The sequence below is a fragment of the Zafaria sp. Z1313 genome (assembly GCF_050563205.1).
GTDB lineage: Bacteria > Actinomycetota > Actinomycetes > Actinomycetales > Micrococcaceae > JAZDCJ01.
In genome coordinates, this window is the sequence record NZ_JBNWUK010000008.1 from 1 (window position 1) to 55,834 (window position 55,834).

Sequence of the window (55,834 nt, forward strand, 5' to 3'; positions counted from 1 at the left end):
GGAGTCCGCCCCAGCCGCCTTGGGCCAAACCCAGGTTCCAACCAGCGAAATCTCCAGAAATAACGTACGCAACACCCAGCCCTGCCAGCAGCACCCATCCTGCGGCCCCGCGCTTCAATTGGCGGTGCTCAAGATAGCCGGTGTCGTCTTTGACAGGCTTGTTCGAATGCGAAGGTGTCATACTGTTTGCCTTCTTCCAAAAGAGGTAATGGTCTATTTACAGTCCATAAGTCTTCAAACAGTGTGGGTCAGGTCACGCTGGGCGTCAAGCCGCGGGGCCAACTTCTCGTAATTTTTAGTTAAAGCCGCTTCATGTCCTCCGCTTGACTGCCCATTTGGGGTGCATCCATAGGTATTTTTCTATACCGGAATATGATTGACCTATGGAAGACGCCCCGTTCGAGACACCAGCCCGGTTCCTTCGCCCTGTCAGAAATGGGAACGCTTTCGAAGAAACAATCGAGAGACTGCTTCAAAACATCAAGCTGGGACTGTTCAGCGCCGGAGCCAAGTTGCCGGCGGAGCGTGAGCTTGCTGAGTTGCTGGGCGTATCACGGGCCACCTTGCGTGATGCGTTGGCGGAGTTGCAAAAGGCGGGTTACGTGGAGGTTCAGCGCGGCCGCTACGGCGGCACCTACGTTGCCAAGCGCCGATTCGTAGATCCTGTGCGGCCCGCGGACTTAGATCCGGATGAGGTCGAGGATGCACTCACATTTCGAAGCGTTTTGGAGCCGGCGGCTGCATCGTTGGCCGCCAGGGCGCGGCTTTCTCCAGCTCAACGCAGACATTTACTGGACACTTTGGCCGAGGTAGCAGCAGCACCCTCGGACCTGTACCGGCCCAAGGACGCCAGATTCCACGTCGCGATTGCAGAAGTAACGGGTTCACCAAGCCTGGCTGCAGCAGTGGCAGATGTCCGGGCCCGAGTCAGCGATCTATTGGATCGCATTCCCTTTTTGGAGCCCAACCTGGAGCACTCCAACCAGCAGCATCAAGCGATCGTTGACGCTATCCTGCGCGGAGACCACGAGACGGCTTTCAAAGCCACTCAGGACCACTTGGAAGGAACCGCTTCGCTGCTGAACGGATTCCTCGGCTCCCCTGGCGCGCCAGCCCCAGCGCCGTCCGATTCCCTCGCAAACCCGGCAATCGTCCAGGTATTCAACTGACCTCTGGCACATCGGGTCTCTTTTCTGGAGCGCTTGAGACAGCCCTTGGCCTAGTCAGCGGTATCCAAGAATTTCTTGAAAAGAGTTCAGCCGGTTGCAAAGTGATCCCATGCACGCTAACGTTGTGGCCCGTATCACCTACATGTGAAACTGCTTATGATCTGCGGCGGGAGAGTCCTGCCGGTACGTTCCAGTCAGGCGCCGTAGGAGCAACTCCTCCCCAGGAATCTCTCAGGCCCACGTACCGCCGCGGTTAGGCAACTCTGAAAAGCAGCCAAATCTCTGGCTCACCGACGGTGCAAGCGGCGCCTGCTAAAAGCAGGTCCTGCGGAAACTCTCAGGTCCAATACAGAGCGGGGAGGAACCCGACTCAAAGTGGCTTTCCAGCCACCTGATCTTTGGAGTTCCTCATGACCATTCAGTCATCCGTTCCTGCATTCGTTGACCGGCACATCGGCACACGCAACTCCTCCGACGTTGACACCATGCTCAAATACGTCGGTTACGACAGCGTTGATGGGCTGGTTGATTCCGCCGTCCCACAGTCGATCCGCCGGGAGACCCCCCTTCAGCTCAAGGAGGCGTTGAGCGAATCGGAGGTACTCGCGGAGCTCCGCCGACTGGCGAACAAAAACAAGACTGCAGTGCAGATGATCGGTCAGGGCTACTACAGCGCCTTCACGCCGCCAGTGATCCGCCGCAACATCCTCGAAGGCCCTGCCTGGTACACCGCCTACACCCCGTACCAGCCCGAAATTTCCCAGGGCCGCCTCGAAGCGCTGCTGAACTTCCAGACCATGATCCAGGATCTGGTGGGCCTGCCCATCGCCAACGCATCACTTTTGGACGAAGCCACCGCTGTCGCTGAAGCTGTGCTTCTGATGCGCCGGGCCAACAAGACCAAGGACGCCCTTGAGGGCAAGACGGTGCTGGATGCAGACTGCCTGCCACAGACCATTGCTATCGTAAAGGGCCGCGCCGAGGCCCTCGGCTTCGAAGTTGAGGTCGCGGACCTCTCCAAGGGATTGCCCGACGGTGCAATCAACGGTGTAGTACTCCAGCAGCCTGGCGTTTCCGGCCGGGTTTTTGACCACAGCTCAGTGATAGCCGCCGCAAAGGAACGCGGCGCCCTGGTGACCGTCGCCGCCGATCTGCTCGCCCTTACCCTCATCACTCCTCCCGGCGAGCAGGGTGCGGACATCGCCGTCGGCTCCGCTCAGCGTTTCGGCGTGCCCTTGTTCTTCGGCGGCCCGCATGCTGCTTATATGGCAGTCCAAAAAGGCCTGGAGCGTTCCATGCCCGGCCGCCTGGTCGGCGTCTCCAAGGACAACGCCGGCGTTCCCGCCTACCGATTGGCGCTTCAGACGCGGGAGCAGCACATCCGCAGAGAAAAGGCTACGTCCAACATCTGCACGGCCCAGGCGTTGCTGGCTGTCGTGGCTTCGATGTACGCCGTGTACCACGGCCCCGACGGCCTGAAGGCGATCGCCGAAAACGTCCACACCAACGCCCGCGCCCTCGCCGCTACCCTGAAGCGAGCCGGCCGTGAACTGGTGTCCGAGACCTTCTTCGATACCCTGACCGTCCGCGTACCGGCCAACGCCGCCAAGGTGATCACCGCCGCCGAAGCGCGCGGCATCAACCTGCGCTTCATCGATGCCGACACCGTTGGCGTATCGGTTGATGAAACCACAACCCCGGAGATCCTCTCCGCGGTGGCCGTCGCCTTTGGCGCCGGCCCCGTCGTGAACGCTGCCGGTTTCGAACTCCCTGATTCGGTGCGGCGCACCACCAGCTACCTGCAGCACCCGGTGTTCAACACCCACCGCTCAGAGACCCAGCTGCTGCGTTACATCCGCAAGCTCAGCGACCGGGACCTTGCACTGGACCGCACCATGATCCCGCTGGGTTCCTGCACCATGAAGCTGAACGCCACGGCCGAGATGGAAGCCATCTCCTGGCCCGAATTCGCCTCCATCCACCCCTTCGCACCGGACTCCCAGACCGAAGGCTGGCGCGAACTCATCGCCGGCCTGGAAGCGGACCTCGCCGAAATCACCGGCTACGACCAGGTCTCCATCCAGCCCAACGCCGGATCCCAGGGCGAACTCGCCGGCTTGCTGGCCATCCGCGGCTACCACCACTCCCGCGGCGAGGCGCAGCGCAACGTCTGCCTCATTCCCGCTTCGGCACACGGCACCAACGCAGCGTCCGCAGTCCTGGCCGGCATGAAGGTGGTGGTGGTAGCCACCGCCGCCGACGGCACCATCGACCACGCCGACCTGTACGCCAAGATCGAGGCCAACAAAGACTCCCTGTCCTGCATCATGATCACCTACCCGTCCACGCACGGCGTGTACGACGCCGACGTCCGGGAGGTTTGCGACGCCATCCACGCCGCCGGCGGCCAGGTCTACATCGACGGCGCGAACCTCAACGCCCTCGTTGGCCTGGCACAGCCGGGCAAGTTCGGCGGCGACGTCTCCCACCTGAACCTGCACAAGACCTTCTGCATCCCCCACGGCGGCGGCGGACCCGGCGTTGGACCGGTCGCTGCCAAAGCGCACCTGGCACCGTTCATGCCCAGCGACGCCAACAAGTCAGCCCACGAAGCCGGCCACGGCGTCGCCATCTCCGCTTCCCGCTTCGGCTCCGCCGGAGTCCTGCCGATCTCCTGGGCGTACGTAAAGCTCATGGGCGGCCAGGGCCTGACCGAGGCCACCAAGTCCGCACTCCTGGCTGCTAACTACGTTGCCGCCCGGCTCGACGAGCATTTCCCGGTCCTGTACACCGGCGAAACCGGACTGGTGGCGCACGAGTGCATCCTTGACCTCCGCGAGCTGACGGCGCGTACGGGTGTCACGGCAGAAGATGTGGCAAAGCGTCTAATCGACTTCGGCTTCCACGCCCCCACGCTGTCCTTCCCGGTGGCCGGCACACTCATGGTAGAACCCACCGAGTCAGAGGACCTCGCCGAGATCGACCGCTTCATCGAAGCCATGATCCTCATCCGCGCCGAAATCGACCAGGTTGCCAACAGCGACTTCCCTGTGGAAAAGTCCCCACTGCGCAACGCCCCGCACACGGCCGCTGCCGTCGTTTCCACTGACTGGGACCGTGCCTACCCCCGAGAGCAGGCCGCCTTCCCCGTGCACTCCCTTCAGCAGGACAAGTACTTCCCGCCCGTCGGACGCATCGAAGGTGCTGCCGGAGACCGAAACCTCGTCTGCTCCTGCCCACCGCTTGAAGCATTCGAACAGTAAGGAAATTTACAATGACTGAGAAGTACACCGCGCTGTACGAGCAGCACAAAATTGCCGGCGCCTCCTTCACCGACTTCGGCGGCTGGCAGATGCCCCTGAAATACAGCTCTGAGTTGGCGGAGCACCACGCGGTGCGTAACGCCGCCGGCCTGTTCGACCTCTCCCACATGGGAGAAGTCTGGGTCACCGGACCGGACGCCGCGGCCTTCCTCGATTACGCCCTGGCCGGCAAGCTGTCCGCAGTAGCCGTAGGCAGGGCCAAGTACTCACTGATCTGCCAGAAGGACGGCGGCATCATTGATGACCTGATTTCCTACCGCCGCGCAGAGCAGACTTACCTCGTGGTCCCGAACGCAGGAAACGCCGGGGTTGTCGTTTCAGAATTGGCTCAGCGCGCAGCTGACTTCAACGTCACGGTCGAGGACGTGTCCACGGTCACGTCACTGATAGCCGTGCAGGGGCCCAACGCCGAAGCGATCCTGCTGTCCCTGGTCCCTGCCCGGCAGCACCCGCTGGTGACTGAGCTGAAGTACTACGCAGCTGTCGAGGTGGAAATTAACGGGCACGACCTGCTGCTGGCCCGGACCGGGTACACCGGCGAGGACGGCTTCGAAATTTACGTTCCCAATGAGGACGCCCCCGCCTTGTGGGAGGCGTTGCTGGAGAATGGCGCCGGACAGGGGCTCATCCCGGCCGGCCTGGCCTGCCGCGACTCACTGCGCCTGGAAGCTGGGATGCCGCTGTACGGCAACGAGCTCTCCCGCGACGGCAACCCATACGCCGCAGGCCTGGGGCCGGTAGTCTCCCTCGCGAAGGAATCGGACTTCGTTGGCAAAGCAGTGCTGGGAGAACTCAAGGCCCTGGGCGCAGGGTCCACCGCCGGCCGCAAGCTTGTGGGCCTCAAGGGTCTGGGACGCAGGGCTGGCCGCAGCCACTACCCGGTCCTCAAGGACGGCACCGTCGTCGGTGAGGTAACTTCCGGGCAGCCAAGTCCCACCTTGGGCTACCCGATCGCCATGGCCTACGTCGATGTCGAACACTCAGAACCTGGCACCAGGTTGGATATCGACCTTCGCGGCAAGGCAGAGCCCTTCGAAGTCGTGGCACTGCCGTTTTATAAGCGCGACAAGTAGCCCGGCTCCCCGCCGACACATCTCATAACGTAGAAAAGGAAAATATCGATGAGCAAAGTTGTTGCTGAACTGAAGTACTCCGCTGAGCACGAATGGGTTGCTGCTGACGGATCCGGCCCGGTCGGGATCGGCATCTCTGCCGTCGCGGCTGATGCCTTGGGCGACATTGTGTATGTGGACCTGCCCGAGGTCGGCTCGACGGTAACGGCAGGGGAGACCTGCGGCGAGGTCGAATCCACCAAGTCCGTCTCGGACCTTTACGCCCCGGTCACCGGTGAGGTCACCGAGGTCAACGACGGCGTGGTCTCCGATCCTGCCCTGATCAACAGCGACCCCTATGGCGCCGGCTGGCTCTTTAAGGTAGCGGTCACCGAAGAGGGCCCGCTGATGTCCGCTGAGGAATATGCAACCGCCAACGGTGGCGAGCTGTGAGCGGGGCGGGCATGACGACAACATCAGCGTTGGAGCAGGTGGTTGCGCCGTCCCTGGACACGAACCTGTCCGTTCTGGATCCTGAAGTCGCTGCGAAGATCGATGACGAACTCGCCCGCCAGCGCGAGGGTCTTGAAATGATCGCGTCCGAGAACCACACAGCCGTTGCAGTCATGCAGGCCCAGGGATCTGTGCTTACCAACAAGTACGCCGAGGGTTACCCGGGCAAGCGCTACTACGGCGGCTGCGAGCACGTGGACGTTATCGAACAGTTGGCGATTGACCGTCTGAAGGCCCTGTTCGGTGCGGAGTTCGCCAACGTCCAGCCGCATTCCGGCGCGCAGGCCAACGCGTCCGTGATGCATGCGCTGATCAAGCCCGGCGACACCATCATGGGCTTGAACCTGGCCCACGGCGGCCACCTCACCCATGGGATGAAGATCAACTTCTCCGGCAAGCTCTACAACGTGGTGCCGTACGGCGTGCGCGAGGACACGCACACCGTGGACATGACCGAGGTGGAACGGCTGGCACAGGAAACCAAGCCTGCGCTGATAGTGGCCGGCTGGTCCGCCTACGCACGCCAGCTGGACTTCGCCGAGTTCCGCCGGATCGCCGATTCGGTAGGCGCTTTCCTCATGGTGGACATGGCGCACTTCGCCGGGCTCGTGGCCGCCGGGCTGCACCCGTCGCCGGTGCCGCACGCGCACGTCACCACGTCCACCACGCACAAGACCCTCGCCGGTCCGCGCGGCGGCATCATCCTGACCAACGACGCCGACATCGCCAAGAAGATCAATTCGGCTGTGTTTCCCGGCCAGCAGGGCGGCCCGCTGGAGCACGTCATTGCAGGCAAGGCCGTGGCGTTCAAGATCGCGGCCTCCGCCGAGTTCAAGGAGCGCCAGGAGCGCGTCCTCGCGGGCGCCCGGATCCTGGCCGAACGGCTGGTCCAGCCCGACGTCACCGTCAAGGGCATCAGCGTGATCTCGGGCGGCACCGACGTGCACCTGGTCCTCGTTGACCTGCGCAACTGCGAGCTCGACGGGCAGCAGGCCGAGGACCGGCTCGCGGCTATTGACATTACGGTCAACCGCAACGCCGTCCCGTTCGACCCCCGCCCGCCGATGGTCACCTCCGGCCTGCGCATCGGCACGCCCGCCCTGGCCACCCGGGGCTTCAGCGAAGAAGCGTTCACGGAGGTCGCGGACATCATCGCCGAAGCATTGACCGCCGACGCCAATGCGGACCTTTCGAAGCTCCGTCACCGTGTGCAGGCGCTTGCCGCTGCGCACCCGCTCTACCCGGCCCTGACTGCGGTTGGCACTGACGCCAGGTAGCCGGGGGGAGGCTGCACCCAGCCTCCAACCAGGGGCCGGTGTCGTTTGCGATAGGCGACACCGGCCCCGCTCTTTTGCTGGACCAATGTTGTTCCCAGAAGGAAGTCCTGTCATGGCTGTTGGTGTTTTTGATCTTTTTTCCATTGGAATAGGGCCCTCGAGCTCTCACACAGTGGGGCCCATGCGCGCTGCCGCAGTATTCGTGGAGGAGCTCAAGGCCTCCGGGCTGCTGGCCGGGGTGGCGTCATTGCGGGTTGACTTGTACGGGTCGCTCGCAGCGACAGGTCACGGACACGGCACCATGACGGCCATCCTGCTGGGCCTAGAGGGATTCCACCCGGAGTTGATCCTGCCCGAGGAAGTGGAGTCACGGCTGGCCGCGATTGCCGAAAGCGGGATGCTGCAGCTGGCCGGCGCCGTGCCGCTGCGCTATGGGGTGAAGGACATCGTGCTGCGGCCGCTGACCATCCTCCCACGGCACACCAACGGCATGACCTTTACGGTTTTCGACCCGGACGGAGAGGCCCTGCACAAAGCCACGTTCTTTTCCGTGGGCGGCGGATTCATCGTCCGTGAGGGGGAGGAGGACGCCGCCCAGGAGGAACTCGAGGAATCCAAAAAGTCGCTGCCGCTGCCGTTCCGGACCGCGGCAGAACTGCTGGAGCATTGCCGCACCACCGGGCTGAGCATCAGCGAGGTGATGCGGGTTAACGAGGAAGACTCCCGCACTCCGGAGGAAATCCGGGAAGGTCTGCTGCACATCTACTCGGTTATGGAGGACTGCGTGCAGGTGTCCCTTGGACGCGTAGGTTTGCTGCCGGGGGGCCTGAAGGTCCGCCGTCGTGCCCCGGATTGGCACGACCGGCTCCTGAAAGAGGACAAGGACCGGGCCCCGAAGTACTGGCAGGAATGGGTGAACCTGATCGCCCTGGCGGTTAACGAAGAGAACGCCTCTGGCGGCCGCGTGGTCACCGCCCCGACGAACGGGGCTGCCGGGATTATCCCGGCGGTGCTGTACTACGCCCTGCACTATGCGCCGGGCATGGAGAACGCCACCCAGGAGGACCGCGACGACGTCGTAATCAAGTTCATGCTCGCAGCGGGTGCTGTCGGTGTCTTATATAAGGAGCAGGCATCCATTTCCGGTGCGGAAGTTGGCTGCCAGGGCGAGGTGGGGTCGGCGTCGTCGATGGCCGCGGCAGGTTTGGCCGAGGTGATGGGCGGAACCGCCGCCCAAGTGGAAAACGCTGCCGAGATTGCGATGGAACATAACCTCGGGCTGACGTGTGACCCGATCGGTGGCCTGGTGCAGGTCCCCTGCATCGAGAGAAACGCGATCGCCGCGGCCAAGGCAATCAACGCCGCGAAGATGGCTCTTTGGGGCGACGGTACCCACCGCGTCTCACTCGACGAAGTGATCATCACTATGCGTGAGACCGGCAAGGACATGTCCAGCAAATACAAGGAAACGGCCATGGGCGGTCTCGCCGTCAACGTGGTCGAATGCTGAGGTAAACCACCATGGAACCAGAAGACTTTCGGGGAGTCTCCGAAGACGACCGAAACAGGAAGACCAAGAGCTTCAGGGCAGATGTCGAGGCCTGGGTAATCGGCTTCATAAGCCTTGTAGCGCTTCTCGCGCTCCTTCACGCATCCGTAGAGTACGCCGGCTGGTGACATCCAGTCCGCCCACTGCTCACTAGGGCAACACTTACTTATCAAGAGGAAAATCATGACATTGGCACCTGAAGGCCGGAAGCTTTTGCGCGTTGAACAACGCAACTCAGCTGTCCCTGTGGAGCGTAAGCCGGAATGGATCAAAGCTAAGGTCCAGATGGGCCCTGAGTTCGTCAGCCTGAAGAACCTGGTGAAGAAGGAAGGCTTGCACACGGTGTGCGAGGAGGCTGGCTGCCCCAACATCTTCGAGTGCTGGGAAGACAAGGAAGCCACCTTCCTCATCGGCGGTTCCGAATGCACCCGCCGTTGCGACTTCTGCCAGATCGATACCGGCAAGCCGTCCCCAGTCGATAGGTTCGAGCCCACTAAGGTTGCCCGCTCGGTCCAGTCCATGCAGCTGCGCTATGCCACTGTCACGGGTGTGGCACGCGACGACCTTGCCGACGAGGGCGTGTGGCTGTACGCCGAAACGGTCCGCAAGATCCACGAGCTGAATCCCGGGACCGGGGTGGAACTCCTGATCCCTGACTTCTCGGGCAAGCCCGAACATATCGCTGCGATCTGCGACTCAAAGCCTGAGGTGTTTGCGCATAACGTCGAGACGGTTCCCAGGATCTTTAAGCGGATCCGTCCTGCGTTCCGGTACGAGCGCTCCTTGGACGTGATCACTCAGGGCCGTGACCTGGGCATGGTCACCAAGTCCAACCTGATCCTGGGCATGGGTGAAACCCGTGAGGAGATTTCGGAGGCCCTGCGCGATCTGCATGAGGCGGGCTGTGACCTCATCACCATCACGCAGTACCTGCGTCCGTCCGAACGCCACTTGCCCGTGGATCGGTGGGTCAAGCCACAGGAATTTGTAGACCTCCAGAACGAGGCTACCGCGATCGGCTTCCTCGGCGTAATGTCCGGACCTCTGGTCCGTTCCTCCTACCGGGCCGGCCGACTCTGGGCCACCGCCATGCGGAAGAAGGGCTGGGACATCCCAGCCGAACTCGCCCACATTGAATCCTCAGGCACCACCCGCCAGGAAGCCAGCTCACTACTCGCCGCTTCCGCTTCATGACCTGATAGGAGGTCCGCCATGTTCCAACACCGCACAGAGATTGTCCCGAGCGGAAATATTCTGGACAACGTCAAGGGGTCCCTGCCGTCGGGCTCTGCCGTCGCCGTAACCTGCCTGCCCCACCATGGCATTGAGCGCACGATGCGCACCGCTCTCCATCTCGCAGACGAGGGCTACCAGGCAATTCCGCATCTGGCGGCACGAAGCGTGGAAAGTCGCGCCCAAGTCAGCAAAATCCTTCGATACTGTGAAACTGCCGGAATCGAAGACATCTTTGTTGTTGGCGGAGACGCCCAACATCCCGCCGGACCTTACGATTCAGCTTTGCCTCTCCTAAGAGACATCAGGGAGATGGCGGGCAGGACGATAAAGCTGGGTGTGGCCGGATACCCGGAGGGTCACCCATCTGTACGCCCACCACACCTCCTCGAAGCTCTCGTGGCCAAGCAGGAAATAGCTTCCTACGTCGTAACCCAAATGTGCTTCTCCGCCCCGAAAATACTCGACTTCATAACCATCATCAGACGCGAAGGTTTCGAACTGCCCGTGTGGGCGGGTGTAGCAGGAGCCGTCCCGCGAACGAAACTTGTCTCTCTGGCCTCCAAAATCGGCGTAGGAACATCCCTCAAGTTCCTCAGCCGCCAGGGACCACTTGCCCGCCGTCTCCTGATCGGTGACAGTTACTCGCCAGCCACCCTGATTTCCGACCTGACGCGACTTCCTGATGCTGTCACGGGCATCCACCTCTATAGCTTCAACAACCTGACCCCGGTTTCCACGCCCCCCGCAATGCTCCGAAGCACACCCAACTAGCAAGGAACCTCAAGTGAACAACGAATCAATGCCGCCCCGAAACGTTCCCCTCACCGGTAGCGACGAGGTCAAAAGAGGCATGGCCGAGATGCTCAAGGGCGGCGTCATCATGGACGTCGTCAATGCAGAACAGGCCCGCATCGCCGAAGATGCCGGCGCCGTTGCTGTCATGGCGCTCGAACGCGTTCCGGCCGATATCCGTGCCCAGGGCGGCGTGTCCCGGATGTCCGACCCGGACATGATTGAACAGATCATCGACGCAGTGTCCATCCCCGTGATGGCCAAGGCCAGGATCGGCCACTTTGTCGAAGCCCAGGTCCTGCAGTCCCTGGGCGTTGACTACATCGATGAGTCCGAGGTCCTCACCCCGGCCGACTACGTCAACCACATCGACAAGTCGAAGTACACCGTGCCCTTCGTCTGCGGCGCCACCAACCTCGGTGAGGCGCTGCGCCGCATCAACGAGGGCGCGGCGATGATCCGCTCCAAGGGCGAGGCCGGCACCGGCGACGTCTCCAACGCCACAGGGCACATGCGCCAGATCCGTTCCGAAATCGCCAAGCTCGCAGCCCTACCCGAGGACGAGCTGTACGTGGCGGCCAAGGAATTGCAGGCCCCGTACGACCTGGTCAAGGAAGTCGCCGCTGCCGGCAAGCTCCCGGTGGTGCTGTTCACCGCCGGCGGCATCGCCACCCCGGCCGATGCTGCCATGATGATGCAGCTCGGCGCCGACGGCGTGTTCGTCGGCTCCGGCATCTTCAAATCCGGCAGCCCCGCGCAGCGCGCCGCCGCCGTCGTAAAGGCCACCACCTTCTACGACGACCCCGACGTCATCGCCAAGGCCTCCCGCGGCCTGGGCGAAGCCATGGTCGGCATCAACGTGGACGAAATCCCCCAGCCGCACCGCCTCGCCCAGCGCGGCTGGTAAAACACATCGCCACGAGCGTCAGGGATAACCATGACAACAAGCCCGCAAAAAGCAACCACCACCAGCGTCGAGGAACAGCCTGAGGTTCAAGATGAGACGTGTTCCGGTGAAACGGTCAGCCAGGACTGCCACTACTGCAACGGCCCGGAAACTGATTAAGAAACCGAGTCCGCAACAAGTTCCTGATCATGGGCCTTTAGAACGAAGCGTCGACCGTGCCTAATTTCCGACGCCAAAGCAATAACCAGCAACCAAAATAGATCAATCACATCTCGATGAGGAGTGGAACACCATGCAGCAACTCGCGCATCGGCTCGAACGTCTGGGCACCGAAACTGCCTTTACCGTCGCGCAGGCCGCAGCCGCCTGGAAGGCAAAGGGAAACCCCGTGTACCCCTTCCATCTCGGCGACATCAACATCCCGACGGCCCCGCATATCGTTGAAGCCATGAACCGGGCCATTACCGACGGCTACACGGGTTATTGCCCCGGACCGGGCATCCCGCAGTTGCGCGAGGCCCTCGCCGAAGATATCGGGTCCCGCCGGGGTATCGAGTTTTCCCCGGACAACGTCGTGGTGATGACGGGTGGAAAGCCCGTTATCACCAAGTTCCTGCAGGCGGTCATGAACCCCGGACAGGAAGTGCTCTACCCGAACCCCGGCTTCCCGATCTACGAATCACAGATTGAATACCTAGGCGGCACGGCGGTGCCTTACCGCTACCTGCCCACGACCCAGGGCTTCGCGATCGATCTCGAGCAGGTGCGTGCCTCGATTACACCGAATACTGTCGCAATCATCTACAACGACCTGCAGAACCCCATCTCAGCAGAGTCGACGGCGGCGGAGCGCGAGGCCATCGCACAACTCGCGATCCAGCACGACCTCTGGGTACTCTCCGATGAGGCGTACTTCGAAACCCGCTACGAGGGTGTCTCCGACTCCATCGTGTCGCTTCCCGGCATGGCCGAGCGCACCGTGATTCTCTACACCTTCAGCAAGAAGTTCGCCATGACCGGATCCCGCCTGGGCTGCGCCGTAGCCCCGGTCGAGATCGCCAAAATCCTCAGCACGCTGAACACCAACGATGAGTCGTGCACCACCCACTACGTGCAGTGGGCAGGCGTTGAAGCGCTCCGTGGCCCGCAGGATTCTGTGCAGGAAATGCTCAGCATCCTGCAGACGCGCCGGGACGCCACCTGCGAACTCGTCAATTCCATCCCCGGCATGAACGTCGCCGTGCCGCAATCGACGTTCTACCTGTTCCCCGACGTCACCGAGGCAATGGAACGCATGGGCTACACCGCAGTGGGCGACTTCGCCACTGACGCCCTGTACAAGACCGGGGTCTCTTTCTGCACGCGCGAGCACTTCGGCCGGCGACTGCCCGGCGAGGACCGGCAGTACATCCGGCTGGCCTACTCGGGCATAGAGGTGCCCGACATCCGCGAGGGTCTCGGCCGCCTGCGCGAGTGGATCGTAACAGCATGAGCCGGGTCGTCGTCACGGGACGTGTACCCGAAGCCGCTCTCGAGAAGCTGCGCACCGAGCACGAAGTCGATGACTGGGCGGGCCCGGAGTCGATTGGCCGCGAGGAACTCCTGCGCCGGGTAGCCGGGGCCGATGCCGTGGTGAGCCTGCTTACCGAACGCATCGACGCCGAACTACTCGACGCCGCCGGACCGCAGCTCAAGGTCGTCGCGAACGTTGCCGTCGGCTATGACAACATCGACGTGCCCGCCTGCACCCAGCGGAGCGTCGTAGCCACCAACACCCCGGGCGTGCTTACGGAGGCAACGGCCGACATCGCGTTCGGCCTCATCCTGTCGGTAACCCGCCGGCTCGGCGAGGGGGAACGGCTTATTCGTTCCGGCCAGGACTGGAAGTGGGGGATGTTCTTCCTGCTCGGCAGCAGTTTGCAAGGCAAGACCCTCGGCGTCGTCGGTATGGGCGGCATCGGCCAGGCGACGGCACGCCGCGCCAAGGCCTTCGGCATGGAGATCGTTTACCAGTCGCGCAGTGAGATTGACCCAGGGGTCGCAGCCGAGCTGGGCGCCCGGCGGGTCGAGCTCGATGAATTGCTGACCATCTCCGACATCGTGTCCTTGCACTGCCCCTACGGGCCGGCCACCCGCCACCTGATCGGTACTGGGCAACTCGCCGCGATGAAGGAGTCGGCATACCTCATCAATACGGCTCGGGGGCCGATCGTCGATGAAGCAGCGCTGGCTTCTGCGCTGCGGGAGGGGCAGATTGCAGGTGCCGGGCTCGACGTTTTTGAGAACGAGCCCATCGTGCACCCCGGATTGCTTGATCTCGAGAACGTTGTGCTCGTGCCGCACCTTGGTTCCGCGACCGTCGAGACCCGTACCGCCATGGCAATGCTTGCCGCTGACAACACCCTCGCCGTGCTCAGTGGCGGAGTTCCGCCCGCACCGATCAATTAAAGGCAACCCGCACTCTCACGAGTAGCGCCGCAACCAACCGGCTGAGTACGAGCCTTGCCCCGAATGGATGGGGCTCGTACTCAGCCGTGACCGGCAGAATGCACGCCGCACCCACCCTGCTGGAGCAGCCTCATCGGGGCCGCCGAGCGAGGAAAAACCGCCTGGCACCGGACGGAATCAGTCAACTCGCACACAGCCACTACCGTTCGACTGCGGCCATGAACGATCACCCACAAGCCCCAGGACCTCGCATGCGTGTACTAATTGCTTCAGATAAGTTTAAACATTCGCTGTCTTCCAAAGACGTCGCCAAGCATCTCACGACTGGCCTTAGGGCCAAGCAGCCAGAACTGACGGTCGACTTCGTTGCAATCGCCGATGGGGGAGAAGGCACAGTGTCAGCAGCAGTATCTGCTGGCTTTAATGCCCAGGTGTTGACCGTCAGCGGCCCGACAGGGGACCCCGTGGACGCCACGATGGCCATCCGCGGCCACGAAGCGGTCATTGAAGTCGCGGAAGCGTCCGGACTGGCATGCCTGCCAAACGGAAAGCCGGATGCGCTCCGGGCGACGAGTTTGGGAACAGGCCAGCTCATTTATGAGGCCCTAAATCGCGGATGCACCCGCATATACATTGGTGCAGGCGGAAGCGCCTGCACCGATGGGGGAGCCGGACTCCTCACCGGACTGGGAGCGAGATTCCTGGATTCCCGCGGCCGGCCCTTGTCGCTGGGAGGAGGGCCCCTGACAAATCTCGAGGCTGTCGACCTGAGTGGTTTGCATCCACAACTGAGGAAGGTGCAGTTCATCCTCGCCAGTGACGTGGACAACCCCCTGCTCGGGATCAAGGGGGCTGCAGCCGTTTTCGGACCCCAAAAAGGCGCCACGCCAAGCGATGTGACGCTGCTCGACAACTCGCTCGCCCGGCTCGTCGACGTCCTCGAGCAAGAGATTGGACCGAGGGCCAAGGAAGCTGCGACTCAGGCTGGTGCCGGCGCTGCCGGTGGCATCGGATATGCCGCCATCGCGGTCCTCACCGCCGAAGTCGAACCTGGTGTTTCGGTAGTAGGTCGACTGATCGAGCTGGATAAAAAAATTCAGGGCTCTGTCCTTGTTATCACAGGAGAAGGCAGCCTGGACGACCAGAGCCTGGGCGGAAAAGCGCCACTGGGCGTCAGCCGGGCAGCCGCAAAGGCAGGTGTCCCCGTGGTCGCCGTTTGCGGGCGAACCACCCTCTCCAACAGGACATTGAAAGCAGCAGGCTTCGAGCAAACGTTTGCGCTTACAGACATTGAACCGGATCTCCGCCGCTGCATGAGTAATGCTGGGCCGCTCCTGAAAATCGTCGGCACGATCATCGCAGCAGAACTACTGTCAAAGTCCGGTTAGGGAAACCAATTCTTTGGGTTGGTGCAGTAAAGATGAGACCCCCCGCACAGGTATACCTGACGCTTGAAGCAGTGCCTCCACGTAAGAGTGTCGATGTCTTTCATTGGCTGAGTATGCTCGCCGGCTTCTTATGAACCAGCACACCCCCACAGGCTTCCAGAAGCTTGTCTGACCGCCCGGCACTGGCCGGTCAGAAGACACTACAGGCTCTGGAGGAAGAGCCCGCTTGGCCGCGGGCTTGGAGCGGATCCGGGAAAAGAACGGCAACCCGGATCCGCTCCGACTTCGTCGAAAGGAGCCCCTGACACGGAACTCGTCCATGGCCGGGAGCCCTCGCAGCTACTTCTACTCCCGTTGTTTGAACGCCGCCACACCGATTGCGGTCTGCTCGCCCAGCGATGTGAGGCATTCCGAAGCGGAGGCCGCCAACCTCGAATGTTTCAGGTGCCTCGGTTGCACCTGGACGGACGGGTCGGACTCCTTGTATCCAAAAGCGTCGTAAAGGTGCAACTTGCCGTAGATCGCAACAACATCGCCGTCGGTTCCAATCACAACAAGGGTGTTGGAGGTTTGTTCTTCTCCCTCGAGTTTTTCGTTCAGACCCGCAACAACGACGATGGAGAGCTCACGTGCCAAACCGGACAAGTTGCTGATGAAGGGCCCTGACAGTGGGGGAGTGTCAGAAAAACGGTGGGAACGGCGTGGCTTGACCGAAAGGAACGGCGATGACCGAAACCACCGAGATGATCGATCCTGTGACAGGGGAAATCATCGATCAGCAGGAGCTCGCTGAGCAGTTGCTCGCTCAGGCCAAGGAACAGGGCGTGAGCCTCGTGGGCCCGGGCGGGCTGCTGGCCGGCCTGACGAAGACGGTGCTTGAAACGGCGCTTGAGGCGGAGATGACCGATCACCTCGGGCACGAGAGGAACGGGGCTGCGGAGGGGCCGAACGTGCGTAACGGAACGCGCTCCAAGACGGTGCTGACCGAGATCGGGCCCGTCTCGATCGACGTGCCCCGGGACCGGGAGGGCAGCTTCGAGCCGACCATAGTCAAGAAGCGCCAGCGGCGCCTGGACGGGATCGACGAGGTCGTCCTTTCCTTGAGCGCGCGGGGCCTGACGACCGGTGAGATCGCCGCGCACTTCGACGAGGTCTACGGCGCAACGGTCTCCAAGGACACCATCAGCCGGATCACCGAGAAGGTGGCTGAGGAGATGGCCGAATGGGCGAACAGGCCCCTTGACCGGGTCTATCCCGTGATCATGGTGGATGCCATCCACGTGAAGGTCCGCGACGGACAGGTACGCAACAAGCCCTTCTACGTCGTCATCGGGGTCACGGTGAACGGCGAACGGGACATCCTGGGCATCTGGGCCGGGGATGGCGGAGAAGGCGCCAAGTTCTGGCTCGGGGTTCTGACCGAGGTCAAGAACCGCGGCGTGGAGGACGTGTGCATCGCCGTCTGCGACGGGCTCAAGGGCCTTCCGGACGCGATCACTGCCGTATGGGAACTCGCCACGGTCCAGACGTGCATCATCCACCTGATCCGCAACACCTTCCGCTTCGCCTCCCGGCACTACTGGGAGGAGATGGGCAGGGATCTCAAGCCGGTCTACACGGCTCCAACCGAGGCGGCGGCGAAGGAGCGGTTCGCCGAGTTCGACGCGAAATGGGGCACCCAATACCCGGCGATAAGCAGGCTCTGGCACAACGCTTGGGCAGAGTTCGTTCCTTTCCTGGACTGGGACGTGGAGATCCGCAGGGTCATCTGCTCGACGAACGCGATCGAGTCCCTCAACGCCCGCTACCGGCGCGCCGTGCGGGCCCGCGGCCATTTCCCCAACGACGCGGCGGCGCTGAAGTGCCTTTACCTCGTGACGCGCTCCCTTGACCCGACCGGGCGGGGCCGGGCACGATGGGCCACCCGGTGGAAGCCTGCACTGAACGCGTTCGCGATCGCGTTCGAAGGCAGGATCAACTAACAATGCGCCAGGCCAGACCCACCGTTAATCTGACACTCCCCAATCGGTACGAAGGTGCGCCAGCAATCATCGGAGCAAGGCTCCATGCCTCTTCTGGCTTCACATACGGCGCGACACCCATAAGGGCATGCGTTGACGCCGATACCGGTTCCGGTACCATGGTGGGCAGTGTCTTCCCTGCGGGTTCATGTCGGGACCGGCGGGTTTGGGACTCTGATGGGATCGCATTGGACGGAAGGTGTGTGGACTGCTTTGAACTCCGCATCTATTCCGCAGATTCAACGACAGGTCGCAGTAGGGTTCAGTAATGGATAGTGAGTCTGACAAGGCAGTATCGAAGATGGCGGCACTCCGCAGAAACCCCTAAAAGAGCGGAACTCTTACTCGAAAGGTCACCGGATCGACGCCGGTCGGAGCCACCAACGAAGAACCCCTCGGAAACGAGGGGTTCTTTGCTTTTCCTGCGCAGCCCTCGGCGCAGGGGGCCGGGAGCGGTAGATTCGGCTCATCGGTCGATGAGGATCCGGAGGGCGCCATGGTCAAGCTGACGTTTCTGGGAGCGGCGGGGACCGTGACCGGCTCCAAGCACCTCGTCGAGTCCGGCGGCAAGCGCCTCCTCGTCGACTGCGGCATGTTCCAGGGGCTGAAGAACCTGCGCGAGCGGAACTGGCAGCCGCTGCCGGTCGATGCGGCGGACATCGACGCCGTGGTCCTCACGCATGCCCACCTGGACCACACCGGATACCTTCCCCGGCTCGTCCGCGACGGATTCCGCGGCCCCGTCTACTGCACGCCGGGAACGGCCGACCTCGCGGCGCTGATCCTCCGGGACGCCGCCTACCTCCAGGAACAGGACGCGGCCCTGGCCAACCGCCACGGATTCAGCAAGCACCGTCCCGCGGCGCCCCTCTACACGCGACGCGATGCGGAGGCCGCCATCGCGCTGTTCCAGCACGTCCCGTTCCACGAGCCCACCGAGCTGCCGCTCGGCGCCCGCCTCCTCTACCGCCGGGCCGGGCACATCCTCGGCGCCGCGACCGTCCAGCTCGAGTGGGGCGGCCGGATGATCGTCTTCTCCGGCGACCTCGGCCGCTATGCCGACCCCCTGATGTTCGATCCGGAGCCCGTCCCGGAGGCGGACGCCGTCGTCGTCGAATCGACCTACGGCGACCGCCTGCACGGCGACGAGGACCCCGTGGAGGCGCTCGCCGGGATCGCGCACGAGACCACGGGCCGTGGCGGGACCCTCGTGATCCCCTCCTTCGCCGTCGGCCGCGCCCAACTGCTCCTGCACGCCCTCTGGCAGGCGCGGAAGCGTGGGCTCCTTCCGCATCGGATCCCGGTCTACCTCGACAGCCCCATGTCGATCGGCGCCACGTCGCTCTATGCCGAGCACCCCGAGGACCACCGCCTCACGCCGGAGCAGACCCGCGAGGCCTTCGGCGTCGCCACGTACGTCGCCGACCCGCATCGTTCCCGGAGCCTCTCCGCGGACCAGGCGCCAAAGATCGTGATCGCCGCGAGCGGCATGGCCACGGGCGGCCGCGTCCTGCACCACCTGGCCGCGTTCGCCCCGCAGGAGCGAAACACCGTCCTCTTCTCCGGCTTCCAGGCCGCCGGCACGCGCGGGCGGAAGATGCTGCGCGGCGACCCCGACATCAAGATCCACGGGGCCTGGGTTCCGGTCCGCGCCGAGGTGCGCGAACTGACGATGCTCTCCGCCCACGGCGACGCCGCGGAGCTGCTGCGCTGGCTCGGCGGATTCCGCCGGCCGCCGTCGCGCGCCTTCATCGTCCACGGCGAACCCGACGCCTCCGAGGCCATGCGCCAGCACGTCCGCCGGCGCCTGGGCTGGGAAGCCCACGCGCCGCTGCAGAACCAGTCGTTCACCCTCTGATGGGCTGTAGTGTGGTGGCGGAAGCCACGCTCCGAAAGGCAGTCGACCATGGACCAGCAGCACCCGGTGCCGGCGCACGTTCCGCCGGCCCCGACCGCCCCTCCCACGGGCGCCACGGGAACGACGGCGTTCACGGACGCCGCCGTCGCCAAGGTGGCCGCGGCCGCCGCGCGGTCCGTCGCGGGCGTCCACTCCCTGGGGGTCGGAGGGTCGCGCGCGCTCGGCGCCCTGCGCGGCGCCGTCGGTGCCGGCCCGGAGCCCGCCCACGGTGTCACGGCCGAGGTCGGGACGCAGGAGGTCGCGGTCGACCTGGTCCTGACCGCGGAGTTCGGGCGCCCCCTGCACCTCGTGGCCGACGACGTCCGCGCCGCCGTGTTCGACGCCGTCGGGCGCCTGACCGGCCTGCGCGTCATCGAGGTCAACATCGAAATCGGAGACGTCCACCTCCCCGCGCCCGCTGCCGCACCGCACCTAGCGCCCGACGGCCAGGGGGCCGCCGTGCCCCCGGCGCAACAGCCGTCCGCGGCACCCGGCGAAGGCGCCGCGCGATGAGCCCCATCCTGACCGGCCTCGCCGTCGCCGCCGTCCTCGGCTGGGCCGCCCTGTCCTTCGGCTTCGGCGGCTTCCTGCTCATGGCCCTCTTCCTCGCCGTCGGCGCCGCAGCCGGCCGCTTCGCCGAGGGGCGCCTGGACCTGCGCGGGATCCGAGACCTGCTCACCGGGCGGCGGTCCTCCTCGTGAGCGCCGACGTCCTCGCCGGCCACACCCGCATCTCGACGCAGGCCCTCGCCGCCACCGCCCGCGGCGTCGCGGCCGACGTCTTCGGCGTCCCGGCGCCGAGCGTACGCGTGGCCCTCAACGACGAGTACGGGGAGCTCGCCCTCGCGTTGAACCTGCCGCTGCCGATCGGCCGTGCCGGCGGAACGCCGCGCCGGCCGCTCTGGGACCGCGCCCGCGACGAGCGCACCGAGGTCCGGGACCGCTTCATCCAGCTCACGGGATCCCGCGTGGCGCGCGTCGACGTCCGCGTCACCGGGATCATCCTCGACACGTCCAGGAGGGCCTCATGACGCCCGAGGACCGGGCCCGGATCGAGGCCCGCGAACTCACGAGCGCCCGTTCCGGCGCCGCCATCACGGCCGCGGTCGTCGTGGCGCTGCTGTGCCTGTACCTCATGTTCGAGGCGGCGATGAAGTCCATCGGCCAGCCCGCCTGGGTCAAGTCTCCGGACGAGTGGTGGGCCTGGCTGAGCGGCCTGCCGGGCACGGCGGATCCCTTCCTGCTCGCCGCCGGCAGCCTCGCCGTCCTCGCCCTGGGCCTGTTCCTCCTCTTGAGCGGGCTGCTGCCCGGACGCAGGGCGCGCCACGCCATGCCCGATCCGAGGGCGGTCGTGATCGTGGACAACGAGGTCATCGCCGCGACGCTCGCCCGGCGGGCGCGCCTCGAGGCGGGCGTCGCGCCCGAGCAGGTGCTCGTCGTCGTCTCCCGCCAGCTCGTGGAGGTCCAGGTCCGCCCCACCTCCGGCATCCCCGTCGCCGCCGGGGCCGTCCAGGCCGCCGTGGAGGACGAGTTGCGGACCAACCGGATCGACCCGCTCCCCGAGGTCAAGGTGCGCATCGCGGAGAGCGGGGTGGTGGGACAGTGAACCAGACGCCCCGCGCCGTGAACCGCACCGTCCTGGTGCTCGCCGGCCTCCTCTTCACGCTCGCCGGCGCGGCCGGCCTCGCCCTGGCCGCCTTCCCGGGCTTCGCCGGCGCCTGGCAGCGCGGCGCCGCGGAGTTCGGCCGCGCCTCGGCCGCCGTCCTCGACGCCACGACGCTGCCCGGCCAGCGCGACTCCTGGTTGTGGATCGTCGCGGCCGTCGCGATGATCGGGCTCGTGCTCCTGATGGTGTGGTGGGTCGCCGTGCAGGGCAAGGGTCGCACCGGCGTCTTCGCCCGGGACTATTACGACGACGGAACGCGCGGCATCGTCGAGCTCGCCTCCGCGGTGCCCGAGCAGGCGGTCAAGGCCGCCCTCGGCGGGCGCACCGACATCGTCTCCACCTCCGTGACGGCGTGGGAGGCCGGGCACGACGCCGGCCTGCGGATCAAGGTCCAGCCCCGGCTGGGTGCCGCCCCCTACCGGATCGCGGACGACGTATCGGCGATCGTCTCCACCCTCGACGCGGCCCTCGGCCGCAGCGGCCCCGTCGTCATCCACCTCGCGGCCGGCGCCCGCACCCGCATGTCCCGCGCCGAACGCGTGCGCTGAGCCGCACGGCGACGCCGGCGCGCGCTGGATCCGGGTGCCGCGGCACGCCGTTCCCAGCGCCGAACGGCACGGCGCCCCGCTTCCGGGAGCGGAAGCGGGGCGCCGTGCGTCGCGGCTAGTCGCCGGCCGGGAGCAGCCAGACCGCCGAGTCGGCGGCGAGCTGGCCCTCGTAGACGGCCTCGTCGTGGCTCGCGAGTGCGACCTCGAGGCCCTCCGGCAGCACCACGGGGGCGTCGCCGAGATTCGCCAGCACCGTCACGTCCCCGTTGCGGAAGGCGAGCGCTCCGTGCTCCGGCAGATGCCCGGCCGCCCACTCGAGCCGCCCCCGGCCGAGGCCCCGTGCGGCGCGCTCGGCGAGCAGCGCCCGGTACAGCTCGAACGTGGACCCCTCGACGCCCACCTGCCGGTCCGCCGCGTAGCGGGCGAACGACTCCGGCTGGGGCAGCCACGGTTCCCCGGGCACCCGGGGTGCGGCCCCGGCGTCGTCCTGCGCGGGCAGGGAGAAGCCGTAGCCAGGCGCACCGGCCTCCCACGGAACGGGGACACGGCAGCCGTCGCGCCCGCGCTCCGCCCCCTGGGTGCGGAAGAAGCTCGGGTCCTGGCGCAGCTCGTGCGGCAGCGTCGTGTGCTCGGGCAGGGACAGCTCGTCGCCCTGGTAGACGTACGCCGAGCCCGGCAGGCCCAGCATGATCATCGCGGCGGCGCGCCCGCGCTTGAAGCCCAGGAGCTCGTCCGGCTGCTCGTCCTCCGCCGCGATGCCCTTCGGGAACGTCGTCGGATCGGCCAGGCCGTAGCGCGAGGTGTGGCGGACCGTGTCGTGGTTGGAGAGCACCCACGTCGGCGGGGCGTCGACGACCGCGGCCTCGGTGAGGGTCTCCTCGACGTTCTCCGCGATCCGCGCCGCGTCCCAGCCGGCCAGGAGGAAGCCGAAGTTGAAGGCCTGCTGCATCTCGCCGCGGCGGACGTAGCGGAAGATCCGGCTCATCGGCTCGACCCACGCCTCCGCGACCATCATCCGGTCGCCGTCGTAGGCGGAGAGGACCTGGTGCCAGGACTCGTAGATCTCATGCACGCCCTCCTGGTCGAAGTACGGCGGGGTGGCGTTGCCCGACGGCGCCATGTTGCCGTTCGCGGTCTCCGGCAGGTCCTCCGAGGCGAGCGTGACGGCGACGTCCGCCGAGTCGGGCGCGGCGGCAGCGGTAGCGGTCGCGTCCGGGGTCCCGACGGCGCCGGCCACCGGCTCGTTGCCCGCGACCATCGCGACCTTCGCGGACCAGTCCGGCAGGCCCTCGGCCTTGACCATCCCGTGGGCCACGTCGACCCGGAAGCCGTCGACGCCGCGGTCGAGCCAGAAGCGCAGCACGTCCTCCATCTCCTCGCGGACCTCCGGGTTCTCCCAGTCGAGGTCCGGCTGCTTGGTGTCGAACAAGTGCAGGTACCACTGCCCCGGCGTCCCGTCCGGATCCGTGGTCCGCGTCCAGGCCGGGCCGCCGAAGATCGACTGCCAGTTGTTGGGCGCCTCCGCGCCGTCCGGCCCCTTGCCGTCGCGGAAGATGTAGCGCGCCCGCTCGGGCGAGCCCGGCGCCGCGGCGAGGGCCGCCCGGAACCAGACGTGCTCGTCCGAGGTGTGGTTCGGCACGAGGTCCACGATGATGCGCAGGCCCAGGGCGTGGGCGCGCTCCAGCATCTCGTCGAAGTCGGCGAGCGTGCCGAAGAGCGGATCGACGTCGCGGTAGTCGGCGACGTCGTATCCCGCATCCGCCTGCGGGGACGTGTAGAACGGCGAGAGCCAGACGGCGTCCACGCCGAGGCCCGCGAGGTATTCGAGCTTGGCCGTGACGCCGCGCAGGTCGCCCATGCCGTCGCCGTCCGCATCGGCGAACGAGCGCGGATAGACCTGGTAGATCACGGCATCGGCCCACCACGGGGCCTGCGGGGTGGAAAGGGCCGTTGCCGGCGATGAAGCGGTGCGTGGCTGGTCCACGGGCGTCCTCCGGGGTCGCGTCGTCGGGGGGGGGTGACCCGGCCAGTCTAGTGGTCGGTGGAAGCGTTTTCACCTCTGTTGCGGGAGGCTTGTCCCCGACGCCTTGGCCCCGGCTACAGCGACTGGACCGGCCGGTCGAACACGAGGGCCTGGATGCGGTCCTCGATCTGGTCCAAGACCACCGACGCGCCCACCGCGAACAAGAGCACCGTGTCGTCGTCGGGTTGCGCGATCCGGTACTGTCCCCGCGTGCCGGCGTGCACGTAGGTGAGGGCCTCGAGGGTCCCGCCCTCACCGGAGGCCTCGAAGCTCCAGATGAGCCACGGCTGATCCCAGGCCTCCCGGAACGCGGCATTGGCGTCTTCCGGGAGCGGGCCCGGCGCATCGTGCATCACCTTGGCGTCGAGCACTTGCGTCGACAGGCCGCCGGGCGAGAGCTCCAGGCTCCAGGCTGGTCCGATGCCGAGCCACTGCAGGATGTGGGTGCTGACGTCCAGCAACGGCAGGATCCTGACATTGACGTGGCCGGGCCCGGGGACGCGTCCCTCGGGATCGAAGGCCCCGCCGTTCCACGCCGCCCCGGCGAACGACAACGCCACGCCGTTTCCGGACCACAGCTGCAGCATTTCCTGCCGGCCGTGGTGGACGGCCGAGACCCGGAAGGTGTGGGGGGACGACGTCATGAGCCCGGCGGTGACCGAGCCCAGCTCGGTCAGGGACGTGCCGTCGACCATTCCCGCGTCCTCGAGGGCATCCAGTTCCGCGGCATGCCCGCCACGTTGCAGCCGGCCCAGGACCAGTCCGTCCGCCAGTTGCAGCAGCAGCTGGACCGCCTCCGGGGCCAGCCAGGCGCCGTCGTACTGGAACCTCTGGCGGCCCCGCAGGAACGCCAGCTCCGGTAGTTCCCGGCCCTGGTCCGCGAGGACGGCCTGATCGATCGGGTGGTTGCTCATGCGCCGACCTCCAGCGGCTTGGCGGTGCGGGCGATCTTCTCCAGGAGCTCGGAGAACACGGGCCATTGGGCGACCGTGGTCGTCGCGCTCACCTGCAGGGCCAGCCCGCCCTGGATGCTCAGGAACTCGCAGCCGCGCAGGCGCAGCCCCGATTCCGGCGCGTCGTGCGTGTAGTGCACGACCCGGCCGGGGACGTCCCAGAGCCTCACATCGACGATGTAGGGCAGGGTCAGCGCGGAGGCGAGTCCATCGAGGGCCTTGAGCAGGAACCCATCGAGCGTGCCCTCGAAGGGGTTCACGGTCACGGCGACATTCGGCGCGAACGTCTCGTCCGGACCGGGCAGGTAGGCCAGGAGCTCGATCTCGTCGCGAACGGATTCGCTCGTCCACTGCGAGGGGACGCTGAACGAGGCGCGGCCCGTCCGGCCGGTCACCAGCGTGTCGGGGATCATCGGCTTTCGGGGCCCTTCTGCTCGTCGGATGACCGGGGGGATTCCCCTGGGGAGGAATTCCGGGGTGACGCGAACGCGTTCTCGTGTCCGGCGGCGTAGCGGCGGCTCGCGGCGATGTTGCGCTCGAGGCGGCGTTTGCCCCGCCCCTCGGGCATCGCCTCGACGGCGGCGACCTCCGCATCGGTGAAGGGGATCGCCCGGGCCTCGTGCCGGCGACGCGCCTCCCACGCGCGGTTCCAGCGCGGGGTGGCCCACAGCGGCCAGTAGAAGAAGGACACCACCGTCAGCAGCCAGGGAACCCAGAAGAACGGGAGCGTCCACCACAACTGGCGCATGTGTTCGTCGCGGGCGGCTTCGAAATAGATCGTCGGGAGCATCAGCGTCAAGGCAACCGCCATGCACAGCAGCATGTAGGGCCACTTGTGCCGGGTCTGGAACCACGTCATCGGCAGGTTCACGACCCCTGGCGCCAGGACCCAGGAGCGCCAGGTTCCGCCGAGGGCCTTGAGGGCGGGCAGGGCGAGTCCGGCAATGAGCGCCAGGATCAGCAGGGTTCCGAGGATCAGCTCGGGCGTGTGGACGAACTCGTCCAGCACCTCGAGCGGATCGGTGATCTTCTCCATGCGTGCGGCTTCCTCCCGTGTCGCTAGCCGAATGGGTTCAGCTTACCGAGGACCTTCTTGGCCCCGTCCTTGGCCCGGTCGCCCAGGTTGCCGAGCGCTTCCTTCGCACCGTCCTTGCGCCAGTCGTTGATGAAGTTGCCGACTTCCTTACCCAGGAATCCGCCGACCTTCTCGCCCACGATGCCGCCCACGAAACCGCCGACGGCCGCGCCCACGCCCGGGATGGGGATCAGCGCCTGGCCCACCGCGGCCCCGGCGGCCCGGCCCGCAATGCCGCCCGCCACCTTGCCGGCCGTCTCGGCCGTCCCCGTGATCGCCGCACTGGTCACGGCCTCCTTGCGGTGCTCCTCTGGGCTGAAGCCCGGGTTCTCGCGCAGGCTGTCGTTGTAGGCGGTCGAGTATGAATCCTTGTACGTGGAGACGGTGTCCAGCACGGCCAGGGCCCCGCCGCCTCCCTTGACCCACTTGTTCTTCTGCAGGCTCTCGAGTCCCTTGGTCAGCTTCGCGTCCCAGGCGCGCATCTTCTTCGTGGCCTTGTCCGCCCAACCAGGCATGGTGGTCCCGCCCGCGCCGAAGTACAGGGCGACCTTCTGCCCATCCGCCGAGATGATGCCCTTGAAGCTGTCGAAGTTCGGGTCCGCATTGTTGTAGAGGCCCTTGAGCTTGAGTCGCTCCATCACGCCGTCGAGGCCGAAGCTCGTGTAGCTCTTGGTGTGGGGGAACGTCGCCTTCCAGCGCTTCTGCGCTTCCTCGGGCAGCCACCACGGGGCCTTTCCGTTGAGGAACTGCGAGATGTTCTTCGGCGCCGGATTCGTGTACGACCACCGGAAGCCGACCTTGCCGTCCACGGAACGGAAGCCGCCGATGTTCTGCATGACCCCGCGGGCGTTCGACCAGTGGCTCTTCACGCCTGTGATGAATTGGTTGACGTTGCTCCCCGCCCATTCCGGGTCGGCGGAGGGGTCGGCATTCTCGATCGCCTCGACACAGGCGTCGACGTAGCCCTTGTAGTCGTCCGCCGCGGAATCGACCTCCTGTTGCAGGGTGGAGGTCTTGTACGCGGTGCGGTAGCTCGTTCCGTCCTCGCGGTCCTCCGGATCGGTCGGCTGGGCCTCGAGTGCGTTGTAGTCGGCAACGCGCTGCTTGATGTCCTCCCACTTCGGCTTGAACTCGCTCAGCCGCGAGGCAAACGTGCCGAACGCCGTTTCGAGGTCGCTGACCGAGGCCTGAACGAGGTCCGCGTAGGGGATCACGTTCTCGGCGACCGCGTTGTGGATCTTGGAGCCCTCGGGCACGGTGAGGTGGTCCGGGAGCGAGGATCACTTGGTCTGCGTGGCCTCGACGGCCTCCCTGACCGTCGTGCCGTGCTTGCCGAGCCTCGTCGCGGCGTCGGACAGGCTCGTGCCGTCGCCGACCTTGCTGGGCCAGTGGGAGGGGAAGCTCACCTGTCCCGTCATAGCCGGTAGCTCCCGTCGCTGTTGCGGTCCGGATTGGAGGGGTCCTGGGTCTGCGTGGCCACGGGCGAGGTATCCGTCGACTCGCCCGGCGTGTAGCCCGGGGTGTCGTCGATGCCCTGTGCCGTCTTCTCGACGCTGCGGACGAGTTCCCGGTCCCAGGCGTCCCCCATGTCGATGTCGCTTTCGACCACGGCGTCGATGACGGCATCGGTGCCGTCGAACGCCTGGCGGCCGGCCTTGACCATGGTCACCGAGAGGGGGCGTAGAGCGCGGTCGTAGCAGTCGTTGAGCGCTTCGAAGATCTTCTCCTCCACCGCCGCGTCGGCACACTCGCCGCCCGCGGCCCGGATCTTGCCTTCGATCCCGTCGAGGTCGTCGAACGCATCGCGGCTGTCCTTGACGACCTTGCGCGCCGACTCGACGTTGATGCTCCACTGGGTCACGGTCGACCTCCTCTCTGATGATCCAGAGCCTAGGCTAAACCGCCCTGACCTCTCCATGGGGAGAACTCCCCATGTCAGGGGGAGGTTAGTTGGCGCGGCCGAGCTGGCGGACCTTGAGCCAGCGCGTGGTGAGCCGGCGATAGGCCGCCGCCGCGCCGAGCATGTCGCCCTCGGAGAGCGACTCGATGCCCATCCGCAGGTCGTGCGGGGAGTCGTCGGGCCAGACGAACTCGGCGAGGCCGCCGTAGTCCAGTTCCACGATCGAATCGTGGTGGAAGAGCTTCATCCACTCCACGAGCGCCGTGAGCTCGTCCAGCAGGTCCAGTTCGGGGGCGTGCACGGCGAGCGACGCCGCCGCATACCGCGCGCGCTCGAGGACCTGCACCATCGGCGCGGACAGCCGGACGCCGAGGACGCGGTCGCCGTCCTCGTCCACCTCCCGGTGGTCGTCCTCGCGCAGCAGGACGAACCACGCGAACGGCACGGCCCACGTGGCCCCACGCGTCTGCAGCGACCCGAGCTCGCCCGCGAGGTCGGTCTCGCCGAGCCGGGCGGCATTGACCGCGCGCGCCGCGTCCGGGACGAGCATCTCCAGCAGCTGTGGCCGCATGGTCCCGTCGAGCTGCTCCGAGGCCAGCGTCGCGCGGACCTGCAGCTGCTCGGGGCAGTAGAAGGCCGCCGTCACTCCCTCGGGGAGCGGATAGTGCAGCACGCGGTAGCCCTCCGTGCCGCGCGGAAAGGGATCGGAGACCGGGCGCAGCAGGCGCTGCACGGCCTCGGCCGCGACGCGCTCCTCGAACCCGGGCCGGGCGAGCGCCCCCTGGGCGGAGATGCGGGCCTGGGCCCCGTCGTCGTACGCCCTCAGGGGCTGGAAGACACGGAGGTACGACGTCGGAGGCAGGCTCCGGCGCGCCGACGCGCCCCCCGGGGCCACGGCTAGTCCAGCTCCACGACGACGGGAGCGTGGTCCGAGGCGCCCTTGCCCTTGCGCTCCTCGCGGTCGATCCACGCGTGTCCGACGCGGCCGGCCAGGGCCGGGGAGGCGAGGACGAAGTCGATCCGCATGCCCTCCTTCTTGGGGAAGCGCAGCTGCGTGTAGTCCCAGTAGGTGTAGACGCCGGGGCCCGGGGCGTGCGGTCGGACGACGTCGGTGAAGCCGGCGTCGAGGAAGGCCTGGAAGGCGGCGCGCTCCGGGGCGGAGACGTGCGTGAGCCCTTCGTTGACGAAGTAGTCGATGTCCCACACGTCGTCGTCCTGGGGGGCGATGTTCCAGTCGCCCATGAGCGCCACCTGGGCCCGCGGATCGTCCGCGATCCACTGGGCGGCCTGCGTCTTGAGCGTCTCGAGCCAGGAGAGCTTGTACGGCATGTGCTCGTCGTCGAGCGCGCGGCCGTTGGGGACGTAGAGGCTCCAGATGCGGGCCCCGCCGCACGTCGCCGCGATGGCCCGGGCCTCCTGTACGGGGTCCTTGCCGCCCTTGCCGAACGCGGGCTGGTCCGAGAAGGTGCGCTCGACGTCCTCGAGGCCCACGCGGGAGGCGATCGCCACCCCGTTCCACTGGCTCAGGCCGAAGTGCGCCACCTCGTAGTCGTTGTTCTCGAAGAGCTCCCAGGGGAAGTTCTCGTCCTTGCACTTGGTCTCCTGGATGGCCAGCACGTCCACGTCGGTGCGGCGCAGCCAGTCCTCGACGCGGTCGGCGCGGGCGCGGAGGGAGTTCACGTTCCAAGTGGCGATCTTCACCCGTCCAACCTATCAATTGGCGCGCGTCCCGCCAGTGGCCGCCGTGGGGCCGGGGCGGGAATCCTTGACGTCCGGGTTCCTTAGTGCTTTAGTTAGTTACATGAGTAATGAACCAAGCAACATGGAGGTGTGGTGATGGACGAGTCCAAGCCGATCTTCATCCAGCTTGCGGAGCGCATCGAGGGCGGCATCATCGACGGGACCTACCCGGAGGAGTCCCAGGTCCCGTCGACCAACGAGTTCGCCGCCTTCCTGCGCATCAACCCGGCCACGGCAGGCAAGGGCCTGAACCGCCTAGTCGAGAAGGACATCCTCTACAAGAGAAGGGGGATCGGAATGTTCGTCCGATCCGGAGCACGCGAGAAGCTGGTGCGGCAGCGGCGCCAGGCCTTCAGCGACCAGTACATCGAGCCGCTGCTCGACGAGGCCGCACGGCTCGGGATCGCACCGACCCAGCTCGCCGACATGATCACGAGCGCCGCAGCGCGCCAGCCCCAGGAGGCCACGCCATGACCACAGCACGTCCCGCCCCGGCCATCGAGGTCGCCGGCCTGAACAAGCACTACGGCCGCACGCAGGTCCTCGACGGCGTCGGATTCAGCGTCGCCGAGAACATCATCACCGGCCTGCTCGGCCGCAACGGCGCCGGCAAGACCACCATCATGTCCATCCTCTCCGGACAGGAGCCCAAGTCCTCGGGGACGCTGCGCGTCTTCGGCGCGGAGCCCTTCGAGAACGCCTCCGTCCTCGCACGGATGTGCTTCGTGAGGGAGAACCAGAAGTACCCCGAGGACTTCAAGACGGACCACGTGCTGCGCACCGGGCCGTGGTTCTTCGAGAACTGGAGCGCCGAGCTCGCCGGAGAACTGGTCGAGGCCTTCCGGCTCCCCGTGAAGACCAAGATCAAGAAGCTCTCCCGCGGCCAGCTCTCGGCCGTCGCGATCATCGTCGGCATGGCCTCCCGGGCCCCGCTGACCATCTTCGACGAGCCGTACCTCGGCCTCGACGCCACGGCCCGCGCGATCTTCTACGACCGCCTGCTCAAGGACTACATGGAGCACCCCCGCACCGTGCTGATGTCCACCCACCTGATCGACGAGGCCGCGAACCTCCTCGAACACGTCGTGGTCATCGACCGTGGCCGCAAGGTCCTGGACATGGGCGTCGAGGAGGCCAAGTCCGCGGCGTTCACGCTCTCCGGGCCGGCCGCCGCCGTCGAGGCGGCCACCGCCGGGCGCACCGTGATGCGCACGCAGTCCCTCGGCGGCCTGCGCTCGGCCACCGTCCAGGGCCGTGCGGACGCGCAGGCCCGCTCGCTCGCCGCGGAGCACGGCCTCGAGCTCGGCGGCGTCTCGCTCCAGGACCTCGTCTCGGCCTACGGGCTGCTCGAGGACCCGGCCGCCGCCGCGGCCGTCCCGGGTGCCGTGCCTTCCGGCCGCGGCCCCGGTTCCGACAACGGCCGGGCCCCGCGCCGCGCCGCAAGCACCGAGAACATGGAGGCCCTGCGATGAGCACCGCCACGCTCGCCAGCACCGCCACGGCCGGACGGGCCCACCCGCTGGCCAAGATCGTCAAGCTCCACTTCGTCGACCGCAGCCGCATGATCGACGTCCCGCTCATGATCTTCGCGGGCACCGTCGGCATCTCGATCATCATCATGCTGATCCTGCAGGCGTTCGTCCCGGCGACGCCCGAACAGCTCTCCGAGGGATTCCGCAACAGCCAGGCGGCCCTCTGGTGCTTCGCCGGCTACTTCGTCAACGTCGGGGTCATGGCCTACGCCCGGACCATGCCGTACGCGATGGGCATGGGGGCGACGCGCCGGCAGTACTGGTGGGGGACCACGGTGACCCTCGTGCTGGAATCGCTCTTCCTGGCCCTGGCCATGGTGGCGTTCCTGGCGCTCGAGCGGGCCACGGGCCACTGGTTCACCGGGACGCGGATGTTCGACACGTACGTCGTCGGCAACGGCAACTACTGGTACCTGTTCCTCATGGGCTTCGGGATCTCCTTCTCGATGCTCTTCATCGGCGCCGTGTTCGCCTCGCTGTACCTGCGCTGGAACCAGAAGGGCGTGTTGACGGCCGTCTTCGGCATCGTCGTCGCGATCCTCCTCGCCGTGCTGCTGGTCCTGTGGACGGGCTTCGACCTGATCGCCTGGTTCGGTCCGTTCAGCTTCCCGAAGATCGCCGCCGTCCTCGTCGCGATCGGGCTGCTCGGGGCCGCCGGCAGCTGGCTCGTCCTGCGGCGGGCGCCGGTCGGCCGATGAGCCGGACGACCCTAGAAAATAGTAGGAAGTCCGAGTAAATTGTGGGGCGGGTGGCCGAGGCCACCCGCCCCACAGTCGAAGGAGCCTGCAGCCATGGTCCGTACCCTCACCCACTACATCGGCGGCCAGCACGTCGACGGCGCCTCGGGGAGGTTCGCCGACGTCTACGACCCGGCCACGGGCCAGGTCCAGGCGCGACTGCCGCTGGCCTCGGCCGCGGAATCCGCGGAGGCCGTTGCCGCCGCCGACAAGGCCGCCGCGGACTGGGCGGCCACCAATCCGCAGCGCCGGGCGCGGATCCTGCTGCGCTTCGTGGACCTGGTCAACGAGAACGTCGAGGAGCTCGCCCGCCTGCTCTCGAGCGAACACGGCAAGACGGTCGCCGACGCCAAGGGCGACATCCAGCGCGGGGTCGAGGTCGTGGAGTTCTGCGCCGCGGCGCCGCACCTGCTCAAGGGCGAGTTCTCCGATTCCGCGGGCCCCGGCATCGACGTGCACTCGCTGCGCCAGCCGCTCGGCGTCGTCGCCGGGATCACGCCCTTCAACTTCCCCGCCATGATCCCGCTGTGGAAGGCCGGCCCCGCGATCGCCGCCGGCAACGCCTTTGTGCTCAAGCCCTCGGAGCGGGACCCGTCCGTGCCGCTGCGCCTCGCTGAGCTCTTCACGGAGGCCGGGCTCCCCGACGGGGTGTTCAACGTCCTCAACGGCGACAAGGAGGCCGTCGACGCGCTCATCGCCGACGAGCGCGTGCGGGCCGTGGGATTCGTCGGGTCCACGCCGATCGCCCAGTCCATCTACGCCGCAGCGGCCGCCGCGGGCAAGCGCGCGCAGTGCTTCGGCGGCGCCAAGAACCACATGGTGATCCTCCCGGACGCGGACCTGGATCAGGCCGCGGACGCCCTGATCGGGGCGGCGTTCGGCTCGGCGGGGGAGCGCTGCATGGCCGTCTCCGTCGCGGTTCCGGTGGGCCGGGCGACGGCGGACGCGCTCGTGGAGCGGCTGCGCGAGCGGATCGCCGGGCTCACGGTCGGTCCGGGCACCGACCCGGAGGCCGACTTCGGTCCCGTCGTCGCGGCGTCGGCCCGGGACCGGATCGAGGACTTCATCGAGGAGGGCGTCGAGGAGGGCGCCGAGCTCCTCGTCGACGGCCGCGGGCTGTCCGTTCCCGGTCACGAGGACGGCTTCTGGATCGGCCCGACGCTCTTCGACCACGTCGGGCCCCAGATGAGCATCTACCGGGAGGAGATCTTCGGCCCCGTGCTCTCCGTGGTCCGCGCCGCCGACTACGAGGAGGCACTGCGCCTGCCCAGCGAGCACCGCTACGGCAACGGCGTGGCCGTGTTCACGCGCGACGGCGACGCCGCCCGGGACTTCGCCGCGCGCGTCGACGTCGGCATGGTCGGCGTCAACGTGCCCATCCCCGTCCCGATCGCCTACTACACGTTCGGCGGCTGGAAGGCCTCCGGCTTCGGGGACCTGAACCAGCACGGCCCGGACGCGTTCCGCTTCTACACCAAGACCAAGACGGTCACCACCCGCTGGCCGTCCGGGATCCGCTCCGGGGCCAGCTTCACGATGCCGGAGGGCAGCTGACGTGGTGGACGACGCGGCGAACGCCGCCGGCAACGGGCCGGTGGACCCCGCGGCCCGCATGCCGCAAGCCCCCGGAGCGGTCGGCCCGCGCCGGATCGGCTTCCTGGGACTGGGCCACATGGGGCTGCCGATGGCCGCGAACCTCGTCGCCGCGGGCTACGAGGTGGTGGGCTACGACGTCGTTCCCGCCGCCCTCGACGCCGCGCGCGGGCGGGGGATCCCCGTGGCCGGTAGCGCGGCGGAGGCCGTCGCCGGCGCCGCGGTGGTCCTGACGATGTTCCCGAGCGGGGGGCACCTGCTCGACGCCTACCGGGGTGCCTCGGGAGAGGACGCGGACGACGCCGGGGCCGCGCCTTCGCCGGGCACGGCGCCCGGGCCAGGTGCGGCACCCGGGTCCGGCCCCGGCGTCGGACTCCTGGCCGCGGCAGCACCGGGGACGATGTTCCTGGACTGTTCCACGATCGACGTCGCGCAGGCGCGCGAGGCTGCCGAGCTCGCCGTCGCCGCGGGGCACCGCTCCGTCGACGCGCCCGTGTCCGGCGGGGTCGTCGGCGCGGAGGCCGGGACGCTGACGTTCATGATCGGCGCGCTCGAGGAGGATCTGGAGCTCGTCCGCCCACTCCTGGAGGTCATGGGCGGCCGGCTCGTGCACTGCGGCGGGCACGGGGCCGGGCAGGCCGCGAAGATCTGCAACAACATGATCCTCGGCGTGAGCATGATCGCGGCCTCGGAGGCCTTTGTGCTCGGGGAGAAGCTGGGACTGAGCCACCAGGCGCTCTTCGACGTGGTCTCCACCGCTTCCGGCCAGTGCTGGGCCGTGACGACGAACTGTCCCGTGCCCGGGCCCGTGCCGGCGAGTCCGGCGAACCGCGACTACCAGCCAGGGTTCGCAGGGGCGCTCATGGCCAAGGACCTGGGACTCGCCGTCGCGGCGCTCGAGGCCACGGGCGTCGCCGCGGAGCTCGGGCCGATGGCCGCGGCGATCTACGAGCGCTTCCGCGACGAGGGCGGCGCCGGGCGCGACTTCTCCGGGATCATCACGGACATCCGCGACCGCAGCTGACGCGCCCCGCGCCACACACCCCGCACCTTTCGCGCTCCCGCACGAGCCCGACCCCTCGGCGGCGTCGGGGAACTTGTTGGAAAAAGTCAGTCTTTCGGACCTCTTCCCCGACGCCGTGGGGCGAGGATGACGGGCGGGAGCGGCCGGCGGGCTGGTCAGTCCGAGCAGGTCGAGGGGTCGCTCGGAGCGAAGACGAGTTCCGAGACGTAGAACCCGCCGTCGGCGTGGGGAACCACCTCGACCGTTCCCACGGGCTGCCCGTTCCGCTGCGCCTCGAGCGTCGCGGTGTCCGTCTCGCCGAGCCGTTCCTCGGCCGCGGGGAGGGCCTCCAAGGCGCCTTGGAACAGGTCGACGTAGCGGGTCAGCGGGACCTCGGTCGTGACGGCTTCCCTCGTCCGGATCGCCTCCTCGTACCAGGAGAGGTCGTGCTGGATCGCCTCGGCGCGGCTCGGCCGGGCAGCATCGTCGCTGCGTTCGAGGAAGACCGTGATCCCGCAGTCCCCCCACGCCGACGAAGCGCCGGCCGCGCGGCACGGGCCTTCGGTGGATTCCGCCCCGGGCTGCATCCCGCAGGATCCGAGGGCCAAGAGCGTCGCGACTCCGGCTCCCAGCAGCCCGACATTCCGATGGCCCATGCGACGCCCGCCCTTCACGAGACTCCGCCTGACAGGGTCGATCCGTCTGGCGGCTTGGGGATCATGCTAGCCCCGGACCCCGGACCCCGGACCCCGGACCCCGGACCCCGGACCCCGGACCCCGGACCCCGGACCCCGGATCCCGGAACCTAGACCCTGGTCGTGTCGGGGAAGGTGTTGGAATGAGGCGCCTTTTCGGACCTTCTCCCCGACATCGTCGGAAGGGGCCTTCGGGTGATGGGGTGGTGAGCGCCGGTCAGCGCCACCAGGTGTCGAAGATCGTCACCGGGACGGTGCGCTTGTGCCGGGTCCGCAGGTACTTCTGCTCGATCACGGCCGCGGCCTCGTCGGAGACCTCCCGGCCCTCGAGGTAGTCGTCGATGTCGTCGTAGCCGATCCCTAGTTCGTCCTCGTCGGTCCGGCCGGGCTGCCCGTCGAGCAGGTCGGCGGTGGGGACCTTCCGCCACACGGCCTCTGGAGCCCCGAGGTGCTGCAGCAGCTGGCGGTTCTGGCGCTTGTCCAGCCCGAACAGCGGCAGCACGTCGGCCCCGCCGTCGCCGAACTTCGTGAAGAATCCGGTCACGGACTCGGCCCCGTGGTCCGTGCCGATGACGAGCAGGTTGCGCTCGCCGGCCAGCGCGTACTGGGCCGTCATGCGCAGGCGGGCCTTGACGTTACCCTTGTTGAAGTCGGAGATCGGGCGCCCCGTCGTCGCGGCGAACTCGGACTCGAGCCCGTCGACGCCGGCCTGGATGTTGAAGGTCCACTCGGTCTTGGCCCCGATGAACTCCATGGCTGCCTGCGCGTCGGCCTCGTCGTGCTGCTCCCCGTAGGGCAGGCGCACGGCCACGAAGTCCACCTCGATGCCCTCGGCGGCGAGCTCCTCGACGGCGAGCTGCGCGAGCCGCCCGGCCAGCGTCGAGTCGATCCCCCCGGAGATCCCGAGCACGAACCCGGCGGTCCCGGTGGCGGCGAGGTAGTCCTTGAGGAACGCCACGCGCCGGGCCACCTCCCCGGCGGGGTCGATCTCCGGCTTGACGCCCATGTCCTCGATGATGGCGGCCTGCAGTTCACGCATGGCGCCAGCTTACCGGGGCCATGTTTCGGCCCGGTTGCGTGGCGCGGGGTGCGGCGCCCGTTCCCGCAGCCCGGGACATGCCCGCCCGGTTCATTCCCTGTTCAGCGCGAGTCTGCTTGGATGGGGTGAAGTGGAGCCGAACCGACCCCCGCGACGAAAGAAGCAGGTCATGGACACCATCCGGCCCGAGCATCCCCGCCCGGAGCACTTCCTGCTGCACCTGAGCGACACGCACCTCGTCGGGGGCGGCGTCCCGTTGGCGGGCACCCTGGATTCGGAGGCGAGGCTTCGCCGCATCCTCGACGAGCTCGAGGCCTCGGGCGCCCGCCCGGAGGCGCTCGTCTTCACGGGGGACCTCGCGGACAAGGGCGAGCCGACGGCGTATGCGCGGCTACGCGCCGTCGTCGAACCCGCGGCCGAACGCCTTGGCGCCCGGGTGATCTGGGCGATGGGCAACCACGACGACCGGGCGAACCTGCGCGAGTGCCTCCTCGACGAGGGCCGCGATTCCGCGCCGCTGGACCGCGTGTACTGGCTCGGGGGCCTGCGCGTCATCACCCTGGACACCACGGTGCCCGGCGCGCATCACGGCGCCCTGAGCACGGTCCAGCTGGAGTGGCTCGCGGACGCCCTCGCGACGCCGGCGCCGGAGGGCACGCTCCTGGCCTTGCACCATCCGCCGGTGCCGAGCGTGCAGCCGCTCGCGATCCTCGTGGAGCTGCGCGGGCAGGCGGCGCTCGCCGAGGTGCTGCGGGGGAGCGACGTGCGGGCGATCCTCGGCGGGCACCTGCACTATTCGACGCATTCGACGTTCGCGGGGATCCCCGTCTCGGTCGCCTCGGCCACGTGCTACACCCAGGACCTCGCGGGCCCCCTGGACGCGTCGACCGGGATCCGGGGCACGCGCGGGCGCGACGCGGCGCAGGCCTACAACCTGGTCCACGTCTACCGGGACGCGGTCGTCCATTCGGTCGTGCCGGCAGCCGGCGGCGCGCTGGTGGGGCAGGAGCATTCCCCGCGGGACGTCGCCCGGATCCTCGCCGAGCACGGGATCCAGTACGACGCCGGGGCCCAGCTCACGTCGTAGTCCCGCCGCCCGCGGGGCTGCCGGGGACGACGGACGTCGGCTGCGTGTTCACGGGGGCGAGTGCCAGGACCACGAGGGCGGCCGCGATGATGCCGAGCCCGGTCCAGCCGGCCGCTCCGAGGCGTTCGCCGACGACGATCACGGCGAGGACCGCGGCCACGGCGGGCTCGCCGAGGGTGACGGTCGTGGCCGTGCTCGCCGCGACGCGCTGGAGCCCGTAGCCGAACAGCAGGTAGCCCAGGAACATGGGCACGAGCGCCATGTAAGCGGCCACGGCGAACGACTGCGGCTCGGCCAGCAGGGGAGCGCCCGTGGCGAGCAGGACGGGCATGAGCAGCAGCCCGCCGCTGCCGAACACCGAGCCCATGGCGGCCGCCCGGCCGATGCCGGCGTCGAGCAGGCGGCGCACGCACCACGAGTAGCAGGCGTACGTCGCACCGGCGACGAGCCCGAGCGCGATGCCGGCCAGGGCGGGCAGCGCGTCCGCGGGGTCGCCGGCCATCTTCGACGCGCACAGCAGCGCGCTGCCGGCGACGCCGAGCCCCGCGGCGAGCACCCACCAGCGGCTCACCGGCGCCCGTTGGACGAGCCACTCGAGCACGCCCGAGGCAAGCGGCGCCGAGGCGAGCGAGACCACCGTGCCGAGGGCCACTCCGGCCAGGTGCATGGAGCTGTAGAAGGCCAGGGGGTAGACGGCCACGGCCACGGCGCCGACCGCGACGAGGCGCCGGTTCTCCCGAAGCCGTCCGCGGGCGGCGCGGAGCGCGGGCAGGGCGATGAGCGCCTGCAGGAGCCCGCCGATGCCGAGGGCCGCCGCGCCGATCGCGAGCGGTCCGGCGTCCGGGGCGAACGTCGCGGCCGTTCCCGTGGTGCCCCACAGGACCGAGGTGGCCGAGATCGCGGCGAGGGCGGCCAGACGCTCGCGGTTCACGCCGCGTCCACGAGAGCGCCGGCGATCTCCCGTGCGCGGATCAGGCGTTCCGCGGTGCCCTCCAGCCCCGAGCGGGCGACAGCCCCCTCGAGGAGGAAGGCCAACTGCTCCGCCAGGGCCGCCCCGCGAGCGGCGCCGAGCGGCCCGGTGAGGGCGTCGGTCAGGACTTCCTCGACCTCTTCCTTGTGGCGACGGACGGCGGCCCGGCCGGGTGAGCCGGCCGGGAGCTCGGCGGCCGCGTTGAGCAGTCCGCACCCCCGGAATCCCTGGGCGTAGGCGGACTCGGCGTGGTCGATGTAGGCGTCGAAGACCGCCAGCACGCGCCCCCGCGCCGTCGTCGCGTCCCGCAGCCGTGCCTCGTAGAGCCCCAGCCACTCCCGGTGCCGCTCGGTGAGGTAGGCGAGCACGAGTTCGTCCTTCGATGAGAAGTTGTTGTAGAGGCTCTTGCGGGCCACCCCCGCGCGGGCGGTGATCGAGTCGATGCCGCTCGCCGCGACGCCGTTCGCGTAGAAGAGCTCCGCGGCCGCGGCCAACAACCTGTCGCGGGCCGGGCGTTCCCGGGGTGATGACGTCGACATGGCACCTCCTGAATGAGTAGATAGACCAGTCTACCTACTCTAGGTGCCTCCTGGGGCCTCGCGTCGTTCCCACGGGGCCGGGATGGGGAAGTAGCGCTCGAGGAAGCCGACGACGCGCTCCTGCCGCTCCCTGGCCCCGACCTCCGGGAAGCTGCCGTCGTTGAGGCAGAAGAAGTCCTGGTTGCGCTTGCGCAGGAGCTTGCCGAGGGAGTCCAGCCCCGAGTACATCGTGGTGTCGACGTACTTCACCTTGGCGCCGACCTTTGTCACGGCCCGCCCCGTGAGCAGCGCGTAGTAGTGGTAGAGCGAGTTCGTGACGGAGATGTTGTCCTTGGCCCGGAAGCGGCTCGCGGCCGTCGCGGCGAACTCCGCCGCGAACACCTCCTCCATCTCCAGCAGCACGCTGCGCCGCAGCGGCGCGGCCGTGTGCTCGAGGTGGCGCGTGGTGATCCGGCCGAAGCGGTCGTGCAGGAGCCGCCGGTTCACGCGCGCCGCGTTCTCGAAGCCCGAGCGGTCCAGGTGGTTGTCCCCGAGCCCGATCCGCGTCCCGGCCTCCACGAACTTGGTGATCCCGCCGGGGGAGAAGAACATGTCGGGGCCGAGCGGGCGGCCGAAGAACATGTCGTCGTTGGAATACAGGAAGTGCTCGGAGAGGCCCGCGACGTGCTGCAGCTGCGCCTCGACGGCCTGCGAGTTGAACGTCGGCAGCACGGACGGGTCCTTGAAGTGGTCCGCGGCCCGCACCACCGTGATCCCCGGGTGCTCCGGATCCAGCCACGCGGGCGGCTCCGAGTCCGTGCAGATGAAGATGTGCCGGATCCACGGGGCGAACATGTGCACGCTGCGCAGCGCGTACTTGAGCTCGTCGATCTGGCGGTAGCGCGCCTCGGCGTCGTCGCCCTCGCCCACCACGGCGTGCTCCATGAAGGAGGCGCGGTAGCGCTGGAATCCGGGGTTGTTGCCGTCGACCCACGAGAAGACGATGTCGATCGGGAAGTCGATGTCCGTGGCGTGGTCCGCGAACATGTTCTCGATGGTCGGCCACTCGAGCCCGAAGCGCTTGACGGTGCCGCGCACGACCTCGCCGGCCGGGACCGTGGCCCGGGTCAGCGAGTTCTCGATCGGCAGCTGCAGGTTCCCGTCGTCGTCCCACTTCCACAGCTCGATCTGCACGCCCGTGCCCTGCCCGTAGTGCAGGTGGCCCTCGGTGTCGATCCGCGGGCGGTAGAGGCGGAACATCCGGGCCTTGGTGCTCGTGGCCAGCTGGCCGTCCGCGACGAGGAGGGCCTTGTCCTTGCGCGCGTCGACGGTGAGCGAGTAGAAGGGCTCGTCCTGGAAGGCCTCGACGAGCGCCGAGCGGAGCTTCTTCCGCAGCTCCCAGCCCACCGCGATCACGGGGCGGGCGTCGTTGCCGCGGACCAGGAGGTAGGCGATGCCCGCGTCCTCGAGCACCGAGCGGACGGCGAGGAGGTCGGCCACCATCGCCTCGTGCGGCGTCATGTCCCGGTGGACGACGGCGAAGCGTCCCTTCGCGCGCACGACGTCCTCCCGTCCGGCGAACCGGGCGCTCGCCGCGGCGGAGGTGACCTCGCGGACCGGCGCCGGCCCCCCGTCCGGTTCGGGGGCGGCATGGTAGACCTCGCCCGGGGTGACGGCCTCCCCGGCGATGCCTGCGGACACCTAGGCGTCCCGTCCGGCGTCGGACGCGGATCCCGGGGCGGTGCCGGACGGATCGTCCCAGCCGAGGTTCAGGGCCATGCGGCGCAGCGAGGCGACCGTCGTGGCGTAGTCCTCCTCGCTGATGCCCGCGCTGGACTCCTCCCGCATGGCATCGACGATCGCGGTGAGGCGGTCCAGGCTCGTGGCCCCGCGCTCGGTGAGGGTGAACGTGCTGCCCTGCTCGGCGACCCAGCCGGACTCGACGAGCTCGGCGAGGTGCTCCGACGGGCTCGACGGCTCGCCGTCGGGCGCCGGTTCCCCGAAGAACGGGGCGAGCGCGGCCGTGAGCTCGCCGCCCGAGGCCGGGCCGCGGGAGAGCACGTTGAGCAGCTGCCATTGGCGCCGCGTCACGCCGTGCTCCTCGAGGGAGACGGTGAACTGCTCCGAGATGAGCGAATCCACCAGCTTGAGCCAGTATCCGAGGGGTCGCTGAGCGTTCATGCCCCCAGACTATCCCCGGCCCGCCCGGCTGTCTCGGGACACTAGAATCGTGACCATGACTTCCGCGCCCGACGCCCGCTCCCGCCTGCTCGAACTCATCACCGAACTCGCCGTGGTCCGCGGCAAGGTGGTCCTCTCCTCCGGCAAGGAGGCCGACTACTACATCGACCTGCGCCGCGTGACACTGCACCACGAGGCGTCCCCGCTCGTCGGCGAGGTCATGCTGGGCCTGCTGGACGACGCCGGGATCTCCTTCGAGTCCGCCGGCGGGCTGACGATGGGCGCCGACCCCGTCGGGACCGCGCTCATGCACTCGGCCGGCGCCGCCGGGCGGACGGTCGACGCGTTCGTGGTGCGCAAGGCGCAGAAGTCCTACGGCATGGGCCGCCAGGTCGAGGGCCCCTCCGTCGAGGGGCGCGACGTCGTCGTCCTCGAGGACACCTCCACGACGGGCGGCTCCGCGCTCACGGCCGTCGAGGGCGTGCGCAAGGCCGGCGGCAACGTCGTCGCCGTCGCCGTGATCGTGGACCGGGACACGGGCGCCAAGGAGCGCATCGAGTCCGAGGCCGGCGTCCCATACCTCTACGCGTTCGGCCTGGACGAGCTGGGGCTCTAGAACTCCTCGAGCAGTTCCGCCACGGAGGGGAAGGTGGCGTCCGGGCGGAACGGGAACGTCTCGACGTCGCCGGGCTGCGTGATGCCCGTGTGCACCAGGACCGTGAAGAGCCCGGCCTCCATGCCCGCGACGATGTCGGTGTCCATGCGGTCCCCGATCATCGCCGTCGTCTCCGAATGCGCCTCGATCCGGTTCAACGCCGAGCGGAACATCATCGGGTTCGGCTTGCCCACGATGTAGGGCTGGCGGTTCGTCGCCGCCGTGATGAGCGCGGCGACGGCCCCTGTCGCCGGGAGCGGCCCCTCGGCCGAGGGCCCCGTGGCGTCGGGATTGGTCGCGATGAAACGCGCCCCGCCCTCGATGAGCCGGATCGCCCGCGTGATGGCCTCGAAGGAGTAGGTGCGCGTCTCGCCGAGGACCACGTAGTCCGGATCCTGGTCGGTGAGGATGAAGCCGGCCTCGTGCAGCGCCGTCGTCAGCCCCGCTTCGCCGATCACGAAGGCGCGCCCGCCCGGCAGCTGCCGCTTCAGGAACTCGGCCGTGGCCAGGGCCGAGGTCCAGATGTTCTCCTCCGGCAGGTGCAGCCCGGACGAGGCGAGCCGGGCCTGCAGGTCCCGCGGGGTGAAGATCGAGTTGTTCGTCAGCACCAGGAACCGCTTGGACGTGTCCACCCAGCGTTGGATCAGCTCCGCGGCGCCGGGGATCGGCCGGTTCTCGTGGACCAGCACCCCGTCCATGTCCGTCAGCCAGCATTCGATGTCCCGGGGTGTGCGCTGTCCGCTCATGGCGTCCTTTCGGTGGAGGATCCGATGCTGCCAGTCTTCCACCCCGGCGCCGTGACCGCGACGCCGGGGTCGGCGCCGCGGTCGCCCCGGACGCGGAGGCCGGTGCTACGGCATCAGGCCCAGCACGCCCGGAAGCCACAGCGAGAGCTGCGGGACGAACGCCACCACGAACAGCATCGCGATCAGTGCGATGAAGAACGGGACGAGCGCTCGGATGACGGGCTCGACGCGCAGGTTCGCGATCCGTGCGCCCACGAACAGGACGTTGCCGACGGGCGGGGTGATGGTGCCCAGGCAGAGGTTGAACGTGACCATGATGCCGAAGTGGATCGGGTCGACGCCGAACTCGGTGACGATCGGCAGGAAGATCGGGACGAAGATCAGGATCGCCGGCGTCGGATCCATGAACGTGCCGATGAGCAGCAGCGTGATCATGATGAGGATCAGGATCACCGACGGGTTGTCCGTCAGCCCCAGCAGCGCCGAGGAGATCGCGGCCGGGATGCCGGAGAACGCCATGACCCAGGCCATGATCGTCGAGACGCCGACGAGCAGCATGACGACGGCGGTCGTGCGGGTCGTGTTGAGGATGATCCCCGGCAGGTCGCGGACCCTGATGGCCCGGTAGGCGAAGGCCAGGACCAGGCAGTAGACGACGGCGATGGCCGCCGACTCGGTCGGCGTGAAGATCCCGGCCAAGATGCCGCCGATGACGACGACGATCATGAGGATCGAGGGCACGGCCCGCCACAGGGTCGTCAGGGCCACGCGCAGTGGCACTGACTCGTTCACGCCGGTGCCGGGGCGCTTGCGGACGTAGAGGTAGACCACCGCCATGCAGGCCACGGCCCAGAGGATCCCGGGGATGTAGCCGGCGACGAAGAGCGTCGCGATCGACGTGCTCGAGACGAGCGAGTAGACGATGAGCGTGTTGCTCGGCGGGAGCAGCATGCCGGAGGGCGCGGAGGCCACGTTGACGGCGGCGGAGAAGTCGCGGTCGTAGCCCTCCTTGGCCTGGCGCGGGCCGATCACGCCGCCGACGGCCGCGGCGGAGGCCACAGCGGCGCCGGAGACGGAACCGAAGAGGGCGTTGGCGACGACGTTCGTCTGCGCGAGCGAGCCCGGCATGCGCCCCACGAGCACCTTGGCGGCATCGATGAGGCGGGCGGCGATCCCGCCGTTGTTCATGAGCACGCCGGCGAGAATGAAGAACGGGATGGCCAGGAGGGCGAACGAGTTCACGCCCGTGAAGAGCCTCTGGGCCGCGACGAACGAGGCCTTCTCGAGGCCGATGACGGCCGCGACGGCGACGAACGCGGAGAAGCCGACGGCGACGGCGATCGGCACGCGGGCCAGGAGGAGGACGGCGATGCCGACGATCAGGACGATGCCTGCGACGAGTGCGGGATCCATGCTCACACCGCCTCCCGGATCTCTTCGCCGTCGTCCGGCAGGCCGCGCCCGCGGAGCGCCTCGACGAGGTGCAAGAGCGAGTACAGCATCGTGATGGCGCCGGAGACCGGCAGGGCCAGGTACATCATCCCGACGCTCACGGGCAGGCCCGAGACCTTCTGCGTCCACGTCAGGTCCACGCCGCGCAGCCCGCCCCAGAAGAGCACGAGCGCCGCGAAGGCGAACACGATCCCGTTCACGGCGGCCTCGAGCCACCGCTTGTCGTTGACGCCGAGGATCCGGGTCATGAAGTCCACCGCGATGTGCTCCTTCTCGGAGAACACCCAGGCGGCGCCGAAGAGGGCGAGCCAGACGAACAGGTACTGGGCGACGGAGGTGGTCCATGTCGCGGGGGCGTTGAGGACCTGGCGGCTGAAGACCTGCCAGACGACGACGGCCACGAGGGAGGTGAACAGGACGATGCACAGCCACTTCAGGGCGGTGTCGAGGACGTTCTTGACGGTGCTCACCGGGCGGCCTCCTGGATGGCGTCGAACAGTTCGCGGTCCGCGGTCCCGCGCAGGGCGGATTCGACGACGGGGGCCAGGGCCTCGGCGAATGCCTCCTCGTCGACCTCGTTGAAGACGGTTCCGCGGGACTCGGCGCGCGCGATCGCCGCCTCGGTCTCCTGCTTCCACAGCTCGGTGTGCTCGGTGACGGTCTCGTCCCAGGCGCGGTCGAAGACCTCTCGATCCCGGGCCGCCATGCCGTGGTAGGTGTCGGCGTTGACGAGCATGTAGTCCAGGCCCACGAGGTGCCGGGTCAGGGCCACGTGCTGGGCGGCCTCGTTGTGGTTCTGCGTGACGTAGGAGATCTCGTTGTTCTCGGCCCCGTCGAGGACCCCGGACTGCAGCGCCGTGTAGACCTCGCCGTAGGACATCGGCGTGGCGGAGGCGCCCATCGCGTTGACCATCGAGATGTGGACGTCGGACTCCTGGACGCGGACCTTCTGGCCGCGCAGATCGGCGGGCGTGGTCACGGGGCCGCGGACCGTGTAGAGGTTGCGGTCGCCCTGGGTGAGGCCGCCGAGCACGGTCAGGTTCTTCTCCGGCTCGAGCGAGCCGAACAGCTCGCCGACGATGTCCCGGTCCCGCAGGACGGACATCTGGTGGTCGATGCCCTCGAACACGGTCGGCAGGTTCAGCACGCCGAACTCGGGGTTCAGGTTCTCGAGCTGCGTACCGGACGCCACGGCCATGTCGACGGAGCCGTCGCTCACGAGCTGGACGACTTCCTGCTGCGCGCCGAGCGTCTCGTTCGGGTAGACCTTGATGTCCCAGCGGCCGCCCGTGGCCTCGGCGAGGCGCTCGCCGAACGACGTCAGCGCCACGTAGGACGGGTGGGACTCGGACTGGTTGAGGGAGAGGATCAGCGTCTTGCCGTCCTCCGGGGTGCCGGAGACGCCGGCCGAGCACGCGGTCAGTGCGAGCGCGGCCGCCGTGAGCGCGGCGGAGGCGCGCAGAAGGGTGGATCTCATGGTGTGTGGTGCTGCTTTCCGGCCGGTGGTCCTCGACCCCGCGCGCCCCGTGCCGGGGCGACCGGCCCCGTTGGCGGTACTGAAGCATGATGCCCATGCCGCGCCGCCGGAAGCGAGCGGTTGCCATCAGTTGCCATCGGCAACGGCGGCGTCTCGGGGGTGTCGTCCGGGCTGCCGATGCACCAAGATGGAGTCCATGCCCCCACCTGGTGAGACCCCGAAGCCGGCGACGATCTACGACGTCGCGCGCCTGGCCGGCGTCTCGGCGTCGACGGTCTCGCGGGCGTTCGCCCGCCCGGGCCGGGTCAGCTTCGCCACCGCCGAGCGGATCCGCCAGGTCGCCGCCGAGCTGGGCTACCGCTCGGTCGACATGCGCCGCCCCATGGCCGAGGGGCGGCAGCGCCATGGCACGATCGCCCTGGTCATCGCCGACATCTCCAATCCCGTGTTCATCGACATGATCCGCGGCGCGGAGGAGGAGGCGGCGAAGAACAACTACACCATGCTCCTGGCGCACACGCGCGAGTCCGGGATCGTCGAGCGCGAGGCGATCGAGCGGGTCATGGACATCGTCGACGGGATCCTGCTGAGCAGCTCGCGCATGTCCGACGCCGCGATCCGGGCCATGGCCAAGCAGAAGCCCACGCTCGTGATGAACCGCGGTGTCAGCGGCGTCGGCGGGGTGGTCACCGACAACGCCCGCGGGATGCGACGCGCGCTCGAGCACCTCGGCGAGCTGGGCCACCACGAACTGACCTACCTCGCCGGCCCGGAGGCCTCGTGGGCCCACGGGATGCGCTGGCGGGCCCTCAAGGAGGGTGCCCTGGAGCTGGGCCTGAAGGTGTCCATGGTCCAGTGCCCCGCCCCGACGCGCGAAGGCGGGGAGTCGGTGGCCGGGCAGGTCCTCGCCACGGGGACGACGGCGGTGCTCGGCTACAACGACCAGCTCGCCATCGGCTTCATGCGCCGCGCGCAGGCGAGCGGCTACGACGTCCCGGGGGACATCAGCGTCGTGGGCTTCGACAACTCACCGGTCGCCGAGCTGATCACGCCCGGGCTGACGAGCGTGGCCGCGCCCCTGCACGCGCTCGGCGCGGCCGCCGTGCGGAACCTCCTGGTGCTCTCCCACGGGACGGTGCAGGTTCCGGAGCGCCCCGTGGTGCTGCCGACGCGGCTCGTGGTGCGCCGCTCGACGGGTCCGGCCCGCGCCTGACGGACGGCCCGGAGAGGTGTGATGCAACTCATGGCAACTAGTTGCCGTCGCCCCTCCGCGCTCCGGACGATGGATGCATGCCATCCTCGATCGCGAACCATCCCGACCGCCTCCTGCCCGCGGATCCCGGCGTCCGGGAGATCGCCCGCCGACTCCACGCCGCCGTGGAGGAGCTGCCCATCATCTCCCCCCACGGCCACGTCGAGGCCTCCGTCATCGCCGACGACGCCGCGTTCCCCGACCCCACGGCGATGCTCATCAGCCCGGACCACTACGTCACCCGCGTGATGCACGCCGCCGGCGTGCCGCTCGAGGCGCTCCGCGTGGGCGGCACCGACGGCGCGACGCCGCGCGAGGCCTGGCGGACGTTCTGCCGCCACTGGCCGCTCTACGACGGCACGGCGTCCGGGTACTGGCTGCGCCAGGAGTTCGTCGAGGTCTTCGGCATCGACGACGAGGACATCCGCGAGGAGACGGCCGACGCCGTCTACGACGCGCTCGAGGCGAAGATCGCCGAGCCCGGGTTCCGCCCCCGCGCCCTCATGGAGCAGTTCAAGATCGAGGTCCTGGCCACGACCGACGACCCGCTCGCCGACCTCGCCGCCCACGACGCGCTCGCCGCCGACGACTCCTTCGCCCCCCGCGTCCTGCCGACCTTCCGCCCCGACGCCTACACGAAGTTCTGGGTCGACGGCTTCGCCTCTAACGCCGACCGGCTCATCCAGGCCGCGGGCGGCGGCGCCACCGGCTACGACGGCTACCTCGCCGCGATGGCGGCCCGCCGCCGCTACTTCGCCGAGCACGGGGGGGTCTCCTCCGACCACGGCACGCACAACGCGGACACCCTCAAGCTGGACCGCGCGGAAGCCGCCGCGCTCTTCGAGAAGGGCCTCGCCGGGACGGCCACCTTCGCCGAGGGCCTCGCGTTCGAGGCGCACATGATGTACCAGCAGGCCGCGATGGCCGTCGACGACGGCCTCGTGATGACCATGCATGCGGGCGTGCACCGCAACACGCACCCGGGCACGCTCGGCCGCTTCGGCCCCGACACGGGCCACGACATCCCCTTCGGCGTGGACTTCTCCACCGGCCTGCGCCCGCTCCTGGCCGACTTCGGCACGGCCGAGGGCTTCCACTTCATCCCGTTCACGATCGACGAGACCGTGTTCTCCCGCGAGATCGCCCCGCTCGCCGGCTTCTACCCGGCGGTGTTCATCGGCGCCCCGTGGTGGTTCCTGGACGCCCCGGACGCGATGCTGCGCTTCCGCGCCGCCGTGACGGAGACCGCCGGCTTCGCACGCTCCTCCGGCTTCATCGACGACACCCGCGCCTTCTGCTCCATCCCCGCCCGGCACGACGCCTCCCGCCGCGTCGAGGCCGCGTTCCTGGCCCGGCTCGTCGCCGAGCACCGGATCACGGAGGAACGCGCCGCCGAAGTCGTCGTCGACCTCGTTGACGGCGCCCCGCGACGGGCGTTCAAGCTGTGAGCGCCGTGGAGGCGGCCGTCCGGCCGCTCAATGCCGAGACGTACGACGCCGGGACGCGCCCCGCCGCGCGGATCGTGCACCTGGGCCTCGGGGCCTTCCACCGGGCGCACCAGGCCTGGTACACCGAGGAGGCCGGCGACGGCTGGGGCATCGCGGCCTTCACGGGCCGCAGCGCCGACGCCGCCCGGCAGCTCTCCGCCCAGGATGGGCTCTACACGCTCGTGGAGCGCACCGCCGAGGGCGACCGCTGCCGCGTCATCGGCTCGATCGTCGAGGCGCACGACGGCGCGGACCTCCAGGCCCTCGCCACGCTCCTGGCCCACCCGGACACGGCGATCGTCACCCTCACGGTCACCGAGGCCGGCTACCGCCTGGCCGCCGGCGGGGAGCCCGCGCTCGACGCCGCGGACGAGCTCGTCGCCGCCGACGCCGCGGCGCTCGCCGCGCACTACGAGGGCGGCAGCTTCACGCTCGGAGCCCACGGTCTCGACGGCCGCGTGGTGCGCACCGTCGCGGGCCGCCTCGTGGTGGGCCTCGCCGCCCGCCGCGCCGCCGACGGCTGGCCGCTCGCCGTCGTCTCGTGCGACAACCTGCCCGGCAACGGGGCCGCCGCGAAGGCCTCCCTGCTGGGGATGGCCCGGCTCGTGGACCCGCTGCTCGCCGGCTGGATCGAGGAGAACGTGTCCTTCGTGGACACCTCGATCGACCGCATCACCCCCCGCACGACGGACGCCGACCGGGCGGCCGTCGCGGAGGCCACGGGGTACGACGACGTGTCCCCCGTGGTCACGGAGCCCTTCAGCTCCTGGGTGCTGGCGGGGGACTTCCCGGCCGGACGCCCTGCCTGGGAGAAGGCCGGCGCCGTGTTCGTCGAGGACCTCGAGGCGTTCGAGCGCCGCAAGCTGTGGCTGCTCAACGGCGCCCACTCGCTCATGGCCTACGCGGGACGGCTGCGCGGCCACGCGACCGTCGCCGACGCACTCGCCGATCCGGCCGTGTCCGCCTGGGTCGAGGAGTTCTGGGACGCCGCCGCCGCGCACCTGACGGCCCCCGAGCTCGACGTCCCCGCCTACCGGGCCGCCCTGCGGGAGCGCTTCGAGAACCCGCGGATCGCCCACCACTTGTCCCAGATCGGTATGGACGGCACGCTCAAGCTCGCCGCCCGCGCCGTCCCCGTCTACCGGGCCGAGCGGGAGGCCGGCCGCGCCGGAACCGCCGCGCTGCGCCCAATCGCCGCCTGGATGGACCAGGTCTGCGCCCAGCTCGCCGCCGGCGAGGACGTCCACGATCGGGCCGCGGGCCGCATCGCCGAGGCCGCCGCCCAGGGCGGGCAGGGCGCGGAAGGCGGGGCCCCGGCGTCGTCCTCCGATCCCGCGCAGACCACCGCCCTCCTCGCCCTCGTCGACTCCGGGCTCGCCTCCGAGCCCGCCACCGCCTCCGCCGTGCACGCGCTGCGCGGCACCCTCACCCGCTGAACCACGTCGGCGCGCCGCCGCGCCGCCCCGAGAGGAAGAACCCCATGAAGATCATCAAGGCCGAGGTCTACGTCACGAGCCCCTCGCGCAACTTCGTCACCCTGCGCGTCGAAACCGACGAGGGCGTCGTCGGCATCGGCGACGCGACCCTGAACGGCCGCGAGCTCGCCGTCGCCGCGTACCTCAAGGAGCACGTCGCCCAGCTGCTCATCGGCAAGGACCCGCACCGCATCGAGGACACCTGGCAGTTCCTCTACCGCTCCTCCTACTGGCGCCGCGGCCCCGTCACCATGGCCGCGATCGCCGCCGTCGACATGGCCCTGTGGGACATCAAGGGCAAGGTCGCGAACCTGCCCGTCTACCAGCTGCTCGGCGGCGCCTCCCGCACCGGACTGCGCGCCTACGGCCACGCCTCCGGCACGGACATCCCGCAGCTGTTCGACTCCATCCGCGAGCACCTGGAGCTGGGCTATAAGTCCATCCGCGTGCAGACGGCCATCCCGGGTGTGAAGGCCGTCTACGGCGTCGCTGCCCAGGCCCAGTCCTCCGGCGAACGCTACGACTACGAGCCGGCCGGGCGCGGCGCGTTCCCCGCCGAGGAGGACTGGGACACACGCGCCTACCTGCGCCACCTGCCCACCGTCTTCGAGGCGGTCCGCAACGAGTTCGGCCCCGAGATCCCGCTCCTGCACGACGGCCACCACCGGATGACCCCCATCCAGGCCGCCAAGCTCGGCAAGGCCCTGGAACCGTACGACCTGTTCTGGCTCGAGGACTGCACCCCGGCCGAGAACCAGGAGGGCCTGCGGCTCGTCCGCCAGCACACCACCACCCCGCTCGCCATCGGCGAGGTCTTCAACACCGTGTACGACTACCAGACGCTCATCAAGGAGCAGCTGATCGACTACGTGCGCGCCGCCTCCACCCACTTCGGCGGGATCTCCCCGCTCAAGAAGGTCATGGACTTCGCCGCGCAGTACCAGATCAAGTCCGGCTTCCACGGGCCCACGGACATCTCGCCGATCGGCTTCGCCGCCCAGCTGCACGTCGGCCTGGCGATCCACAACTACGGCATCCAGGAGTACATGCAGCACTCGCCGGCCACGAACGAGGTCTTCCACCAGACCATGACGTTCACCGACGGCTACCTGCACCCGGGCGACGCGCCGGGCATCGGCGTGGAGTTCAATGTCGAGGCGGCCCAGAAGTACCCGTACCAGCAGGCCTACCTGCCGTACAACCGCCTGGCCGACGGAACGGTCCACGACTGGTGAGCGGGCACGAGGCCGGTCCCGGCCGCCGCGTGGTGGTCATGGGCGTCTCCGGCTGCGGCAAGAGCACGGCCGGCGCCCTGCTGGCCGGGCACCTGGGCGGGGCGTTCAACGACGGAGACGCGCTGCACCCGCCGGCGAACATCGCCAAGATGAGCGCCGGGACGCCGCTGGACGACGCCGACCGGGAACCCTGGCTGCGCCAGATCGGCCAGGTCCTCGGTGAGGCGGCCGCGGCGGGGGAGACCCTCGTCATCGGCTGTTCCGCGCTCAAGCGCTCCTACCGGGACCTGATCCGCGATGCCGCTCCGGATACGGTGTTCGTGCACCTGCACGGCGACCGCGCGCTGCTGGAACAGCGGCTCCAGTCCCGGCCGGGGCATTTCATGCCACCGAGCCTGCTCGACTCGCAGCTCGAGACGCTCGAGCCGCTCGGCGCGGACGAGGCCGGGGCGGTCTTCGACATCTCCGAGTCCGCCGCCGAACTGGCCCGGGCGGCGCACCGCTGGCTCGCCGGGATCCCGGCCGGCACCTAGTCCTCCCGGCCCGCTCGGCACACGCCGCCCGGGCCGGGGCACCACCCGATGCGGGCCGGAGAGCGGCCCCGCCGCTCTTGGCAACGACGCACGAAAGGCTGCACCCGATGAACGCACCCACGAGCCAGGCCCCGTCCTGGACCCTGTCCGGCTTCGGCGACGAGGTGGACCCCGATCCCGCGCTGCAGGCGGCCGTGCTGCTGGCCCTCGGCGCCACCCACATCGAGGTCCGCTCCGCCTGGGGCGTCAACGTCGCCGAGTTCGACGACGCCACGACCGCCCGGCTCAAGGAGGTCCTCGACGCCCAGGGCCTCAAGGTCTCCGCCATCGCCTCGCCGATCGGCAAGGTCCCGGCCGCCGCGCCGTCCGCCGACGAGCTCGAGCGGCTGCGCCGCGTCATCCGGACCGCGCAGGCCCTCGGGACCCGCTACATCCGGATCTTCTCCTTCTACCCCGCCGAGGGGCAGGGGCCCGAGGACATCCGCGACGCCGTCCTGGAGCGGCTGCGGCTCTTCGCCGCGGAGGCCGAGGCCGCCGGCGTGGTCCTGGTCCACGAGAACGAGAAGGGCATCTACGGCGACACCCCGGAGCGGGTCCTGGACCTCATGGAGTCCGTGGACTCCCCGGCGCTCCGGGTCGCGTGGGACAACGCGAACTTCGTGCAGGTCGGGGTGCGCCCCTACACCGACGGCTACGCGATGCTGCGCCCCTACCTCGAGTACTTCCAGGTCAAGGACGCCATCGCCGAGACCGGGGCCGTCGTCCCCTCGGGCGAGGGCGACGGCGAGCTGCGGGAGACCATCGCGGCCCTCGCCGCCGACGGCTTCTCCGGCTTCGCCTCGCTCGAGCCGCACCTGGCCCAGGCCCACGAGTTCGGTGGCTTCTCCGGCCCGGTCGCCTACGGCCAGGCCGCCCGCGCGTTCCGCCGCATCGCCGAGGGCGAGGGGGTCTCCCTTGTCTAGCGGGCCGCTGTCCGGCGCGGGCCGTTCCGACGCCCCGGGGGACGGCGCCCCGCGGCGCCTGCGCGCGGCCGTGATCGGATGCGGGGACGTGGCGAGCGTGCACTTCGAGGCGCTCGCCGCGATGGACGACGTCGAGCTCGTCGCCGTCGTCGGGCCCACCGCGGCCCGGCGCGAGGAGGCGGCGCGGCGCTGGGGCATCCCGTCCGACGGCGTGTTCGAGGACCACCGGACGATGCTCGAGACGGCGCGCCCCGACGTCGTACACATCGCCACCCCGCACGCGGCGCACGTCGACGCCGCCCTCGACGCGATCGCGGCCGGGGTCGACGTCCTGATCGAGAAGCCGCTCGCCCACACGCTCGCCGACGGCGAGCGGATCGCGGAGGCGGCCCGCGGCGCCGCCGGACGCGTCGGCGTCTGCTTCCAGAACCGCTACAACGCCACCTCGCGCGAGCTGCGCCGCGTCCTGGACGCCGGCGAGCTCGGCCGCGTGCTCGGCGCCAGCGGGTCCGTGCGCTGGTTCCGCGACGCGGCCTACTTCGCCGCCGCCCCGTGGCGCGGCACGTGGGCCGGATCCGGGGGAGGGGTGCTCATGAACCAGTCCATCCACACCCTGGACCTGCTCCTGTGGCTGCTCGGAGACGCCGTCGAGGTCGCGGGCGGCGTCGGCCGGCGGGCGCTCGACGGGCACATCGAGGTGGAGGACACCGCCGACATCGCGCTCCTCCACGACGGGGGCGTGCGCAGCACGTTCTTCGCCACCAACACCGCGGCCCTGAACTTCCCCGTGCAGCTCGAGGTGCAGGGCGAGGCCGGGAGGATGGTGCTCGACGGCGCGCTCACCGTGGCCCCCGCCGAGGGGCCCGGGCGGACCGTGCGGGAGACGGCGCCGCTCGGCGCCGGGCGCAGCTACTGGGGCGCCTCCCACGCGGCGCTCATCCGGGACTTCTACGACGGGCACGGCAGCGGCGAGCCGTTCTGGATCGGGCCGGAGGAGGCGCTGAAGTCCCTGCGCGTCATCAAGCAGGTCTACGCCCAGGCGCTCGCAGAGGGGGAGTGGGTCTAGCCCCCGCCCACCCGCCCCTTCCCGCAACACTCTCCACTCCTGCGTCGTTCCCAGCTCTGAGAACGACGCAGGACTGGAGAGTGTTGTTGTTTCTGGGGAGGGATGGGGTGCTTGTCACGCGTCGGGCGTCATGGCGAGGGCAACTTCTGGCAACCGATTGCCGCGGTGTTGTGACGCACGTAACTTCGAAGGTGAGCCTGTAGATGCGCCCCAGCTCACATGGGAGTGACGGAACGCCACAGGAGACCACCAGCTCAAGGAGACAACGATGACGTTACGTCGACGCACCGCCCTCTCGGCCGCACTAGCCGCGGGCGTTCTGGCGCTCGCAGGCTGTGGCGGAGGCGGCACCCCCGCTCCCGGCGCCACGGGCGGCGGACAGGCCAGCACCACCCTGACCCTCGGCACGGTCGTGGACGCGACCGCCTGGGATCCGGCCCAGGCCCACGTGGGCCACTACATCCAGATGTACCAGGCGGCCTACGACACGCTCATCAAGCGCGCCCCCGACGGGGAGCTCGAGCCGATGCTCGCCACCGATTGGGAGTGGAACGAGGACAACACCGTCTTCACCCTGAACCTGCGCAGCGACGTCACCTTCAGCGACGGCGCGGCCTTCAACGCCGAGGCCGTCAAGGCGAACCTGGAGCACTTCAAGGAGGCCAACGGCCCGCAGGCCTCGACGATGAACAACGTCGAATCCGTCGAGGTCGTCGACGAGGACACGGTCGCCTACCACCTCTCCGCACCCGACCCGGCGCTCCCGTTCTACCTGGCCAACGCCGCCGGCTTCATGGGCAGCCCCGAGGCGCTGGGTACCGACGAGATCGTGTCCGAGCCCGTCGGCACCGGCCCCTACGTGATCGACAAGGCCTCCACCGTCACCGGCTCCCAGTACACCTTCACGAAGCGCGAGGACTACTGGGCCCCCGAGCTGCAGAAGTTCGACACGGTCGTCTTCAAGTTCATGCAGGACACCACCGCCCGCCTCAACGCCCTGGTCTCGGGCCAGGTGGACGCCGCACTGCTCGATCCGAAGTCCGAGGCGCAGGCCACGGGCGCCGGCATCGAACTGACGACGCTGCCGGTCGACTGGCAGGGACTGTTCCTGTTCGACCGCGCCGGCGAGCAGGTCGAGGCCCTGGGTGACGTGAAGGTCCGCCAGGCCATCAACCACGCGATCGACCGTGAATCGATGCTCCAGGCCATCCTGCAGGGCCGCGGCACCGTGACGAGCCAGATCCTCGGCGAGACCACCGCGGGCTACGACGAGGCGCTGGACTCCTACTACGACTACGACCCGGAGAAGGCCAAGTCCCTCCTGGCCGAGGCCGGCTACGCCGACGGATTCAGCCTGACGCTCCCCGTCTCGCCCGGCTTCGACCCGGTCATCTTCTCCTCGATCGCCCAGCAGCTCGGCGAGGTCGGGATCACGGTCCAGCAGGACAGCGTCCAGGGCAACGACTACCGCAACAACGTCCTGGCCGGCCAGTACCCCGCCGCCTTCTACGGCATCTTCCAGGGAGAGCCCTGGATCGCCGTCGGCCACCACATCGGCCCGAACGCCGCCTTCAACCCGACCGGCTACACCGATGAGACCTCCAAGGCGCTCATCGACCGCATGCAGCAGGGTGGCGAGGACGCGGACGCCGCCGCCAAGGAGCTCGGCCGCTACATCACCGAAGAGGCCTGGTTCGCCCCGTTCTTCCGGGTCGACCAGATGTACTTCAACCGTCCGGGCATCACGGTGGAGCAGCAGATCCAGCAGGCCGTGCCGTCCCTCTACAACTACGCGCCCGCCAGCTAGCGCGCGCTCCCGCGGCGGCCTCCCCCTCCGGAGGCCGCCGCGGGACCCTACCGCGAGGTAAACCACCATGCTGACCTTCATCCTCAGGCGACTGGCCGCGGGCCTCGTCCTCCTGTTCACGATCACCACCATCACCTACGTGATGCTGTACTTCTCGAGCCAGAACATCGCCCGCAACATCCTGGGCGAGTTCGCCACCGCCGAGCAGGTCACGGCCAAGGAGGCCGAGCTCGGCCTCGACCAGCCGCTGGTCGTCCGCTACGGAGAATGGCTCGGCAACGCGGTGACCGGCGACTTCGGCCGCTCCTGGTTCACGAGCGAGCCCGTGCTGCAGGCCCTGACCAACCGGCTCCCCGTGACCCTGACCATCGTCGTCACAGCCCTCGTCGTCGCGGCCGTCCTGGCCGCCATCCTCGGCATCGCCGCCGCCGTGAGGCGCGGCTGGGTGGACCGCGTGGTCCAGGTCTTCTCCCTCGCGGCGGACGCCCTGCCGAGCTTCGTCATCGCGATCGTCCTCGTCACGACCCTCGCCATCCAGGCGCAGCTGTTCCCCGCGACCGGGTTCGTCCCGTTCGCGCAGAACCCGGGCCTCTGGCTGGCCTCGATCACCCTTCCCGTCACGGCCCTGTTGTTCCAGCTCACGGCCTCCGCGGCCCAGCAGTTCCGCAGCGCCATCATCGAGGTCCGCCGCCGCGACTACATCCGCACGCTGCGCAGCCGCGGCCTCGGCGAACGCGAAGTGCTCGTCAAGCACGTCCTCCGGAGCGCGGCACCACCCGCCCTGACCATCCTGTCCCTGCAGTTCGTGGGGCTGCTGGGCGGATCCGTGATCATCGAGCAGATCTTCGCCCTGCCC

Annotated in this window: 56 protein-coding genes, 1 pseudogene and 1 riboswitch (1 of these 58 cut by a window edge); of the genes and pseudogenes, 36 read left to right on the plus strand and 21 right to left on the minus strand. The window is 68.6% G+C overall.

From position 1 onward, the window contains the following. Positions 1-181, minus strand: a pseudogene (locus tag ACQ3I4_RS09450) (ethanolamine permease); the annotation flags it as partial. Positions 182-383: 202 nt separating this feature from the next. Between ACQ3I4_RS09450 and ACQ3I4_RS09455 the strand changes: the two are divergent. The 13 genes from ACQ3I4_RS09455 to ACQ3I4_RS09515 all read left to right on the plus strand — a co-directional run bounded on the left by ACQ3I4_RS09455 (position 384) and on the right by ACQ3I4_RS09515 (position 15,654). Then, the gene (locus tag ACQ3I4_RS09455) at positions 384-1,169 is read left to right on the plus strand and encodes a FadR/GntR family transcriptional regulator (RefSeq protein WP_329863854.1); all 786 of its coding nucleotides are present in this window, start codon (positions 384-386) and stop codon (positions 1,167-1,169) included. A gap of 157 nt (positions 1,170-1,326) precedes the next feature. Beyond that, positions 1,327-1,426: riboswitch (glycine riboswitch) on the plus strand. A 153-nt stretch (positions 1,427-1,579) separates the two neighbouring features. After that, positions 1,580-4,432, plus strand: a complete 2,853-nt coding sequence (gene gcvP / locus ACQ3I4_RS09460; protein ID WP_329863856.1) for an aminomethyl-transferring glycine dehydrogenase — start codon at positions 1,580-1,582, stop codon at positions 4,430-4,432. An 11-nt stretch (positions 4,433-4,443) separates the two neighbouring features. Then, positions 4,444-5,565, plus strand: coding sequence for a glycine cleavage system aminomethyltransferase GcvT (gcvT, locus tag ACQ3I4_RS09465; protein WP_329863858.1), 1,122 nt, complete (start codon positions 4,444-4,446; stop codon positions 5,563-5,565). Between the two features lie 48 nt (positions 5,566-5,613). Further along, positions 5,614-5,997 carry a glycine cleavage system protein GcvH gene (gene gcvH, locus ACQ3I4_RS09470; protein ID WP_329863860.1) on the plus strand — a complete coding sequence of 128 codons (384 nt, stop codon included), beginning with the start codon at positions 5,614-5,616 and terminating at the stop codon, positions 5,995-5,997. Between the two features lie 11 nt (positions 5,998-6,008). Further along, positions 6,009-7,334 (plus strand): serine hydroxymethyltransferase, encoded by a 1,326-nt coding sequence (glyA, locus tag ACQ3I4_RS09475; protein WP_329863862.1) that lies wholly within the window; start codon positions 6,009-6,011, stop codon positions 7,332-7,334. A gap of 112 nt (positions 7,335-7,446) precedes the next feature. After that, positions 7,447-8,844 (plus strand): L-serine ammonia-lyase, encoded by a 1,398-nt coding sequence (locus tag ACQ3I4_RS09480; RefSeq protein ID WP_329863864.1) that lies wholly within the window; start codon positions 7,447-7,449, stop codon positions 8,842-8,844. 11 nt (positions 8,845-8,855) lie between these two features. Further along, a complete protein-coding gene (locus ACQ3I4_RS09485) occupies positions 8,856-9,011 on the plus strand; it encodes a hypothetical protein (protein WP_329863866.1) in 156 nt (51 codons plus the stop codon). A gap of 55 nt (positions 9,012-9,066) precedes the next feature. After that, positions 9,067-10,077, plus strand: a complete 1,011-nt coding sequence (gene lipA, locus ACQ3I4_RS09490) for a lipoyl synthase (protein WP_329863868.1) — start codon at positions 9,067-9,069, stop codon at positions 10,075-10,077. Between the two features lie 18 nt (positions 10,078-10,095). Beyond that, positions 10,096-10,890 carry a methylenetetrahydrofolate reductase gene (locus ACQ3I4_RS09495; protein WP_329863870.1) on the plus strand — a complete coding sequence of 265 codons (795 nt, stop codon included), beginning with the start codon at positions 10,096-10,098 and terminating at the stop codon, positions 10,888-10,890. A 28-nt stretch (positions 10,891-10,918) separates the two neighbouring features. Beyond that, complete coding sequence (gene pdxS, locus ACQ3I4_RS09500; RefSeq protein ID WP_329863876.1) at positions 10,919-11,818, plus strand: pyridoxal 5'-phosphate synthase lyase subunit PdxS; 900 nt, start codon at positions 10,919-10,921, stop codon at positions 11,816-11,818. Positions 11,819-12,110: 292 nt separating this feature from the next. Beyond that, on the plus strand, positions 12,111-13,310 hold the full coding sequence (locus ACQ3I4_RS09505; protein WP_329863872.1) for a pyridoxal phosphate-dependent aminotransferase: 1,200 nt from the start codon (positions 12,111-12,113) through the stop codon (positions 13,308-13,310). Then, entirely contained in the window at positions 13,307-14,266 is a 960-nt protein-coding gene (locus ACQ3I4_RS09510; protein ID WP_329863874.1) for a 2-hydroxyacid dehydrogenase, read from the plus strand. Before ACQ3I4_RS09505 ends, ACQ3I4_RS09510 begins: the two co-directional genes overlap by 4 nt. Positions 14,267-14,517: 251 nt before the next feature. Continuing rightward, on the plus strand, positions 14,518-15,654 hold the full coding sequence (locus tag ACQ3I4_RS09515; RefSeq protein ID WP_329863878.1) for a glycerate kinase: 1,137 nt from the start codon (positions 14,518-14,520) through the stop codon (positions 15,652-15,654). A gap of 345 nt (positions 15,655-15,999) precedes the next feature. Here the strand turns inward: ACQ3I4_RS09515 and ACQ3I4_RS09520 are convergent, their stop codons facing one another. Continuing rightward, positions 16,000-16,416 carry a nitrilase-related carbon-nitrogen hydrolase gene (locus tag ACQ3I4_RS09520; protein ID WP_430633482.1) on the minus strand — a complete coding sequence of 139 codons (417 nt, stop codon included), beginning with the start codon at positions 16,414-16,416 and terminating at the stop codon, positions 16,000-16,002. Between ACQ3I4_RS09520 and ACQ3I4_RS09525 the strand changes: the two genes are divergently transcribed. The 7 genes from ACQ3I4_RS09525 to ACQ3I4_RS09555 all read left to right on the plus strand — a co-directional run bounded on the left by ACQ3I4_RS09525 (position 16,398) and on the right by ACQ3I4_RS09555 (position 21,785). Then, positions 16,398-17,636, plus strand: a complete 1,239-nt coding sequence (locus tag ACQ3I4_RS09525) for an IS256 family transposase (RefSeq protein ID WP_329862411.1) — start codon at positions 16,398-16,400, stop codon at positions 17,634-17,636. The genes ACQ3I4_RS09520 and ACQ3I4_RS09525 overlap by 19 nt on opposite strands. Positions 17,637-18,171: 535 nt before the next feature. Then, positions 18,172-19,533 (plus strand): MBL fold metallo-hydrolase, encoded by a 1,362-nt coding sequence (locus ACQ3I4_RS09530; RefSeq protein WP_329862409.1) that lies wholly within the window; start codon positions 18,172-18,174, stop codon positions 19,531-19,533. Between the two features lie 48 nt (positions 19,534-19,581). Beyond that, complete coding sequence (locus ACQ3I4_RS09535; protein ID WP_329862407.1) at positions 19,582-20,085, plus strand: Asp23/Gls24 family envelope stress response protein; 504 nt, start codon at positions 19,582-19,584, stop codon at positions 20,083-20,085. Continuing rightward, positions 20,082-20,273 carry a hypothetical protein gene (locus tag ACQ3I4_RS09540; RefSeq protein ID WP_329862405.1) on the plus strand — a complete coding sequence of 64 codons (192 nt, stop codon included), beginning with the start codon at positions 20,082-20,084 and terminating at the stop codon, positions 20,271-20,273. The genes ACQ3I4_RS09535 and ACQ3I4_RS09540 overlap by 4 nt, the downstream gene beginning before the upstream one ends. After that, positions 20,270-20,602, plus strand: a complete 333-nt coding sequence (locus ACQ3I4_RS09545) for a hypothetical protein (RefSeq protein WP_329862403.1) — start codon at positions 20,270-20,272, stop codon at positions 20,600-20,602. The genes ACQ3I4_RS09540 and ACQ3I4_RS09545 overlap by 4 nt, the downstream gene beginning before the upstream one ends. Further along, the gene (locus ACQ3I4_RS09550) at positions 20,599-21,177 is read left to right on the plus strand and encodes a DUF6286 domain-containing protein (RefSeq protein WP_329862401.1); all 579 of its coding nucleotides are present in this window, start codon (positions 20,599-20,601) and stop codon (positions 21,175-21,177) included. The genes ACQ3I4_RS09545 and ACQ3I4_RS09550 overlap by 4 nt, the downstream gene beginning before the upstream one ends. Continuing rightward, positions 21,174-21,785 (plus strand): hypothetical protein, encoded by a 612-nt coding sequence (locus tag ACQ3I4_RS09555; RefSeq protein ID WP_329862399.1) that lies wholly within the window; start codon positions 21,174-21,176, stop codon positions 21,783-21,785. Before ACQ3I4_RS09550 ends, ACQ3I4_RS09555 begins: the two co-directional genes overlap by 4 nt. Before the next feature lie 115 nt (positions 21,786-21,900). On the opposite strand, the gene ACQ3I4_RS09560 is transcribed toward ACQ3I4_RS09555, so the two are convergent. The 9 genes from ACQ3I4_RS09560 to ACQ3I4_RS09600 all read right to left on the minus strand — a co-directional run bounded on the left by ACQ3I4_RS09560 (position 21,901) and on the right by ACQ3I4_RS09600 (position 29,437). Continuing rightward, entirely contained in the window at positions 21,901-23,769 is a 1,869-nt protein-coding gene (locus ACQ3I4_RS09560; protein WP_329862397.1) for a glycoside hydrolase family 13 protein, read from the minus strand. Between the two features lie 113 nt (positions 23,770-23,882). Then, entirely contained in the window at positions 23,883-24,722 is an 840-nt protein-coding gene (locus tag ACQ3I4_RS09565) for a hypothetical protein (protein WP_329862395.1), read from the minus strand. After that, positions 24,719-25,174 (minus strand): hypothetical protein, encoded by a 456-nt coding sequence (locus tag ACQ3I4_RS09570; protein ID WP_329862393.1) that lies wholly within the window; start codon positions 25,172-25,174, stop codon positions 24,719-24,721. The genes ACQ3I4_RS09565 and ACQ3I4_RS09570 overlap by 4 nt, the downstream gene beginning before the upstream one ends. Further along, a complete protein-coding gene (locus ACQ3I4_RS09575) occupies positions 25,171-25,797 on the minus strand; it encodes a hypothetical protein (protein ID WP_329862391.1) in 627 nt (208 codons plus the stop codon). Before ACQ3I4_RS09575 ends, ACQ3I4_RS09570 begins: the two co-directional genes overlap by 4 nt. Before the next feature lie 23 nt (positions 25,798-25,820). After that, positions 25,821-27,092, minus strand: a complete 1,272-nt coding sequence (locus ACQ3I4_RS09580) for a hypothetical protein (RefSeq protein WP_329862390.1) — start codon at positions 27,090-27,092, stop codon at positions 25,821-25,823. A gap of 24 nt (positions 27,093-27,116) precedes the next feature. Then, positions 27,117-27,242 carry a hypothetical protein gene (locus ACQ3I4_RS09585; protein ID WP_329862388.1) on the minus strand — a complete coding sequence of 42 codons (126 nt, stop codon included), beginning with the start codon at positions 27,240-27,242 and terminating at the stop codon, positions 27,117-27,119. 8 nt (positions 27,243-27,250) lie between these two features. After that, on the minus strand, positions 27,251-27,697 hold the full coding sequence (locus ACQ3I4_RS09590) for a hypothetical protein (RefSeq protein ID WP_329862386.1): 447 nt from the start codon (positions 27,695-27,697) through the stop codon (positions 27,251-27,253). Between the two features lie 85 nt (positions 27,698-27,782). Next, complete coding sequence (locus ACQ3I4_RS09595) at positions 27,783-28,631, minus strand: hypothetical protein (RefSeq protein WP_329862384.1); 849 nt, start codon at positions 28,629-28,631, stop codon at positions 27,783-27,785. Positions 28,632-28,633: 2 nt separating this feature from the next. Next, positions 28,634-29,437: an exodeoxyribonuclease III gene (locus tag ACQ3I4_RS09600; RefSeq protein ID WP_329862382.1), complete on the minus strand. Its 804-nt coding sequence runs from the start codon at positions 29,435-29,437 to the stop codon at positions 28,634-28,636. Positions 29,438-29,569: 132 nt separating this feature from the next. Here ACQ3I4_RS09600 and ACQ3I4_RS09605 point away from each other — a divergent pair, with 132 nt between their 5' ends. The 5 genes from ACQ3I4_RS09605 (at position 29,570) to ACQ3I4_RS09625 (ending at position 34,362) form a co-directional block, all read left to right on the plus strand. After that, positions 29,570-29,950, plus strand: coding sequence for a GntR family transcriptional regulator (locus ACQ3I4_RS09605; protein WP_329862380.1), 381 nt, complete (start codon positions 29,570-29,572; stop codon positions 29,948-29,950). After that, entirely contained in the window at positions 29,947-30,948 is a 1,002-nt protein-coding gene (locus ACQ3I4_RS09610; protein WP_329862378.1) for an ABC transporter ATP-binding protein, read from the plus strand. The genes ACQ3I4_RS09605 and ACQ3I4_RS09610 overlap by 4 nt, the downstream gene beginning before the upstream one ends. Beyond that, entirely contained in the window at positions 30,945-31,706 is a 762-nt protein-coding gene (locus ACQ3I4_RS09615) for a hypothetical protein (RefSeq protein WP_329862376.1), read from the plus strand. The genes ACQ3I4_RS09610 and ACQ3I4_RS09615 overlap by 4 nt, the downstream gene beginning before the upstream one ends. A gap of 93 nt (positions 31,707-31,799) precedes the next feature. Then, positions 31,800-33,299, plus strand: coding sequence for a CoA-acylating methylmalonate-semialdehyde dehydrogenase (locus ACQ3I4_RS09620; RefSeq protein ID WP_329862367.1), 1,500 nt, complete (start codon positions 31,800-31,802; stop codon positions 33,297-33,299). A gap of 58 nt (positions 33,300-33,357) precedes the next feature. Further along, a complete protein-coding gene (locus ACQ3I4_RS09625) occupies positions 33,358-34,362 on the plus strand; it encodes an NAD(P)-binding domain-containing protein (protein WP_329862373.1) in 1,005 nt (334 codons plus the stop codon). Between the two features lie 155 nt (positions 34,363-34,517). Here the strand turns inward: ACQ3I4_RS09625 and ACQ3I4_RS09630 are convergent, their stop codons facing one another. Continuing rightward, the gene (locus ACQ3I4_RS09630; RefSeq protein ID WP_329862365.1) at positions 34,518-34,997 is read right to left on the minus strand and encodes a hypothetical protein; all 480 of its coding nucleotides are present in this window, start codon (positions 34,995-34,997) and stop codon (positions 34,518-34,520) included. A 256-nt stretch (positions 34,998-35,253) separates the two neighbouring features. After that, positions 35,254-36,075, minus strand: coding sequence for an ammonia-dependent NAD(+) synthetase (gene nadE, locus ACQ3I4_RS09635; RefSeq protein ID WP_329862363.1), 822 nt, complete (start codon positions 36,073-36,075; stop codon positions 35,254-35,256). A 169-nt stretch (positions 36,076-36,244) separates the two neighbouring features. Here nadE and ACQ3I4_RS09640 point away from each other — a divergent pair, with 169 nt between their 5' ends. Continuing rightward, positions 36,245-37,162: a phosphodiesterase gene (locus tag ACQ3I4_RS09640; protein ID WP_329862361.1), complete on the plus strand. Its 918-nt coding sequence runs from the start codon at positions 36,245-36,247 to the stop codon at positions 37,160-37,162. On the opposite strand, the gene ACQ3I4_RS09645 is transcribed toward ACQ3I4_RS09640, so the two are convergent. Genes ACQ3I4_RS09645 through ACQ3I4_RS09660 form a run of 4 tightly spaced genes read right to left on the minus strand, consistent with a single transcriptional unit; the run spans position 37,152 to position 40,831 of the window. Beyond that, positions 37,152-38,093: a DMT family transporter gene (locus tag ACQ3I4_RS09645; RefSeq protein ID WP_329862359.1), complete on the minus strand. Its 942-nt coding sequence runs from the start codon at positions 38,091-38,093 to the stop codon at positions 37,152-37,154. The genes ACQ3I4_RS09640 and ACQ3I4_RS09645 overlap by 11 nt on opposite strands. Continuing rightward, on the minus strand, positions 38,090-38,671 hold the full coding sequence (locus tag ACQ3I4_RS09650) for a TetR/AcrR family transcriptional regulator (protein WP_329862357.1): 582 nt from the start codon (positions 38,669-38,671) through the stop codon (positions 38,090-38,092). The genes ACQ3I4_RS09645 and ACQ3I4_RS09650 overlap by 4 nt, the downstream gene beginning before the upstream one ends. A 39-nt stretch (positions 38,672-38,710) precedes the next feature. After that, positions 38,711-40,351 carry a stealth conserved region 3 domain-containing protein gene (locus tag ACQ3I4_RS09655; RefSeq protein ID WP_430633445.1) on the minus strand — a complete coding sequence of 547 codons (1,641 nt, stop codon included), beginning with the start codon at positions 40,349-40,351 and terminating at the stop codon, positions 38,711-38,713. Further along, positions 40,352-40,831, minus strand: a complete 480-nt coding sequence (locus ACQ3I4_RS09660) for a MarR family winged helix-turn-helix transcriptional regulator (RefSeq protein ID WP_329862355.1) — start codon at positions 40,829-40,831, stop codon at positions 40,352-40,354. A gap of 55 nt (positions 40,832-40,886) precedes the next feature. Between ACQ3I4_RS09660 and pyrE the strand changes: the two genes are divergently transcribed. After that, entirely contained in the window at positions 40,887-41,447 is a 561-nt protein-coding gene (gene pyrE / locus ACQ3I4_RS09665) for an orotate phosphoribosyltransferase (RefSeq protein WP_329862353.1), read from the plus strand. Here the strand turns inward: pyrE and ACQ3I4_RS09670 are convergent. The 4 genes from ACQ3I4_RS09670 to ACQ3I4_RS09685 form a co-directional block, all read right to left on the minus strand. Then, on the minus strand, positions 41,444-42,232 hold the full coding sequence (locus ACQ3I4_RS09670; protein ID WP_329862351.1) for an HAD-IIA family hydrolase: 789 nt from the start codon (positions 42,230-42,232) through the stop codon (positions 41,444-41,446). The two genes, pyrE and ACQ3I4_RS09670, sit on opposite strands and share 4 nt — an antisense overlap. 105 nt (positions 42,233-42,337) lie before the next feature. Next, complete coding sequence (locus ACQ3I4_RS09675) at positions 42,338-43,645, minus strand: TRAP transporter large permease (protein ID WP_329862349.1); 1,308 nt, start codon at positions 43,643-43,645, stop codon at positions 42,338-42,340. A gap of 2 nt (positions 43,646-43,647) precedes the next feature. Next, the gene (locus ACQ3I4_RS09680; protein WP_329862347.1) at positions 43,648-44,154 is read right to left on the minus strand and encodes a TRAP transporter small permease; all 507 of its coding nucleotides are present in this window, start codon (positions 44,152-44,154) and stop codon (positions 43,648-43,650) included. Then, entirely contained in the window at positions 44,151-45,161 is a 1,011-nt protein-coding gene (locus tag ACQ3I4_RS09685; protein ID WP_329862345.1) for a TRAP transporter substrate-binding protein, read from the minus strand. Before ACQ3I4_RS09685 ends, ACQ3I4_RS09680 begins: the two co-directional genes overlap by 4 nt. Positions 45,162-45,357: 196 nt before the next feature. Between ACQ3I4_RS09685 and ACQ3I4_RS09690 the strand changes: the two genes are divergently transcribed. The 9 genes from ACQ3I4_RS09690 to ACQ3I4_RS09730 all read left to right on the plus strand — a co-directional run. Then, positions 45,358-46,374 carry a LacI family DNA-binding transcriptional regulator gene (locus tag ACQ3I4_RS09690; protein WP_329862343.1) on the plus strand — a complete coding sequence of 339 codons (1,017 nt, stop codon included), beginning with the start codon at positions 45,358-45,360 and terminating at the stop codon, positions 46,372-46,374. Positions 46,375-46,451: 77 nt separating this feature from the next. Next, positions 46,452-47,861 (plus strand): glucuronate isomerase, encoded by a 1,410-nt coding sequence (gene uxaC, locus ACQ3I4_RS09695; protein ID WP_329862341.1) that lies wholly within the window; start codon positions 46,452-46,454, stop codon positions 47,859-47,861. 5 nt (positions 47,862-47,866) lie between these two features. Further along, positions 47,867-49,336: a mannitol dehydrogenase family protein gene (locus ACQ3I4_RS09700; RefSeq protein WP_430633483.1), complete on the plus strand. Its 1,470-nt coding sequence runs from the start codon at positions 47,867-47,869 to the stop codon at positions 49,334-49,336. 44 nt (positions 49,337-49,380) lie between these two features. After that, positions 49,381-50,610, plus strand: a complete 1,230-nt coding sequence (gene manD, locus ACQ3I4_RS09705; protein ID WP_329862339.1) for a D-mannonate dehydratase ManD — start codon at positions 49,381-49,383, stop codon at positions 50,608-50,610. Further along, positions 50,607-51,143: a gluconokinase gene (locus ACQ3I4_RS09710; RefSeq protein WP_329862337.1), complete on the plus strand. Its 537-nt coding sequence runs from the start codon at positions 50,607-50,609 to the stop codon at positions 51,141-51,143. Before manD ends, ACQ3I4_RS09710 begins: the two co-directional genes overlap by 4 nt. Positions 51,144-51,250: 107 nt before the next feature. Further along, positions 51,251-52,105: a sugar phosphate isomerase/epimerase family protein gene (locus ACQ3I4_RS09715; RefSeq protein WP_329862335.1), complete on the plus strand. Its 855-nt coding sequence runs from the start codon at positions 51,251-51,253 to the stop codon at positions 52,103-52,105. After that, positions 52,098-53,171 (plus strand): Gfo/Idh/MocA family protein, encoded by a 1,074-nt coding sequence (locus tag ACQ3I4_RS09720; protein ID WP_329862333.1) that lies wholly within the window; start codon positions 52,098-52,100, stop codon positions 53,169-53,171. The genes ACQ3I4_RS09715 and ACQ3I4_RS09720 overlap by 8 nt, the downstream gene beginning before the upstream one ends. Positions 53,172-53,439: 268 nt before the next feature. After that, complete coding sequence (locus ACQ3I4_RS09725) at positions 53,440-54,978, plus strand: ABC transporter substrate-binding protein (RefSeq protein ID WP_329862331.1); 1,539 nt, start codon at positions 53,440-53,442, stop codon at positions 54,976-54,978. Between the two features lie 67 nt (positions 54,979-55,045). Continuing rightward, positions 55,046-55,834, plus strand: the 5' portion of a protein-coding gene (locus ACQ3I4_RS09730) for an ABC transporter permease (RefSeq protein WP_329862327.1). 153 nt of this gene lie beyond the right edge of the window; only the first 789 of its 942 coding nucleotides appear in the window; the start codon lies at positions 55,046-55,048; its stop codon lies beyond the right edge, outside the window.

What these genes read in the sequence shown, in the direction of transcription:
- manD (WP_329862339.1), top strand. Translation starts at nt 49,381, where the DNA reads ATGAAGATCATCAAGGCCGAGGTCTACGTCACGAGCCCCTCGCGCAAC.
- gcvT (WP_329863858.1), top strand. Translation starts at nt 4,444, where the DNA reads ATGACTGAGAAGTACACCGCGCTGTACGAGCAGCACAAAATTGCCGGC.
- pyrE (WP_329862353.1), top strand. Translation starts at nt 40,887, where the DNA reads ATGACTTCCGCGCCCGACGCCCGCTCCCGCCTGCTCGAACTCATCACC.
- ACQ3I4_RS09455 (WP_329863854.1), top strand. Translation starts at nt 384, where the DNA reads ATGGAAGACGCCCCGTTCGAGACACCAGCCCGGTTCCTTCGCCCTGTC.
- ACQ3I4_RS09495 (WP_329863870.1), top strand. Translation starts at nt 10,096, where the DNA reads ATGTTCCAACACCGCACAGAGATTGTCCCGAGCGGAAATATTCTGGAC.
- ACQ3I4_RS09510 (WP_329863874.1), top strand. Translation starts at nt 13,307, where the DNA reads ATGAGCCGGGTCGTCGTCACGGGACGTGTACCCGAAGCCGCTCTCGAG.
- ACQ3I4_RS09640 (WP_329862361.1), top strand. Translation starts at nt 36,245, where the DNA reads ATGGACACCATCCGGCCCGAGCATCCCCGCCCGGAGCACTTCCTGCTG.
- ACQ3I4_RS09630 (WP_329862365.1), bottom strand. Translation starts at nt 34,997, where the DNA reads ATGGGCCATCGGAATGTCGGGCTGCTGGGAGCCGGAGTCGCGACGCTC.
- uxaC (WP_329862341.1), top strand. Translation starts at nt 46,452, where the DNA reads ATGCCATCCTCGATCGCGAACCATCCCGACCGCCTCCTGCCCGCGGAT.
- ACQ3I4_RS09615 (WP_329862376.1), top strand. Translation starts at nt 30,945, where the DNA reads ATGAGCACCGCCACGCTCGCCAGCACCGCCACGGCCGGACGGGCCCAC.
- ACQ3I4_RS09650 (WP_329862357.1), bottom strand. Translation starts at nt 38,671, where the DNA reads ATGTCGACGTCATCACCCCGGGAACGCCCGGCCCGCGACAGGTTGTTG.
- gcvP (WP_329863856.1), top strand. Translation starts at nt 1,580, where the DNA reads ATGACCATTCAGTCATCCGTTCCTGCATTCGTTGACCGGCACATCGGC.
- ACQ3I4_RS09480 (WP_329863864.1), top strand. Translation starts at nt 7,447, where the DNA reads ATGGCTGTTGGTGTTTTTGATCTTTTTTCCATTGGAATAGGGCCCTCG.
- ACQ3I4_RS09540 (WP_329862405.1), top strand. Translation starts at nt 20,082, where the DNA reads ATGAGCCCCATCCTGACCGGCCTCGCCGTCGCCGCCGTCCTCGGCTGG.
- ACQ3I4_RS09565 (WP_329862395.1), bottom strand. Translation starts at nt 24,722, where the DNA reads ATGAGCAACCACCCGATCGATCAGGCCGTCCTCGCGGACCAGGGCCGG.
- ACQ3I4_RS09725 (WP_329862331.1), top strand. Translation starts at nt 53,440, where the DNA reads ATGACGTTACGTCGACGCACCGCCCTCTCGGCCGCACTAGCCGCGGGC.
- ACQ3I4_RS09715 (WP_329862335.1), top strand. Translation starts at nt 51,251, where the DNA reads ATGAACGCACCCACGAGCCAGGCCCCGTCCTGGACCCTGTCCGGCTTC.
- ACQ3I4_RS09515 (WP_329863878.1), top strand. Translation starts at nt 14,518, where the DNA reads ATGCGTGTACTAATTGCTTCAGATAAGTTTAAACATTCGCTGTCTTCC.
- ACQ3I4_RS09505 (WP_329863872.1), top strand. Translation starts at nt 12,111, where the DNA reads ATGCAGCAACTCGCGCATCGGCTCGAACGTCTGGGCACCGAAACTGCC.
- lipA (WP_329863868.1), top strand. Translation starts at nt 9,067, where the DNA reads ATGACATTGGCACCTGAAGGCCGGAAGCTTTTGCGCGTTGAACAACGC.
- ACQ3I4_RS09575 (WP_329862391.1), bottom strand. Translation starts at nt 25,797, where the DNA reads ATGGAGAAGATCACCGATCCGCTCGAGGTGCTGGACGAGTTCGTCCAC.
- ACQ3I4_RS09570 (WP_329862393.1), bottom strand. Translation starts at nt 25,174, where the DNA reads ATGATCCCCGACACGCTGGTGACCGGCCGGACGGGCCGCGCCTCGTTC.
- ACQ3I4_RS09685 (WP_329862345.1), bottom strand. Translation starts at nt 45,161, where the DNA reads ATGAGATCCACCCTTCTGCGCGCCTCCGCCGCGCTCACGGCGGCCGCG.
- ACQ3I4_RS09670 (WP_329862351.1), bottom strand. Translation starts at nt 42,232, where the DNA reads ATGAGCGGACAGCGCACACCCCGGGACATCGAATGCTGGCTGACGGAC.
- pdxS (WP_329863876.1), top strand. Translation starts at nt 10,919, where the DNA reads ATGCCGCCCCGAAACGTTCCCCTCACCGGTAGCGACGAGGTCAAAAGA.
- ACQ3I4_RS09550 (WP_329862401.1), top strand. Translation starts at nt 20,599, where the DNA reads ATGACGCCCGAGGACCGGGCCCGGATCGAGGCCCGCGAACTCACGAGC.
- ACQ3I4_RS09530 (WP_329862409.1), top strand. Translation starts at nt 18,172, where the DNA reads ATGGTCAAGCTGACGTTTCTGGGAGCGGCGGGGACCGTGACCGGCTCC.
- ACQ3I4_RS09620 (WP_329862367.1), top strand. Translation starts at nt 31,800, where the DNA reads ATGGTCCGTACCCTCACCCACTACATCGGCGGCCAGCACGTCGACGGC.
- nadE (WP_329862363.1), bottom strand. Translation starts at nt 36,075, where the DNA reads ATGCGTGAACTGCAGGCCGCCATCATCGAGGACATGGGCGTCAAGCCG.
- ACQ3I4_RS09690 (WP_329862343.1), top strand. Translation starts at nt 45,358, where the DNA reads ATGCCCCCACCTGGTGAGACCCCGAAGCCGGCGACGATCTACGACGTC.
- gcvH (WP_329863860.1), top strand. Translation starts at nt 5,614, where the DNA reads ATGAGCAAAGTTGTTGCTGAACTGAAGTACTCCGCTGAGCACGAATGG.
- ACQ3I4_RS09660 (WP_329862355.1), bottom strand. Translation starts at nt 40,831, where the DNA reads ATGAACGCTCAGCGACCCCTCGGATACTGGCTCAAGCTGGTGGATTCG.
- ACQ3I4_RS09535 (WP_329862407.1), top strand. Translation starts at nt 19,582, where the DNA reads ATGGACCAGCAGCACCCGGTGCCGGCGCACGTTCCGCCGGCCCCGACC.
- glyA (WP_329863862.1), top strand. Translation starts at nt 6,009, where the DNA reads ATGACGACAACATCAGCGTTGGAGCAGGTGGTTGCGCCGTCCCTGGAC.
- ACQ3I4_RS09610 (WP_329862378.1), top strand. Translation starts at nt 29,947, where the DNA reads ATGACCACAGCACGTCCCGCCCCGGCCATCGAGGTCGCCGGCCTGAAC.
- ACQ3I4_RS09675 (WP_329862349.1), bottom strand. Translation starts at nt 43,645, where the DNA reads ATGGATCCCGCACTCGTCGCAGGCATCGTCCTGATCGTCGGCATCGCC.
- ACQ3I4_RS09625 (WP_329862373.1), top strand. Translation starts at nt 33,358, where the DNA reads ATGCCGCAAGCCCCCGGAGCGGTCGGCCCGCGCCGGATCGGCTTCCTG.
- ACQ3I4_RS09485 (WP_329863866.1), top strand. Translation starts at nt 8,856, where the DNA reads ATGGAACCAGAAGACTTTCGGGGAGTCTCCGAAGACGACCGAAACAGG.
- ACQ3I4_RS09525 (WP_329862411.1), top strand. Translation starts at nt 16,398, where the DNA reads ATGATCGATCCTGTGACAGGGGAAATCATCGATCAGCAGGAGCTCGCT.